We start from the raw sequence: 55814 nt of genomic DNA, 5'->3' as shown, positions 1-55814 counted from the left end.
GGAAGATCGGCAACATCTCCCTCGGCTTCCTGGTCCCGGCGCTGGCGGGCTACATCGCCTACGCCCTGGCTGACCGCCCGGGCATCGCCCCCGGGTTTACCGCCGGCGCCGTCGCCCTGTACATGGACGCAGGCTTCCTCGGCGGCATTGCCGGCGGCCTGCTCGCCGGTTATGTGGCGATGTGGGTGGGCGGCTGGAAGGTGCCAAGCTGGCTGCGCGGACTGATGCCGGTGGTCATCATTCCGCTCATCGCCTCTCTCATAGCCTCCGGCCTGCTGCTGCTGGTGCTCGGCGGTCCCATCGCGGCGCTGACCCTCGCCCTGAATGACTGGCTGTCCGGGCTCACCGGAGTCGCCGCCATCGGGCTCGGCGTGATCCTGGGCCTGATGATGGGCGCGGACCTCGGCGGACCGATCAACAAGGTTGCCTATGCCTTCGCCGTCGCAGGCCTGGGCGAGGGGGCCTTCGACAACCAGGCACCCTGGCAGATCATGGCCGCCGTGATGGCCGCAGGCATGGTCCCGCCGCTTGGCATGGCACTGGCCACCGTCCTGGACAAGAGCCAGTTCTCCATGGCCCTGAGGGAGAACGGCAAGGCCGCCTGGCTGCTGGGAGCCGCGTTTATATCCGAAGGTGCAATCCCGTTCGCTGCCGCGGATCCGCTTCGCGTCATCCCCTCCACCATGCTTGGCGGGGCCACGGCAGGCGCCATCTGCATGGCTGCCGGGGTAACCTCGCAGGCACCGCACGGCGGAATCTTCGTATTCTTCGCCATCGGCAACATCTTCATGTTCATCGTGGCCATCCTGGCGGGTATGGTCGTCAGCGCACTGGTCCTGGTCGGACTCAAACGCCTGACCGCACCCAAGCGAACCGAGGAGCCCGTCGTTGCGTAGGATTCCGGTTTTGATTTACAGGAAGGTTCACTGATGCGCACCATTAAAGGAATCGGAGTCAGTCCCGGCCGGGTCCTGGGGCCTTCACTGCGGATGCCGCCGCCCGTGCCGGAACCCGACGCCGACTCCAAATACGCGCCGGAGAGCTCGGTTGACGAGGAGAAGGCACGGCTCAAGGATGCTGCGGAGGCGGTCCGTGAGGACCTGAAGCGGCGCTCCTCAGTCGCCTCCGGCGATGCCAAGGCGGTCCTGGACGCCACGGCAATGATGGCTACCGACCCGATGCTGCTCAAGGCGGCCGGGAAACACATCAACCAGGGCATGGCCGCGGACCGCGCCATCTGGGAAGCCGGGCTCGAGGTGGCTGCTATGCTGCAGGGCCTTGGCGGATATATGGCCGAACGGACCCAGGATGTCCTGGACGTCCGGGCCCGCATCGTCGCGCAGCTGGACGGGCTGCCCCCACCGGGGATCCCGGCGTCGGACGTTCCCTTCATCCTTACCGCGGAAGAACTTGCCCCCGCGGACACCGCCACGCTGGATCCTTCCCTGGTCGTGGGACTGGTCACCAGCGGCGGCGGCCCGCAGTCCCACACCGCCATTCTGGCCCGTTCCCTCGGACTGCCCGCCGTAGTGGGCGCAGGGAGCGCCGACTCAATTGTTGACGGCGCGGAAATCTACCTGGACGGCGCCACCGGCACGGTGGTGGTAAACCCGGGAGTAGCCGAGCGCGAAGCTGCCCAGAAGTACGCGTCCCGCGCGTCACTTCCGGCTTTCAACGGGACCGGTACGACGTCGGACGGACACCGGGTGCCGCTGCTCGCCAACGTGGGTTCGGGCAGGGACGCGGCGGCGGCAGCTGCTGCCGGCGCGGAGGGCGTGGGACTGCTGCGCACCGAGTTCTGCTTTTTGGGCCGGGACTCGGAGCCCAGCCAGGAGGAGCAGGTCGCCGCCTACGGTGCGGTCTTCGAAGCCTTCCCCGGACGGAAGGTGGTGGTTCGGACGCTCGACGCCGGGGCGGACAAGCCGCTGCCGTTCCTTACCGACACGACTGAGCCCAACCCGGCGCTCGGTGTGCGCGGGTTTCGGACGGACCGTTCATCCCCCGGAGTGCTCGCCCGCCAGCTTGAAGCAATCGCGCTGGCTGCCGGTTCGCATGAGAGCGATGTCTGGGTCATGGCACCCATGATCGCCACCGCCGACGAAGCCTCCGATTTCGCCGTCATGTGCGCCGCCGCCGGGCTGGCGACACCAGGTGTGATGATCGAAGTGCCCGCGGCTGCCATCAAGGCAGAGACCGTGCTGTCCAAGGTGAAGTTCGCCTCCCTGGGAACCAACGACCTCACGCAGTACACCATGGCCGCTGACCGCCAGCTTGGCACGCTTGCCTCCCTGAATGACCCCTGGCAGCCCGCAGTACTGCAGCTGATCGCCCTAACCGTGAAGGGCGGTGCCCTGGCCGGAGCAGCGGACAGCGTTCCGCGCAGCGTCGGAGTCTGCGGTGAGGCTGCCGCCGACCCCGCACTCGCCGTCGTGCTTACCGGAATCGGCGTGAACACACTGTCCATGACTCCCCGGGCGCTTGCCACCGTTGGAGCCGTGCTGGCCTCGGTAACCCTGGCCGAGGCTCAGGAACTGGCCGGGATTGCCCTGGTCGCCAGGACTGCGGCGGAAGCGCGGACACAGGTCCGGAGCAGGCTGCCCGTCCTTGAGCAACTCGGCCTCTAACAGGACTCCCAACAAGCCAGCAGGACCAACCGGAAGGAAGACCCCGATGCCAGAACGCGAAGCCACCATAGCCAGCAGCGTGGGGCTGCACGCCCGCCCCGCTTCACTTTTTGCCGAAGCCGCTGCCGCCCAGCCTGTGGAAGTCACCATCGCCATGCAGGGCGAACCTGCCGAAGAGGCAATGGACGCCTCCAGCATGCTCTCGCTCATGAGTCTGGGCGCTTCCCACGGGGACGTTGTGGTCCTGCGGGCGGACGGAGAGGGAGCAGACGATGCGCTGGACGCCCTGGTCAAGATCCTGGAAACGGATCTGGACGCAACCTAGCCCCGTAGCAGACGGGGTTAAAGGAGCGAAGCCAGCGGCCGATGGCCGCTGGCTTCGCTGGCAACTTCACGCTGACCCCCCACAGGCAGCGGACGTTACACATTCATTAGTCTGGCACAGCGTCATGAATTTGTGAACGAAGAAGGTGAAATTCAGCTCACATTTCCGTAACGCTCGCGCAGCAGGTTCGCCTTGGGCCGCCGGGTGCTGAGACGGTGCGATATCCACATCACCGTCAGCCCCAGCACCACCAGGATCACGGCGGAGAACGGCAGGATCAGCATAAACGCGCCAAGCTTGCCGAAAAGGGTCAATACCGCGAAGACGACCACCACTGCCAGCCCCGCACCAAACAGTCCGGAACCGGTCCGGTGGGCTGGCCGGTACCGGCGGTTCCACGACGCCGCAAGCGCCGGCAGGCTGATGCACGCTGCCACATACGCCGGATAGAGCCGGCCCAGATGCGCATAGATGTGCACTGACTCCTGGTCATCGAAGGCATAAAGGCCCGTCGAGGTATAGGGCAGCTCGCTGACGGCAAAGAAGTAGATCGTGAGCAGGACCGTGGCTCCGAGGACAGCCAGTCCAACCGGGCCGGCTACGGCGCTGCGCGCGCGGGGCGCACCAAACGCGGCCGCGCCCTTGAACCCGAGAATGGTGAACACCGCATAGAGGGAGATCCGAAGCACCAGGTTGGCCACATTAACGCCGCCAAGCAGTGAGTCGATGAACTCATAGAACACGGACAGGCTCAGGCCGGTGGAAACTGCCATCAGCACCAGGCAGGCAAACATGCTCCGGTTCCGTCCGCGGATGGCGTCCGGCAGCCGGATCAGCGCAAAAAGCGCGCTAACCGCGAATGCCAGCACCTGGACAACGAATCCTGCGGTCATCCCAAATTCTCCAAGAGTGCGTGGTTGTATTTTTCGTCCTGTTCCCGCTTGCGCAGGACTTTGCCAAGGGCATCAAGCCGATCCCTGGCCAGGGCCACAAGCTCGGCGTCGGAAAGCTCAGCCAGTGCAGCTTCCCGGCCCCTGGGCGGCCATCCCCCTTCATTCGGCTGAAGTACGCCGGTGACGACGAGTCCGCTGGTCAGGGATACCCCTGCGATGCGTGCAGCCTGAATGGCGAGCCTGGGCGCAAGGCGTCCGGCTGTGAGCTGTGCCGAAATATTCTGCGGGGCGATCCCAGTTGCGGCGGAGAGCTGCTGGCGAAGATCGCCTGGATCAACGGCCTCGAACCAGGGGCGCACCGCTATCGATTCCGCGTATTCGGCAACCCTGGGGGCCGCGGGATGATCTTCATCAGCATCGGTCCGGCTCAGCAGATACCTCAGGATGTCCCGGTAGGGCACCTGGCTGATCAGTTCTTCGGGCGTCGGATCCCGCCTGCCGGCGGCGAGGTCCTGGTATCCCTCAAACGAGGACAGCGTGACGACTGGATCCTGGCCGTAGGCCCTTGCTGCGCTCACCACGGTGGAGACGGATACCTTGCCCCGCACCAGCTGCTGGGCCAGGGTTGAGCGCTTGATCCCCGTTCTGCGGCAGAGATCCGCCGTGGATTCTTCGGGTGCCATAAGGGTCCGCCAAGCTTGGAAGGCCTTTGCGGAAACTCCCATTAGACCCCCCGATACTGCTTGATTGGATTCCCGGCGACCGGATCAGTATACTTCTAGCACTGGCTCCCCCCTCTGCGTTCCCCCCATATGCAGAGGCGGGAGCCAGCTCCAATTAACGGACCGGCACTGCGCACGGGACAGCACTGCGCACGGGGCGGCCTTAGCCGGCCCGCCTGCGTGCAGCTTCAAGCGCCTGCTCCCAGGCCGACTCCAGCTCCTGAACAGCGGTTCCGTAGCGGTTCACCGCATCTTCATCCGCAGCATCATCCGAAGCCGCTTCCTGCGCCGCCTGCGCCTCACGTGAAGCACGCGCCAGCAGGCTGGTTTCCTTCTCCCGAACATCAGCCAGACCGGGGTACTCAGCACCCTTCCACGGATCGAGTTCGTAGGAGCTCCACTCCAGCAGGACCGCTTCCCTCCTCTTGCGCAGGGAATCCAGGCGGCGGTTCCTGAGCTTCCGGGCCCTGGCCAGCTTCCTGGCCCGCTGACGCCGAGCCAGCCAGTACCACGAGCCCGCGGCACCGCCCAGCACCAGGATCCCTGTCACGGCCGCAGCACCCGTTGCTGCCAGGCCCGCCCAGGCTATTGCCGCAACGGCCGCCAGCCCTCCGGTCAGCCCAACCCAGAAAAGCCGCTCACCGTCCTCCCGGCGAAGTGCAGAATCCAGGGCCGGCGCAGTCAGTCCAACCGCGGCAGCGGCAAGCAGCAGGGCCGGGAGGGCAGCGAAGAGGCTCCCATCCATGCCTGGCATATCGTCAACCCCCTTCCGGCGCACGCGCACAGCGAAGCGCAAACGTGGCACAGCGATTACCAAGTATGCTGACATTCAGCGTTTTCCGCAGTTTCTCCGGAAGACTCAAGCATCGCATGACGCCTCACAGCTAAGGAATGACATGTTGGTACCTGCTCCGCGCGGGGAGCTCTCCGCCTCGCTACTGAACGTGCTGCATGCCGGCCCACAGGCCACGGCTGCAATGTACGGACAGCTGGACGAAACCGCGGCCCGGGCATTGGCCGCGGACCCTGATGTACTGCGCTCCGATGACCTGCAGCTGACCCTTTTCTGCCTCTATGAACTGCACTACAGCGGACTGGACGGCATTGACCCGGACATGGAATGGCAGCCGGAACTGATCCGCGTTCGAAGGGTCATCGAGGCTGCATTTGAGGCCGCCCTCCGCCGGACCGTACCGGTACCGCGGGCTCCTGCTCCGGAGGCTGAAGCAGTGGCCAGCACCCTGTTCAGGCTTGCTGCCGAAGACCACGGTCCCAGCGTTTCGCGGTTCATAGCCCGGCACGCCACGACTGACCAGCTGCGGGAGTTCCTGGTGCTCCGCTCGATCTACCAGCTGCGGGAAGCCGACCCCCACAGCTGGGCCATTCCCCGCCTGCCAGTGGGACGGGCCAAGGCCGCCCTCGTGGAAATCCAGGCGGATGAGTACGGCGGCGGACGTCCGGAGCGGATGCATTCGCACCTCTTCGCCCGCACCATGGCTGGCCTGGACCTGGACACGCGCTACGGCTACTACCTGGACCAGGCTCCGGCACTGGTGCTCGCCTCATCCAACGCCATGTCCCTGTTCGGCATGAACCGGCGGCTGCGGGGATGCATTGCCGGACATCTCGCAGCGTTCGAAATGACCTCTTCAATCCCCAACTCCTTCTACGCCCGCGGCTTCAAGCGCGCCGGCTACGGGCCCGATGTCACCTTCTACTTCGATGAGCATGTGGAGGCAGACGCCGTGCACGAGCAGATTGCGGCGAGGGACCTCGCAGGCGGCCTCGCAGAGTCCGAACCGGAGCTGCTGGAGGACATCCTCTTCGGCGCCTCGACCGTCCTGACACTGGACGCGATGCTGGGCGAAGAACAGCTCGCTGCCTGGAAGGAAGGGCGGTCAGCCCTCCGGGAGGCTTCTCCCACCGGCATTGACATGCAGACGCTGGCTGCCGATGCCGCTGCTTCGGGGGTTCCGGCATGAGCGCCCAAAAGGGCCAGGACAGTGTGTCCGTGGGCCGCTCGGGAGTCACCGTGGTTCCGGCCGCGGGCACTGAGGCGGCGGCAGACTTTTCGGTGACCGAATGTCCTGGCGGTCCGCTTCTTGTGCGCGGAGAATTTGAGGTTCAGGACGCTGACGGCGCTGCCATCCCAAAGAACCGCGAAACTGTAGCGCTGTGCCGCTGCTCAGGCTCCCGGATCAAGCCCTGGTGCGACGGCACCCACAAACTGCTCAGGGGCGCCTCTGAAAACTAGCCCGGCGGACTGCCAAAGACCCCGGACGCAAAACACCCCGGTTCCAAAAGGAACCGGGGTGTTTTGCTGCCGTACGGCATGAGGGTGGGCCCTGTGGGGCTCGAACCCACGACCCACGGATTAAAAGTCCGATGCTCTACCAACTGAGCTAAAGGCCCCCCATCGTCGCGGCAGGAATACACCCGCCACTTCGACTTTCCCACTTTATCGCACGCGTTGGGAATCGTGGAAACCCCTTGGGCACGGCTGTCCGCCGCTTTGGCGTGCGCTGTTTCCGCCAGCCGGAAGCGACCTCGATTCACAACACCGGCGGGAGTATTCTCAAAACATGACTGAGTCGAATGCATCGGTTCCCCGTCACCACAAGCCCAAGCTGTACGCACCCATGGACTTCGCCAACCACCCCGGCGGTGCTGATCCGGCCCGGGTGTCCGAGGCCGCCCACCTGGCCGCGCAGGCCCTGGTGCACCACGGCAGGGAAAGCGACGACCCCGAGGTCACACGCCGCCTGGTCGAGCTGGCGGACCGGCAGGGCCTGGAGGCCGTCGCGGAAATCTGGGCCACCAGTCCGGCCCGGTCCCTGCCCGGCGCCCTGTGGCGGCTTTATGCCCTGCGGGCAGCGGTCCAGCAAAACCCCGAAAAAGTGGCTGCCTACTATGCCGCCGGCAAGGAAGCCGCGCAGGTCTCGAAAGTCGTGGCAGGCGTGGCCGAGCCGCTTGGCGCTGACGAAGTGCGGGCCATGGCGGACACCATCCTTTCCGGCGCCTTTGAAGGAGACTTCGACGTCGCCCTGGAGCGTTTCGCCGCTTTCTGCCGGGTAGTTGCGCTGGGTGAAACCCATCACGCGGACTCAACGGAATCGGCCAGCGCCGAGCGCGCCACGGAGCTCACCCGCAGGGCCCGCCAGCTGATCCTTACTGCCGAAGACCTTGAACATTCGGCCGAATCCTGGCGGCGCGGAGAGCTCGACTGACCACGTTGGGTCCCCGTGCCGGCCTGTGGACAGCCCGGTTGACATCAGGGACGGGGAGTAGAAAACTGAAAGTGGTGTCGGACCGCGGAACCCCCGGGCTTCAACTTAGAGCCGCTTCGAGCGGCCTTCCGCCGAGAGGCGCTCCCGGTCCGGCACCGTTACTCTTTTCCGCATCGGATATTCTTACCGGTGTGATGACCCTCCAGCCCAACAGGTCAGTCCTGTGAAGCTCCGGCTGTTTCCCCAGGAAAACGCCGGCCTTGACCTTCTTTCCCGAATGGCTGCGCAGGCGGTCCGAGGCACAGCAACGCTCTCCGAAGCACTTGGCGCCGATCCTTCGGAATTCGCCCGGCTCGCAGAAGAACTGCACGCGTTTGAGGCCGAAACGACGGACCTGCATTTTGCGCTCATGACGCAAATGCGCACCAGTTTCATTAACCCCCTGCCGCGCGAGGACCTGTACGACATCTCACTGATCCTGCTCGCCCTGATGGAACGGCTGGACAGCGCCGCTGAAATCATTTCGCTCTACCGGTTGACCAACGTCTCCGGCCGGGCCGCCGAGCAGCTCGAAGTGCTGGGCCGGCAGGCCGAGCTCTCCGTCGCAGCCATGCGCACCCTGGCCTCCATGGACGATCTGGAGGACTACTGGATCGAGATGCTCCGCCTGAGCAAACGCGTGGAGCGCACGCACCGCATGTGGCTGGCTGAGCTCATCCACGACCATAAGGCCCTGGTCTACATCCGGCACCGGGATCTGGCAGACCAGCTCGCAGCGGCCTCCAAGGAGTTCCGCAGGCTGGGCACCTACGTGGGCAACATCCTGGTCCGGGAATCGTAGTTGACCACCGTACTGCTGGTGGCAGTGTTCGCCTTCGCCGGCGCATACGCCTTTATCAACGGTTTCCACGATGTCTCCAACTCCGTTGCGGCCGCGATCCGCACCCGTGCACTCACGCCGGGAGTCGCCGTCGTGCTTGCCAGCGTCTTCAATCTCCTGGGTGCGCTGATAAGTACGGCGCTGGCGCTGGTCCTGGCCGACCTCTTCGTCAAACTGCCTGCCGGCAGCAACGGGCTCGGCATCCTGATAGCAGGGCTTGCAGCAGCCTGTGCGTGGGGCCTGTGGACCTGGTGGCGCAGGATGCCCTCTTCCTCCACCCACGCCCTCATAGGCGGCATAGTGGGCTCAGGAGCCGCCTCCACACTGGTGGGCGGGCCAAGCATCAGCGAATCGATCCAGCTTCTGTGGGAGCAGATCGCGCTGCCCCTGCTGCTCTCGCCGCTGATTGCCTTCGTGCTCGCCTATCTGCTGGTGTACCCGGTGATGTGGCTGATGCGTTACAGCTCGCTGCGCCGGGGTGATGCCGGCAACCGCATTGCACAGTCAGTGCTCTCCGCTGCGTTTTCCCTGGGCCACGGCATGCAGGACGGCCAGCGGACAATGGCCGTGCTGGTGCTGGGGCTCGTGGCAGCCGGGTATTCCACCGGCGCAGAGATCCCCTGGGGTGTGCAGGCCTTCGCCGGGGCTGCCCTCGCCCTCGGCGCACTGTTCGGCGGCTGGCGCATCACCCATACCCTGGGCTACCGGCTGGTGCGGATCGACCCGCTGCGCGGCATGAGCGCCCAGGCAGTGGCCACCGGGATGCTCTTCCTGGGCGGACTGTGGCTGCACATCCCGCTCTCCAGCACCCAGACCATGACCAGCGCAATCGTCGGCGCAGGGGCGAACCGCAGGTTTGCCGCGGTACGGTTCATTCCCCTCCGGGAAATCCTGGTGACCTGGCTGGTAACCGCTCCCGCCGCTGCCCTGCTGGGCGGCATCTTCTATCTCGCGCTCAGTCCGCTTCTCTGAGGCCCTCAGCGCCCGTCTCCGCCCTCTGCAGCCCCGGACCCCATAAACACCCACCGAGATAGCAGAAACTGCCCGATACGGGGCTGTAACGGGCAGTTTCTGCGATGTCGATGGGTGAGGTGCGGGGCGGGTTTACCCGAAGCGGCCGGAGACGTAGTCCTCAGTGGCCTTCACCGACGGGTTGTTGAAGATGACGGTGGTGTCGTCGTACTCGATCAGTTTGCCGGGCTTGCCGGTGCCGGCGATGTTGAAGAACGCCGTCTTGTCCGAGACGCGTGCTGCCTGCTGCATGTTGTGGGTGACGATCACGACCGTGTAGTCGCTCTTCAGCTCCTCGATCAGGTCCTCAATAGCCAGGGTGGAGATCGGGTCCAGGGCGGAACACGGCTCGTCCATGAGAATCACCTCAGGTGAGACCGCAATCGCGCGGGCGATGCAGAGGCGCTGCTGCTGGCCGCCGGAGAGACCGGAGCCGGGCTTGTCCAGCCGGTCCTTGACCTCGCGCCACAGGTTGGCGCCGGTGAGGGACTTCTCCACCAGGTCGTCTGCGTCGGAGCGGGAGATCCGCTTGTTGTTCAGCTTCACGCCGGCCAGAACGTTGTCCCGGATGGACATCGTGGGGAAGGGATTGGGCCGCTGGAAGACCATACCGATGTGGCTGCGCACGGTCACGGGGTCCACGCCGGCGCCGTAGAGGTTCTCGCCGTCCAGCAGGACTTCGCCCTCTACCCGGGCTCCGGGCAGCACTTCATGCATGCGGTTCAGCGTGCGCAGGAAGGTTGACTTGCCGCAGCCCGAGGGGCCAATGAACGCGGTAACGGAACGCGCATCGATCTTGATGCTGACGTCTTCTACCGCCAGGAAGTCGCCGTAGTAGACGTTGAGGTCCTTGACGTCGATTCGCTTGGACATTTAGTTCCTTCTGTTCTTTTCCTCCGGAGCACCCGTATAGGTTCTCCGGTGCCGCCGCAGCGGCCGGGGCTTTGGGATCAGCGGCCGGTCTTGGGCGCGAAGATTCGGGCAACCAGCCGGGCGCCGAGGTTCAGCAGCATGACCATGAGGATCAGCAGCAGTGCCGCGGCCCAGGCGCGCTGGGTACTCGGATCGGTGTTGGTCGGAGAAGTGGGGCTCATCAGCTGACGGTAGATGAACGTGGGGAGGCTGGCCATCCAGCCGGCAAACACGTTCAGGTTGATCGTGTTCACGAACCCGGCAGTCACCAGCAGCGGAGCGGTTTCGCCGATCACGCGGGCAATGGCAAGCGTAACGCCGGAGGCGATGCCGGAGATGGCCGTGGGAACAACAACCTTCAGGATGGTCCGCCACTTCCGAACGCCCAGGGCATAGGACGCTTCCCGCAGTTCGTTGGGAACGATCTTCAGCATTTCCTCCGTGGAACGCACCACCACGGGGATCATCAGGACAGAAAGCGCGACGGCGGCAACGAAGCCGGTGCGTGTGCCCGGTCCGAAGATCAAACCGAAGAACGCTGCGGCGAAGAGTCCGGCCACGATCGAGGGGATGCCGGTCATAACGTCCACGAAGAAGGTGATGGCCCGGGCCAGCGGCCCGCCCTTGCTGTACTCAACCAGGTAGACAGCGGTGAGCAGTCCGATGGGCACGGAGATGATGGTTGCCCAGAGGGTGATCAGCAGTGTGCCCATGATCGCGTGGTAGGCACCGCCGAGGACCGGGGTCCCGTTTTCAACAGTGTTGTTGTCCACGGTTCCGGTCATGCCGCCCATGGAGGTGAACAGGAAGTCTCCGCTGAGTCCGGGAATGCCGCGGACCAGGACCGTGAAAATCACTGAGACCAGCGGTACCAGCGCCAGGATGAAGGCACCGTAGATCAGGTTGGTGGCGAAGCGGTCCGTTGCGCGCCGGCTGCCTTCAACGATGCGGGTGGCGATGGTGCTGCCGGCTACGAAGAGGACGGCGGCAAAGATGGCGAACGTGGCGATGCTGAACCCCAGCAGCGCCGAAAGGGCTGCACCCAGGACGATCGAGGCGGCCAGGATGGCCCACAGTGCCCAGCCGGGCAGCTGGTTCTTGGTCAGCGACGAGGAGCGGGTCAGTGCGGTTTCAATCATCAGTTGGCTCCCGAGAATTCTTTGTGGCGGCTGATGATCCAGCGGGCAATGACGTTCACGATCAGGGTGATCACGAACAGGACCAGGCCGGCAGCGATCAGCTCAGAGAGGCGCAGGCCATAGGCCTCGGGGAAGTTCAGCGCGATTTCCGCGGCGATTGTCTGGTTGCCGGGCCGGATCAGGCTGGCGATCAGGCCGCCGGAGGAAAGCACCAGCGCCACTGCCATGGTTTCACCCAGGGCGCGGCCCAGGCCAAGCATGATGGCGCTGATGATGCCCGGTCTGGCGAAGGGGAGGACGGCCATGCGGATCATTTCCCAGCGGGTGGCGCCCATGGCCAGGGCGGCTTCCTCATGCAGCTTCGGAGTCTGCAGGAAGATTTCGCGGCTCAGGGAGGTGATGATCGGAAGCACCATGACGGACAGGACGATTCCCGCGGTGAGCATTGTCTTGCCGGTCTGGCTGGCCGGTCCGGTGAATAGGGGGAACCAGCCGGCGTTTTCAGCGAGCCAGTTGTACGGGCCCACCAGTGCCGGCGCCAGCACGGTCATACCCCACGCGCCGTAGACCACCGAGGGGATGGCGGCCAGGAGGTCCACAACGTAGCCCAGGGCCTGGGAAAGGCGGCGGGGAGCGTAGTGGGAAATGAACAGCGCGACGCCAAGGCCCACCGGAGTGGCGATCAGCAGCGCGATGGCCGCGGCGATCACGGTGCCGATCACCAGCGGGAAGATGTACGCCAGGAACCCCGAACCGCCGGAGATGTCCTCAGACGGGGCGGAGAAAGTGGGAAGTGCCTGCCAGAGCAGGAAGGCGGCTACCGCAAACAGGACTGTCAGGATCAGACAGCCCGCCAGCAGCGTGATGCCGGAGAAGACTTTGTCCCCCGCGCGCCCGGCACCGCCGGTGCCCTGTATTGACTTGCTTGACACTGCACAACCCTTCGAACTTTGTTGGCAACTTGATTGATGTGGACAAGACACCGCACTCGTCAGTTTTCACTGTCGGCGGGCCAGATTCAAGCTGGCCGCCGGCCCGGCAAATGCCCCCGCACTGCGCTTTGGGGCGCTGTACGGGGGCCTGGACCATTCCTTTGCGGCTAGGAAGCGGCCTTGATTGATTCGATGGCCTTGGCTGCCTGCTCCTGCAGCGCGGCGGACATCGGGGCGTTACCTGCGGCTTCGCCTGCTGCCGCCTGGCCTTCCGCGCTGACCACGTAGGATCCGAAGGCCTTGATGAGGTCGACGGTGTCCTGGTCCTCATAAGTGGTGCAGTAGAGATGGTAGGAGACCAACACCACAGGGTAGGCGCCGGATTCAGTGGTGTCCCGGGCCAGTTCCATGGCCATGTCAAGCTCAGGGCGGCCTTCGCCGGTGACCGGCGTGGAGGCCTCCACAGCCTTGGAGGCGGCGTCGGCGCTGTAGGGAACGTATTCCCCGCCCACCTTCACAGCCACGGTGCCCATGGACCCGACGGCGGATGCATCGGCGTAGGTGATGGCCCCGCTGGTGGCGCTGGCAGCAGAAACGACGCCGGAGGTTCCCTGCGCATTCTCCTGCCCGTCGAGCTCCGCCGGCCATTCACCGCTGGCTTCCGTGGTCCATACGTCCGGTGCCGCGGCGGCCAGGTATTCGGTGAAGTTCTCGGTGGTACCGGATTCATCGGAGCGGTGGACCACGGTGATAGCGGTGCCCGGCAGCTCGGTGCCTTCGTTCTGGCCGGCGATTGCCGGATCGTTCCAGGTGGTGATCTCACCGCGGAAGATGCCGGCGATGGTGTCTGCGTCGAGGTTCAGTTCCTCAATGCCGTCCAGGTTGAATGCGATCGCAATCGGGGAGATGTAGGCCGGGACGTGCAGGGCACCGTCGGGGCCGCAGGTCTCCAGCGAGGCCTGCACCTCTTCGTCCTTCAGGACGGCGTCGGATCCGGCGAACTGCACACCGCCGGCCAGGAGGGCCTCCCGGCCGGCCCCGGATCCGTCCGGTGAGTACTGGATGGAGGCATTTGGGTTCGACTCGTTGAAACCTGCGATCCAGGCGTCCATCGCCGAGGCCTGCGAGCTGGCACCTGCGCCGGACAGTGTGCCGGTCAGGGCCGAGCCGGAAGCGGAAGAATCGGTGCCGGCGGCTGCGTTCGTCGCGTTGTCACTGCCGCAGGCAGCCAATGCCAGTGCTGCCACGGACAGGACGGCCGCTGTGCGGCCAATGCGGAATACCTTCACAATCGTGGTCCCTTTCAAGGGTGGTATGTCCGGCGCGTCAACGCCGGGAGACTTGTCGCTGGAGGGTTGTCATCCGCTCCGATATGAAGACTGGCCTGCCAAGGTGAACAAAAAGTGAACTGGGACCAAGCAGCACGGGAATAATCCCTCCGCATGTCACAGATGCTGCTGCGTCTGCTGTCGGAGCGCGGTCCCCCTAGACTGTTCCCATGCCTGCCCGTGACCGTCTCAGCTCCTGGAACAGGTTCCTGCGCAACCGGTTCCGGATTGGCGTCAAGCGAAGCGGCGCGTCGATCTACCCCGCACTTCAGATGACCATTTGTGCCGTGGGTGCCTATGCGTTCGCGGAGTACGTGCTGGGCCATGAAGGCCCGCTCTTCGCAGCGACGGCAGCCCTGATCTCGCTGGGGTTCTCCCGCGAACCCCGTACCCGCCGGGTGCTGGAGGTCGGAATCGGCTGCACCCTGGGCATCACCATTGGTGAACTGCTCCTCCAGGTGCTCGGCAACGGGCTGTGGCAGGCCGCCATCGTGCTCTTCTCTTCCCTGATGCTGGCGCGGTTCCTGGACCGGGGCGTTATTTTCACGACCCAGCTGGGACTGCAGTCCCTGCTGGTGGTCCTGCTGCCCGCACCGGAAGGCGGAGTTTTCACGCGCAGCATGGACGCAATTGTGGGTGGTGTCTTCGCGCTGATCGTCACGATGCTCGCGCCCAGGGATCCGCGGCGCGAACCCAAGTCGAATATCCGTGAGCTGCTCAGTGAACTCTCCGCCGTGCTGCGCCAGGTTGCCGACGCCCTTGTACGCAGCGACTCGACCCTGGCCTGGCACGCCCTGGTCCGGGCCCGAAGCACCCAGCCGCAGCTGGACCTGCTGGCACGCAGCATCCGCGATGCCCGTGAAATAGCCCGCATCTCCCCCGCCTACCGCAGGCATCTGGCTGAACTCGGGGACCTTCGCGGATCTGTGGGTTACCTGGACCTGGCCATCCGCAGCAGCCGGGTCTTCGCGCGGCGGACCACTTCCGTAATTAACCATGCGTCGCTCTCGGACACGGCCGTAGACAAGGTTTCAGAGGTCATCAATGACACCGCCGACGCCGTGGACATCCTGGCCCGGGCGCTGGGCGGCGGTGAATCCCAGCCGACGCGCGAGCGCCATCTCCGCCAGGCGCGAAGCGAACTGGCCGCCGTGGGCGCCCGGCTGCACCCGGCTTCCCTGGACGTACACGACCTGTACGGCGATGCCCTGGTAATGCTGTTCCGCCCCTTGGTGGTGGACCTCCTCGAGGCCACCGGACTCTCCCACGAAGAGGCCGTCAGCTATCTTTCCGAGGTCTAATCAGCCGCCGGGACGCTGCAACGCGATGTCAGTGCCGGCAGATAGCCTGTTGGCATGGCAACAAAGACTTCCCGGGCGAAAACCGCCAATTACCGCTGCACGGAGTGCGGCTGGACCGCTGTTAAGTGGGTAGGCCGCTGCGGTGAATGCCAGGCCTGGGGCACCGTCGAGGAGGCGGGCGAGGTCCTTGCGCGCACCACTCCCGCAGCCGTCGTCGCCCGTCCGGCGCAGCTGATTGCCGATGTTGACGCCACCACTGCCGCTTACCAGCCCACCGGAGTGGGCGAACTGGACCGGGTACTGGGCGGCGGACTGGTGCCCGGCGCAGTGATCCTGCTGGCCGGCGAGCCCGGAGTTGGCAAGTCCACCCTGCTGCTCGACGTCGCTGCACGCGTGGCCGGGCAGGGCCGGGACGTCCTTTACGTTACGGGTGAGGAATCAACGGCCCAGGTAAAGCTGCGCGCCGAACGGATCGGTGCAGTGTCGGACAGCCTGTACCTCAGTGCCGAAACCGACCTTGGCCAGGCACTGGGGCAGGTTGAGCAGGTCAAGCCTGCACTGCTGATCGTGGACTCGGTGCAGACGCTGAGCAGCGCCGCAGTGGACGGCAGCGCCGGCGGAGTCAGCCAGGTCCGCGAGGTGGCGGCCTCGCTCATCAATGCAGCCAAGACCCGGAACATGACCACGCTGCTGGTCGGGCACGTCACCAAGGACGGCTCCATTGCAGGCCCGCGCCTGCTTGAGCACCTGGTAGACGTGGTGTGCCAGTTCGACGGCGACCGGCACTCCCGCCTGCGGCTGGTCCGTGCGGTCAAGAACCGTTACGGGCCCACGGACGAAGTCGGCTGCTTCGATCTCACCGAGGACGGCATCGAAGGGCTCGCCGATCCGAGCGGGCTGTTCGTCTCCCGTACCAAGGAGCCCGTCTCCGGCACCTGCATCACGGTGACCCTGGAAGGCAGGCGCCCGCTCGTAGCGGAGGTACAGGCGCTGCTCGCGGAGACCGGCAATGCGCAGGCGCGGCGGGCCACCAGCGGCCTGGACTCCGCCCGGGTGGCCATGCTGCTCGCGGTGCTGCAGCAGCGGGCTTCGATGAACCTCGCCAAGGACGACAGTTATGTGGCCACCGTGGGCGGGGTGAAGCTGACCGAACCGGCCACCGACCTTGCCGTGGCCCTGGCCGTCGCCTCGGCGAAGATGAACAAGCCCCTGCCTGCACGGCTCATTGCGTTCGGCGAGGTTGGACTGGCCGGGGAGGTCCGTCCCATCCCCGGCATAGCCCGGCGGGTCCAGGAGGCCGAGCGGCTGGGATTCAGCCATGCGGTGGTGCCCGCATCACCCAACGGTCCCGGCCAGGTGCCGGCTGGTTTCAAGGTCCGGGAAGTCTCAACTCTCTCCGAGGCTCTCGAACTCCTCTTCTAGGGCGCGCCGCAGGCCGTTTGATAAGCGCGCCTGTCATACTCCGGGGACCAAAGTGGCGGATGAGCCGGTTCCTCCCACTACTATGGGGAAGTATCTGCGCATACCCACGCCCAGAACGTCCCGTGGGCCGCCAGTGGCCGGAAGGAAGTGACCATGCCTCGCAGTCCCGAGGACGCGCTGAAGGCGACCCTTGCGAGGGTTGCGCCCGGAACTGCTCTTCGCGACGGCCTGGAGCGGATCCTCCGCGGCCGCACCGGCGCCCTGATTGTCCTCGGCTTTGACCGCACAGTGGACTCGATCTGCTCCGGCGGTTTCGACATCGGGATTGAGTTCTCCTCCACCCGGCTTCGCGAACTGGCGAAAATGGACGGTGCAATCGTCTGTGACAAGGACGGCACCAACATCCTGCGGGCGGCCGTGCAGCTGGTCCCCGACCACACGATCGAGACCCATGAGTCCGGAACACGCCACCGCACCGCAGAGCGTGTTGCCATCCAGACCGGCTTCCCGGTGATCTCCGTCAGCCAGTCGATGCAGATCATCCAGCTGTACGTTGGCGGACTGCGGCACGTCCTGGAAGGGTCCGAGCCGGTACTGGCCCGCGCCAACCAGGCACTGGCAACCCTGGAGCGCTACCGCACCCGCCTGGACCAGGTCACGAACTCACTCTCCGCCCTGGAAATCGAAGCCATGGTAACCGTCCGCGACGTGGCAGTCACTCTCCAGCGGCAGGAAATGGTGCGCAGGATCTCCGAGGAAATCTCGCAGTACGTCCTTGAGCTTGGAGTCGACGGGCGGCTGCTTTCCCTCCAGCTGGAGGAACTGACCACAGGGCTCGGCCCGGGCAGCGAAATGATCATCCGGGATTACGCCGACATTGGCGAGACCCAGGGCAACATCGAAGAACAGGTCGCAACCCTGCAGGGATTGAGTTCCTCGGACATGGTGGACTTGGGGAAGATCGCCGCCGTGGTGGGCTTCCAGCCGGGCCAGGACTCCCTTGAAGCCGTGGTCCAGCCCCGCGGTTACCGCCTGCTGAGCAACATCAAGAGCGTTCCGCCGGCGGTCTCCAACCGTCTGGTGGACCACTTTGGCGGCCTGCAGAACCTGATGGCCGCCAACATCGAAGACCTGATGCAGGTGGACGGTATCGGTGAACAGCGGGCTCGGACTGTGCGTGAAGGCCTCTCCCGGATTGCTGAGACAAGCCTGCTCGACCGCTTTATGTAGCGGCCGCAGCAGCTAATCCAGCTGGAACACGGCTTTTTCGCTGGTGGTTTCCCCCAGCCGTGCCGTGAAGACATACCAGCCGGGATTCGGGTTGCTGGACACGGCGGTGCACCCCGGAGCCGACCGCAGCCGTTCCCAGGTGAAGTTGGCCCGTTCCTCGGCACCGGGCTCGAACTCCTTGACCAGGTCTTGGGCCCCGTCCTGGCAGTCTGCGGAAGAGAAGATCCGGTCTGAACCGGACGTGACCACGAATTCCATCTGCGTGGTGCCCACGTTGATCCGGCACGGTTCCGCACCGGTATTGGTCACTGTCAGTGTCAGGTTCGGATTGGCGCCGGCCGGATAGGCCTCTGCATCCGTTGAGGCGGCAACCGTCACCGCAGCCGGAGGACACATGCCGTCTTCAGCCTTCGGAGACGGCTCTGCTTCAGCTTCCTCCGCTGCCTTGGAAGCGGGCGGCTGCGCGGCAGAAGTCGGTGCGGTCTCAAAGGGTTCGGACGCCGTTGCATCCTTGTCACCCGCAAGAGCGGCGACCACTACTATCCCGGCCCACACCAGGCCGGCCACAACCAGCAGCGCCAGGAGTGTCACGACGAGCCGGCGCCGACGGTAGACAGCCCTGCTTGGGCGCGCCGGACCGGTTGCAGGCCTGGTCCCGGAGGCACCGCTGGTCTTTTGCCCCCGCTTGCCCTGGACTCCTTTTGCCGCCATGGCTTAAGGCTATGAACCCGGGCCCGGATTACGGCGCACACCACGCCGGTCAGTAGAGTATTGCTGGTCAAGACCGAGGGAGTGGCGTTGGAACCGGAACAAATGCGTAAGCTGCACAGGCGCATCGCTGACTGGTTCTCCGATGAGGCCAGGGATCTCCCGTGGCGCAAACCGGACTGCTCGCCGTGGGGAATCCTGGTCAGCGAAATCATGCTCCAGCAGACCCCGGTGGTGCGGGTCCTGCCCGTCTGGCACCAGTGGATGGAACGCTGGCCGGGGCCGGCGGACCTTGCTGCCGAGCCGGGCGGGGAGGCCGTGCGCGCCTGGGGCCGGCTCGGTTATCCCCGCCGCGCCCTCCGGCTGCACGCAGCAGCGGCGGAAATAACAGCCCGCCAAGGCGGGAAGGTCCCGGACACCTACGACTCGCTTCTGGGCCTTCCCGGAGTGGGAGACTACACGGCCGCTGCCGTTGCCTCCTTCGCCTACGGCCGCCGCGAAACGGTTGTGGACACCAATATCCGCAGGGTCCATGCCCGGCTGGTAACCGGCAATGCACTGCCGTCCCAGTCGCTTACCGCCGCCGAGAAGAAACTCGCCGTCTCACTGCTGCCCCGGGACGACGCTGAATCTGTTGTCTGGAATGCCGGAGTCATGGAACTCGGCGCACTGGTCTGCACCGCCCGCAGCCCACGCTGCAGCGACTGTCCCGTGCTGGCTGACTGCGCCTGGGTCCGGGCCGGGCGGCCGGAGCCGCACTATGTCCCGAAGGGGCAGGCCTGGCACGGCACCGACCGGCAGGTCCGCGGAGCCATGATGGCCGTGCTGCGCCAGGCACAGGGGCCGGTGCTGCGCGAACTGCTGCTCACGGGCCCGGTGGACCTCGTGGCTCCGGAGGCCGACGCCGCGCTGGCGCCGCTGGCCGCGCTGCACGCCCTGGCAGCCCCGGCCGAACAGCTTGAACGCGCACTGGACGGCCTGCTGCGCGACGGTTTGGCTGAGACCACCGGGTCCGGAGTCCAGCTTCCCGCCTAACGGCACCGGTCCAGTGTTCCGCGGCGCACGGAGTCCAGCCTAGATTTCGCCGAACCCGTTCCGGACTTCAAGTCCCAGCATCTCCACGGCCCGGGCGGCGTCGGGTCCGTGGGCGGAAACGGTCAGGGTGTCGCCGGCCTTCAGCCCAAGGGTCATCAGCATCATCACCGATTTGCCGTCCACCCCGTTGATCGTGATGTCGGCGTCCAGGTCAGCCATCGCCTGTGCAACGGCAGCCGCCGGCCGGGCATGAAGGCCCATGGGATTGATCAGCTGCCAGGACGCCTCGTGGACGCCGTTGTCGTCCTGGTCGATATCGTCCAAGGTGTCGGCCGGTTCGGCAGTGGTTTCAGGACCGGACGCGGGTTCTGCACCCTTTGAACCCATCGTCGCGGCGACGGCCTCTGCGTCGCGGACGACGGCCGCCAGATCCTGCCCCGTCTGTGCTGCGACTGCGGCGGCCACGGCGCCCTCCACCAGCGGTGCATCCGCCAGCCTGACGCTCTCGCTCTGGTCCGGATCCAGGAACTCCAGGGCCATCTCCGCAGTCATCACGGCAGAACCGAGGTCAGCCAGGATCGCTACCCCGGCGCCGCCCTGGGCCTGGGCGATTCCGGACTGGATTTTCTCAAGGCTGGTGCCAATCCCGCCGTCGTCCGTGCCTCCCGCAGCGATAATCGCAACGTCGGGTGCCATCTGCCCGGCGAGCTCAGTCAGCCCTTCGGCCACCTTGTCGCTGTGGGAGACGATTACCAGCCCAACCCTCATGCCTGCTCCCCCGCCGCACGTGCAGCAGCCGCGAGGATCAGCGCAGTGGAGGCCGCTCCGGGGTCCAAGTGGCCGGCGCTGCGTTCAGCCAGGTAACTGGCCCGTCCCTTGCGTGCGATAAGCGGTTCCGTGCCGGCCAGGCCGCCCTCTGCCGCGTTGGCAGCCGCGGCCAGGGTTTCGGCCCCGCTGGCTTCAGCGGAGGCTGCCGTTTCTGCCGCTTCCACGGCGGGAGTGAAGGCATCCACCATGGTCTTGTCCCCGGGCTCGGCCTTTCCCCGGCTGACGATTCCGTCCCGGGCAGCTCTCAGGAAAGCGACGACGTCCCCTGCGTCCAGCACGTCCTTTCCGGCCACGGCGGTGGACCCCCGCAGGAAAGCCGTACCGTAGAGCGGCCCGGCAGCACCACCCACGCGGGACATGAGGGTCATGGCGGCAAGCTTGAACACGTCCGCCGGCGTGGCAGGCGTGCCGTCAGCATCCAGTTTCTCCACGATTGAAGTGAAGCCCCGGTCCATGTTCTCCCCGTGGTCGGCGTCGCCAACGGCCCGGTCAAGGTCAATCAGCCGCTGCCGGTTTTCATTCAGGGACGCTGCGGCAGCCCGCATCCAGGCTTCGGCCCACTGCGCGTTGAGTTCCATCGCTACACTCCCCACCGCAGGGCCGCGGTGTGCACCGGGGAGTCCCACAGATCGATCATGTCGTCGTCGAGTTTCAGCACCGTAATGGAGGCACCCTGCATTTCGAGTGCCGTGATGTAGTTCCCCACCAGTGAACGTTCCACGTGGATCCCGCGGTCCGCCAGAACCTTCGCGGCGTGCCGGTAGACGATGTAGAGCTCGCTCAGCGGCGTTCCGCCCATCCCGTTGACGAACAGCAGCACGCGCTCTCCGGAGCCGGTGCCGAGGTCGGACAGGACGGGTTCCAGCAGCTGGTCGGTGATGACGTCCGCCGTGGCCATGGGCATTTTCCGCCGGCCTGGTTCGCCGTGGATCCCAACACCGAGCTCAATCTCATCCTCGCCCAGGTCGAAGCTGGGTTCTCCCGCGTGCGGAACTGTGCACGCGCTCAGGGCGACGCCCATCGAGCGCACACCCGCGTTGACGCGCTCCGCGAGGTCGGTAACCGACTGCAGGGAGTCCCCGCGTTCAGCCGCAGCGCCGGCGATGCGTTCAACCAGCACGGTGCCGCCCACGCCGCGCCTGCCGGCAGTGTAGAGCGAATCCTCGACGGCGACGTCGTCGTTGACCACAACCGACCTGACTTCGATTCCCTCTGCCTGGGCCAGCTCTGCGGCGGTCTCGAAGTTCAGGATGTCGCCGGTGTAGTTCTTGACGATCATCAGGACGCCGGCACCTGAATCCGTTGAAGTAATGGCCGGCAGGATCTGGTCCGGGGTGGGGGACGTGAAAACGGCGCCGGGCACGGCGGCGTCGAGCATCCCGCGGCCCACGTAGCCGGAGTGCAGCGGCTCGTGGCCGCTGCCGCCGCCGGAAACCAGGGAAACCTTGCCGGCTACCGGTGCATCCCTGCGAGTCACGTAGGCAGGATCCGCGTGGACCTCTACCAGGTCATGGTGGGCCATGCCGAAACCTTCCAGCGATTCGGCCACCACGGCGCGCGGATCATTTATGAGCTTTTTCATCCCTGTTCACTCCTTCGCCCGGAAAGGCTCCACTGCGCTGGAACGGGCCCCGTTGCCCGCTCTCCTGAGAGAGCCAACCCTACCCCGCAGGCGGAGGGCTGCACAGGCGTAGAACGTTGCTGAACGCACTGAAGGAAGGGCACGGTGGCCCTTCCTTCAGTGTTCCCCGGCCGGCAGTGACAACAGCGACCGGGAGCGTACGGAGTTTCCTCCGGACATTTAATTTGATTCTGGGGCTTACTTGCCCTTGAAAGCATCCTTGACGTGCTCGCCGGCCTGCTTCACATTGGCCTTTGCCTGATCGGACTGGCCGTCGGCTTCCATGCTGTGGTCGCCGGTGGCCTTACCGAGGCCTTCCTTGACCTTGCCGCCGAGTTCTTCGCCCTTGTTCTGCATCTTGTCGTCTGCGCCCATATTAGGTACCCGCTTTCTGATTGGCCGCCGGGGCTGGCAATTGCGTTAGCTGCAGTGTTGCCGGTGTTACCCGTCTGGCATTTCTTGATGCTAAGTACCCTTACTGTACCGTTCCCGCGCAAACTTCTCCAGCGGGACCGGATAGTTCCCCTATGCGCGAACATCCCGGATCATGCGGGTATTGCCGAGGGTATTCGGCTTCACCCGTGCGAGGTCCAGGAATTCGGCAACGCCTTCATCGTTGGAGCGCAGGAGTTCGGAGTAAACCTCGGGATCTACGGCGCTTTGGCTTTCCATCACGGTAAATCCGTGGCGCTTAAAGAAATCGACTTCGAAGGTCAGGCAGAACACCCTGGACACACCTATTTCCAGCGCGTCGGTAAGCAGCGTTTCCAGTAGGACGTGGCCTACGCCGCGGCCGAGCCAGGCGGGGTGCACGGCCAGGGTGCGCACCTCGGCGAGATCTTCCCACATCACATGCAGTGCGCCGCAGCCAATAACCCTGCCGGCTTCATCCTCGGCGATCCGGAACTCCTGCAGGCCTTCGTAGTAGGCGACGGTCTCCTTGGCCACCAAAACACGCTCGTCAGCCAGCGGCGCCACCAGTTCCCGTATCTGCCGGACGTCCGAGGTGCGGGCCCGGCGGATGGTGAATGGTGCCTTTTGTGCAGTTGGAGTCATTGGTTCAGTCTAGAACTTTGAGACTGCCCGCTGCTGCGAAGCGGACTCCGGGTGAAACATGGCCCGGACAGCGAAGGAGCCCCCGGTTTCCCGGGGGCTCCTTCGCTTCACCGCCTGGACGGCGGTATTGGTCTTGCTACTGCCCGTCGCCCACGCCGGCCTCGATGGCCGAAGGGGCTTCTTCGATAGCGCGCGGGGCACCGTGTCCCACGAAGGTGAACTTAGCGTCGTCGCCTTCGCCTTCCACATCAACCGACACCAGTTCTCCGGGCTTGAGATCCCCAAAGAGGATCTTCTCGGAGAGCTGGTCCTCGATCTCGCGCTGCATGGTCCGGCGCAGAGGCCGGGCACCCATGGCAGGATCGTAGCCGCGGGTTGCCAGCAGTACCTTGGCGGCCGGGGTGAGCTCGATGCTCATACCCTTCTCCGCAAGGCGCTTGCCCAGGCGCTCGAGGAACAGATCCACGATCTGGACGATCTCTTCCTGGGTCAGCTGCGGGAACACCACGGTGTCATCGACGCGGTTGAGGAACTCGGGGCGGAAGTGCTGGCGAAGCTCTTCCGTGACCCGGGCACGCATCCGGTCGTAGCCGGTCTTGGTGTCCGTGCCGGACTGGAAACCGGTCATGACGCCCTTGGAGATGTCCTTGGTACCAAGGTTGGTCGTCATGATGATGATGGTGTTCTTGAAGTCCACCACGCGGCCCTGGGAGTCGGTCAGGCGGCCGTCTTCCAGGATCTGCAGCAGCGAGTTGAAGAGGTCCGCGTGGGCCTTCTCAACTTCGTCGAACAGAACCACGGAGAACGGACGGCGGCGGACCTTTTCGGTCAGCTGACCGCCTTCTTCGTAGCCGACGTACCCGGGAGGGGCACCGAACAGCCGGGAGACCGTGTGCTTCTCGGAGTACTCGGACATGTCCAGGGTGATCAGGGCTTCTTCGTCGCCGAAGAGGAACTCTGCCAGCGCCTTGGCCAGCTCGGTCTTACCAACACCGGTGGGACCGGCGAAGATAAACGAGCCGCCCGGACGCTTGGGATCCTTCAGGCCGGCACGCGTACGGCGCATGGCCTGCGAGATCGACTTGATGGCTTCATCCTGGCCGATGACCCGCTTGTGCAGCTCATCTTCCATCTTGAGCAGCCGCGTGGACTCTTCCTCGTTCAGCTTCACAACGGGGATGCCGGTGGAGTTGGCGAGGACTTCGGCAATCAGTTCCTCGTCCACCTCGGCGATGTCATCCAGGCCGCCGGACTTCCACTGGCGTTCCTTTTCTGCACGCTGGTCCTGGAGCTTCTGCTCCTTGTCCCGCAGTGAGGCAGCACCTTCGAAGTCCTGCGCGTCGATCGCGGATTCCTTCTCCATCTTCAGGGCGGAGATGCGCTCGTCGATTTCCTTGAGCTCCGGCGGAGCCGTCATTCGGCGGATGCGCAGCCGGGCACCGGCTTCATCGATCAGGTCGATGGCCTTGTCCGGCAGGAACCGGTCGCTGATGTAGCGCTCGGCAAGGGTTGCCGCCGAGGCCAGCGCAGCGTCCGTGATGGACACACGGTGGTGCGCCTCGTAGCGGTCCCGCAGGCCCTTGAGGATTTCGATCGCGTGGGCAACAGAAGGTTCGTTGACCTGGATCGGCTGGAAGCGGCGCTCAAGCGCTGCATCCTTCTCAATGTGCTTGCGGTACTCGTCCAGCGTGGTGGCACCGATGGTCTGCAGTTCACCGCGGGCCAGCATCGGCTTCAGGATCGAGGCTGCGTCGATGGCACCTTCGGCGGCACCGGCGCCCACAAGGGTGTGGATCTCGTCAATGAAGAGGATGATGTCGCCGCGGGTGCGGATTTCCTTGAGGACCTTCTTCAGGCGTTCCTCAAAGTCGCCGCGGTACCGGGAACCGGCAACGAGCGAACCGAGGTCCAGGGTGTAGAGCTGCTTGTCCTTGATGGTCTCAGGGACATCGCCGCGGACAATCGCCTGGGCAAGGCCTTCGACAACGGCAGTCTTGCCGACGCCCGGCTCACCAATCAGGACAGGATTGTTCTTGGTGCGGCGGGAAAGCACCTGCATAACCCGTTCCATCTCGTGCTCGCGCCCGATGACCGGATCAAGCTTTCCTTCACGCGCTGCCTGGGTGAGGTTGCGGCCGAACTGGTCCAGCACAACCGAACCTGCCGGCTGGCCTTCCTGCTGCTGGCCGCCGGCGGAGACTGGCTCCTTGCCCTGGTAGCCGGAAAGCAGCTGGATGACCTGCTGGCGAACACGGTTCAGGTCCGCGCCGAGCTTGACGAGAACCTGGGCTGCAACGCCTTCACCTTCACGGATGAGGCCCAGCAGGATGTGTTCGGTGCCAATGTAGTTGTGGCCCAGCTGCAGCGCTTCACGCAGCGAGAGCTCCAGGACCTTCTTGGCCCGCGGGGTGAAGGGGATGTGGCCGGACGGGGCCTGCTGGCCCTGGCCGATAATCTCCTGCACCTGTTCGCGGACGGCACCCAGGGAAATGCTCAGGGATTCAAGGGCCTTAGCGGCAACGCCTTCTCCCTCATGAATGAGCCCAAGCAGGATGTGCTCGGTGCCGATGTAGTTGTGGTTGAGCATGCGTGCCTCTTCTTGGGCAAGCACGACAACGCGACGGGCACGGTCGGTAAATCTTTCAAACATGAGGCACACTCCTAGCTAACGCGTAATTCGATGCTACGGCGGTTACCCCGGCTTAAGGGGCGTGTTCGCCATGGGCGTGACCTCCAGGGGCCCACTAGCCCTGAGCGGCGCGGTATGCCTCGATGATCTCGCTGTTTACGCGGCCCCGCTCGGAGACCGTGTACCCGTTGCTGCGGGCCCATTCACGGATCTGTGCTGCCTCGTTGCTGCGTGCGGCTCCGGTGCCGCGCGGGCGTCCGGTGCGTCCTCCGGTTTTACGGCCGGCATCAACATACTGCTTCAGCGCCGCACGGAGGTTCTTCGCATTGTCATTGGAGAGGTCAATCTCGTACTGTGACCCATCCAATCCAAAACGGACGGTTTCATCGGCACTTCCGCCGTCGAGGTCGTCAACCAGAATGATTTTTACCTTTTGCGCCATGATGAGGCTCCTATGCAGTCAAGCGAGGGAATGCTTCGAATTTCGAGACTGCTACGAGTATGGCGCAATTGGTAATGCCCCGTCAAAGCAGGAGAGGCATATTCAATAGTTATTCTTTATCTGCAGGACCGGCAGCGTCAGTTTTAGGATCCGACTGCTGGTGTTCTTTCTGATCGACCTCGCGTTCAGCCTCTGCGAGGGCTTTTCGCTCGGAACGATCAGCGTTCAGTACTGCCTTCATCACAAAATAAAAGAGAGCAGCCACACATATGGACGGCAGGAGAACTTCAACATATTCCATGTTTCTAACCCACTTCAGGCTTTAGCAGGGGGAACAAAATCGTTTCCCTAATTCCTGCGTTCGTGAAAAGCATCACCAGGCGGTCGATGCCCAGGCCGATCCCGCCCATGGGGGGCGCACCGTATTCAAGTGCCCGGAGGAAGTCTTCATCCAATGCCATGGCTTCGTCATCGCCGGCAGCAGCGCGGCGCGACTGCTCAGTAAGGCGCTCACGCTGGATCACCGGATCGATGAGCTCGGAGAAGGCCGTACCGCGCTCCATGCCGCCGATGATCAGGTCCCAGGCCTCGATCAGGCGGGGATCTTCGCGGTGCGGGCGGGCCAGGGGCTGCGCCGACGGCGGGTAGTCATAGACGAAGGTGGGCTGCAGCAGGGTCGGCTCAACAATCTCGCCAAACAGCTCAATGACCAGCTTTTCAGCATCCCACTTCGGATCAACCTTTACGCCGTGCTTGTCCGCCAGTGCGCGCAGGGTCTCAGCGTCAGTATCCGGGGTGATTTCTTCACCCACAGCCTCTGACAGGCCCGGGTATACGGAGAGCCAGCGCCATTCCCCGTCCAGGTCAATGGTTCCGGCCTCGGTTTCAATCTGCCGGCTCCCGGCCGCATCGGCCGCGTTCAGGATGATCTCCTTGATCCGATCGGCCATCACGTACTGGTCGGCGTAGGCCTCGTAGCATTCCAGGGTGGTGAATTCGGGGCTGTGCGTGGAGTCAACACCTTCGTTCCGGAAGATCCGTCCAAGCTCATAGACCCGTTCGATGCCGCCAACAACCGCACGCTTGAGGTACAGCTCGGTGGCGATGCGCAGAGTCATCGGCTGGTCGAAGGCGTTCAGGTGCGTTTCAAACGGGCGGGCAGCGGCACCGCCGTGAATAAGCTGCAGCATGGGAGTTTCAACTTCCACGTACCCGTGGCTGTGCAGGGTGTCGCGGACGGCGCGGATGATCGAGGCCCGCTTGTAGACCATGTCCCGCGCCTCGTCCCGGACCATCAGGTCCACGTAGCGCTGGCGGACGCGGGTTTCTTCGTTCAGACCCGCGTGCAGCACGGGCAGCGGACGCAGCGCCTTGGAGGCCATGGACCAGGAGTCCGCCATTACGGAGAGTTCGCCGCGGCGGGAGGAGATCACTTCGCCGTGAATGAAGACGTGGTCACCCAGGTCCACCATGGCCTTCCAGTCAGCCAGCGACTCTTCCCCAATGGAGGCGAGGGAGAGCATGGCCTGCAGGCGGGTGCCGTCCCCTTCCTGCAGTGTGGCAAAGCAGAGCTTTCCGGTGTTCCGGATAAAGACCACACGGCCGCTGACACCCACGGTCTCGCCGCTGGTTTCGTCCGCCTGCAGGTGGCCGAACTTGTCGCGGACCTGGCGGAGCGAGTGCGTGCGCTCGACGCCAACGGGGTAGGCTTCCTGACCCCGTTCGAGCAGTTTGGCGCGCTTTTCAGCGCGGATGCGCATCTGCTCGGAGGAATCTGCTGCTTCGGGAACGACGTTAGAGGAGGTCACGGTGCTTAAGTCTACCTAGCCGGATCAACCGTCCTGACTACGGGTCCGGCAACACCCCCGAAGAGCAGAGGACGCCCCGCGCCTCAGCCGTGGAGTTCGGCGTTGTCGATCAGCCGGATTCCAGCCACCTTGGCTGCGACCAGTGCCAGCGCCGGTCCGGACAGGACGTCCTGCGCACCGGCCGGGAGCGGATCGAGTGTGAGGGGATCAACAACCTCGAAGTAGTCCAGTTCAACCCCCGGGGCGGAGGAGACGAGCGCTGCGGCGCCGGGCAGGTCCAGCGGACGGCCGCTGGCTGCGCGTTCCTGCAGCTGTGCCAGCGCCCTGGAAAGGGACAGTGCCGCCTCCCGGTCTGCGGGGCCCAGGAAAACATTGCGGCTGGACTCCGCCAGGCCGTCCCCTGAGCGCACGATTGGCACCGGGTAGATGTCCACGGGGAAGTTCAGGTCCGCAACCATGCGCCGGATCAGCGCTACCTGCTGAGCGTCCTTCTGCCCGAAGTAGGCCCGGAACTCTGCCGGAACCTGCGGCTGGACACAGTGGAAGAGTTTGGCCACCACGGTGAGCACACCGTCAAAGTGGCCGGGCCGGGCCGCTCCTTCAAAGCGGGTTCCAAGACTGCCCGAACTCACCCGGACCAGGGGCAGGCCGCCCGGGTACATGGTCTCTTCGCTCGGTGCGAAGACGAGGTCAACACCGGCTTCTCCGAGCAGCTCAAGGTCCGCGTCCAGGGTCCGCGGGTAGCGGGCGAGGTCGGCGGGATCGTCGAACTGCAGGGGGTTTACAAAGATGGAAGCGACTACGACGTCGTTATCGGCACGCGCTGCCGCGGCCAGGGCCGCGTGCCCGGAGTGGAGTGCACCCATGGTGGGCACAAGACCCAAAGCGGGACGGTCCTTCCCGGTGGCTTCGAGGAGCTCGGTAATGGCCTTGCTAAGTTCTGCGGGGGTTGTTGCCAACCGGGGGTGGTTCACCGGGGTCCTTCGGGTTCGGAATTCAGTACTTCAATTATCCTCTCTCCCTGGGCGGGTGAGAGCAGACCGCGCGCAACTGCACGGCGGGCGGTGGCTGCGGACAGCGCCTGGTAGGCAGCAGCAAGGTCCGGGGCAGCGTTCCGGTGCAGGGCCCGGGTGTGGGCCTCCACGGTGCCGGTATCTCCCCGCGCAACCGGTCCGGTCAGCGCGTGTTCCCCGGAAGCCAGCGCGTTTTCAAGGGACGCCCGCATCAGCGGACCCAAAAGCCGTTCGGGCTGTTCCACGCCGATTCCGTGCAGCAGTTCCGAGGACTGGGCGGCAATAGTCACCAGATGGTTGGAGGCATGGGCGAGTGCTGCGTGGTAAAGCTCACGGTCCGCTTCGTCGATCACCACGGGTTCGGCTCCCATTTCCACGACCAGCGCCTGCGCGATCGGCAGGACGGCGGTGGGCGCCGTCACGCCGAAGGAACAGTCTGCCAGGCGGGTGAGGTCAAGGCTCAGTCCGGTGAAGGTCATGGCGGGATGTATGGCCAGCGGGATGGCTCCGGCCTGCCGTGCCGGTTCCAGCACTGCGGTGCCGAAGCGTCCGGAGGTGTGGGCAACCAGCTGACCTGCCTGCCAGGCCCCCGTGGCCGCGAGGCCGGAAACCAGGGGCGGCAGGGCGTCGTCAGGCACGGCCAGAAGCACCAGTTCGGAGCGTTCAATAATGTCCGGGATTTCCAGGACCGGAACGCCCGGCAGCAGGTTCTCGGCACGTTCGCGGCTGGCGTCGGAAACTGCGGAAACTCCGACGACGGCGTGTTCCGCCGCGCGCAGGGCCGCCCCGAGGACGGCTCCTACCTTTCCCGCACCAATGACTCCGATTCCCAGCCGGCCGCGCCTGCGCTGATCAGCGGTGTTCATTCCAGTTTTCCTCCATCTGTGGTGCAGCGTTCGATCCCTCGGCGGGCAGGGCTGCTGTCCCGGGATCCTCCGGGGCAGCGGACACGGCCGGCCCGGTGGCAGTCTCCCGGTGCAGCCAGCGTTCGGTGCGGTCCCGGCGGCGTGCGTCAGCGGCCCGGACGGACTGTTCATTAAAGAGTTCCAGCAGGACGGCTTCGTCAAGCTGGCGGATCCGCGGGGACACCGGGCCGGGTGTCGAGTGCAGGCGCAGATCCGCAATGCGCAGCTTCCGCGCCAGCGGCCCCTGATGCAGTGCCATCGACTGGATCCGCTCGTGGGGCACCACAGTCAGGTTCCGCCAAAGCCGTCCGCTCCTGCTGAGCAGGGCGGTCTCAGTCAGGGCATAGCCGCTGCGCCTCCACTGCAGGGGCGCCACCCAGCGGGCGCGCCGGGGCGAAACCGTAAACCCGTGATCCGTTCCGCTGCCCTCGATTCCGGCGCTGAAGAGCCCTACCGGGTCAGGTGTGCCCGGATTCGGCAGTACCAAGGCCAGGATCTGGAGGGTTTCCTCAAGCGTTCCGGCCGGGAGCAGGCGGGTGCGGGCAGCGCCGTCGTTCCCCGCAGCGGCACCGTAGCCGGCCACGTTGACGGAGATCCGGTACCAGCCCGTAATCCGCCAGAGCAGCGGCTGCGTGACGGCCACGGCCTGGATCCGCCCTGGCGGAACAGTCTGCGTGCGGGTGTCCAGGAGTCCGTAACGGAGGCGGACGCCGTCGCGGGAAACGGCAGCGCGGAAGTTCCAGGAGGTGTTCAGCATGGACCAGTAGCCGCCCACCACAGCCAGGCCCAGCGGAATGAATGCTGCCAGGGAGACGCCTTCTCCGGTTGCAAACGTAAGGATGAGCACCGCGATGATGCCAATGACCAGCACCACGGTATTCCCTGAGAGTGCTGTTGCCCCCAGGACCCGGCCGGGGGCCAGGGCCAGGACGGGATATTCGGGCGCTTCAGCCGGGCCGCGCCGGCGCGCGGATGCGGCCGTTCCGGTTCCTGCCGCAGATTCGCCGGTCTCTTCACCGCCGGCCTCCGTCCCGGCCTCCGTATCGGAGTCCGCCTCGGGGTCCGCTCCGGATGCCCGCGCCAGGATGGTGCCGCGAAGTGCCCGGGCATCATCCAGGCGAAGGAAGGACAGGCGCACGGCTGATTCTCCGGCGTCGGCCACTTCAAAGCGCAGTTCAGCCAGTCCAAACAGGCGGGCGAGCAGCGGCTGGTTAATGTCCACGGCCTGCACCCGGTCCAGGCGGGCCTGGCGGTGCTGCCGGAACAGTACGCCGGAACGGACGCGGACGTGACCGGAGGTGACCTGGTAGCGGGTGAACCACCAGGAAAGGAAGAAGACCGCAGCAATAGCGAGCAGCAGGACGACCAGGCCAATGACCACCCATGCCAGCGGCGTTCCGTCCGGCAGCGGGCCGGAGGGCTCTTCGCGCAGGAACAGGGCTTCGACGCTGTCCCTGCCCACAACGTAGGCAACGGCGGCAAGGGCGATCCAGCCGCGGACCAGCGGGGAAACGGGATGGACGCGCTGCCACTGCTCCTCCCCGCCGGAACTGCCGCTGGATTTGCCGGGAGCGGGGCTGCCGGGTGCGGAAGTCACAGTCCCGCCAGCTGCGCCTCGCCGCGCGCAGAGAGGTGTTCGCGCAGCCTGGCGCCTTCATCGGTGGGCAGGCCGGGAATCGTGGCGTCGGTGCCGGGGGATGCTGTGTGCAGCTTGAGCGTGCAAAGGCCGAAGAGGCGTTCAAAAGGTCCGACGGCGACGTCCACGTACTGCATGCGGCCGTAGGGGACCACCAGGGTGCGCTGGAAGAAGATGCCGGTGCGCAGCAGCAGGTCCTCGCCGCGCTCGGCGTACCCGATTGCCCGGACCTGCCGGGGCAGCAGCACGCCGCGCCAAATAAAGCCGACTAGGAAAACCCCCGGCAGTCCCCACGCAATCCAGGCGGGGAAACCGCCCCAAATATCCAGGCTGCGGAGCACAAGCGGTACGCTCACCACGGCCAGCGTGATGAGTGCCTCAACTGCCAGCGAGAGCACACGCAGCGTCAGGTACCGCGGGGATACGCGCTGCCAGGTCAGGCCCTGCGGATCTATCGCCTGGTTATGCATACTCTCCCCCGTTGTTGTTTTCTTCGCCGCCGTTCTTGTCTTCGGGCGGCAGCCGGCAGAACCGCTCCACCACCAGACCGGTAGCTATCATGATCACTCCGCCCACGGAGATGGCAAGCGATGCCCATGTGGGGCCGTGGTTGGGGCGCATTTCCCATAAGCCCAGCTGGTCCAGGAAGATCCCGCCGTGCCAGCCGAGCAGCAGCGCCCCGGCATAGGCCGTAGCCTGGGCCAGCACAAGGGTGCGGGCTGCCGCTATCGGGTCCAGCGGTTTTTCCCGGTCTCCGTCCCGCCAGCGGCGGACCCGCAGCCCCAGGAACAGGGTGAACCCAACAATGAACGCGAGGGTGAGCAGCGCGGTGAAGTTCAGTACCGGCGCCGGGAATCCGTTGCGGGTAGCCCAGGCGTTCACCTGCCAGCCGGCAATGCCGAAGAAAACGGTGATGACAGCCAGCCAGCGGTACCGGATGCTCCTCACGAAGCCCTCACTCCCCCTCGAAGAGCTCTAGCCCGGGAAGGTCTGCGGCCCGGGCAGCCAATTCTGCCACCGGAACACCCTCCAGCACTGCCTCCGGGTCCATCCATGCCCAGGGCTGAAGCACAAAGGCGCGCTGGGCGGCCCGCGGGTGCGGAACGGTGAGCACGTCGTCGGAAATGCGCTGGTCCCCGTAGGTGATGATGTCCACGTCCAGCGTACGGGGCCCCCAGCGCACCTCGCGGGTGCGGTGGTGCCTGTTCTCCACTTCGTGGCAGTGGTCCAGCAGGCTGTGGGCATCCAGCGTGGTTTCGAACTCAGCCACCAGGTTCAGGTAGTCCGGCTGGCCTTCCGGTCCGCCAACCGGGCGGGTCCGGGCCACGGGAGAAACGGCCACGAGCTTCATCGCGGGGTGGTCCGCGAGGGCGGCGACGGCGTCGGCGAGCGTGCTGCGGGATTCACCCAGGTTGCTGCCCAGCGCCAGGACTGTGCGAACGGCGTTCATGCGCGTTCCCGGTGGATCTGGATTTCGACGTCGGCGAAGGGCACCGTGATCGGTGCGTGCGGCTTGTGGACCGTGACGTCAACGGCGTCGACCACACTGAATCCGGCCAGCACCGCGGCAGCGATCCGTTCCGCCAGCGTTTCGATCAGGTTGACCGGGTCACCGGCGATGATCGCGCAGACCTGCTCGGCCAGTTCACCGTAGTGCGCCGTCAGGGTGAGATCGTCCGCTGCGGCGGCGGGGCGGAGGTCCGTGTAGAGGACCAGGTCGACCGTGAATTCCTGCCCGTCGCGCCGCTCGTGCTCAAAAACGCCGTGGTAACCGGTGGCCCGCAGGCCGGAGAGCCTGATCCGGTCACGCAGTGCAGGGGAGCCTGCTGTGTCAGCCACGGCTAGCCCTGCCAGGCAGCCGCGACCTTGACCGCGTCCACGTTGGCAGCGACATCGTGCACACGGACCGCCCAGACACCCTGGCTCGCTGCCAGCGCCGTGGTGGCAAGCGTCGCGTTGTCGCGTTCGGCGGGCGGTGCCGCCTTTCCGGCAGTGGTGAGGAGCGAGCCCAGGAAACGCTTCCGGGAGGCACCGACGAGGACGCGGTGGCCGAGCACGGTTAGCCGGTCAACGTTGCGCAGCAGCGCCCAGTCATGCTCGGCGTTCTTGGCGAAGCCCAGCCCCGGATCCAGGATGATCTGCTCGGGAGCCACTCCGGCTTCGTAGAACCGGTCCCGCAGCGCGGTGAGCTCGGTAATCACGTCTTCGACGACGTCGTCGTAGTTTGCCTTGGGGTCCTGGGTGCGGACGCTTCCGCGGCTGTGCATCAGCACGTACGGCACCTTGGTGCGGGCAATGAGCTCAGGCATCTCCGGGTCAAGTTCCAGCCCGGACACGTCATTGATCAGTCCCGCCCCGGCTTCGATGGCCTTCTGGGCGGTGGAGGCATTCATAGTGTCCACGCTGATCAGCGCACCGGCCTTCACCAGAGCTTCCACCACAGGCAGGATCCGCCGCTGTTCTTCTTCGGCTGTGATCCGCTCGGCGTCCGGTCGGGTGGATTCACCGCCGACGTCAATGATGTCCGCGCCGTCGTAGTGCAATTTCAGGCCCGCACGGATGGCTGCGTCAGTGGTGGCGTGTTCGCCGCCGTCACTAAAGGAATCCGGGGTCACGTTCAGGATCCCCATGACCAGGGTGCGCCCGGTGGGGAGATCCTCGAAGCGCCGCTTCTTGGCACCGGGACGAATCACCGGCAGCGGGTTGGTGGCGGGCCCGGTTCCGGGGGTGGCAGCTAGCGAATCCATCGAGTCGTCCTATCGTCCGAGTATGAGGCTCATTGCTTCTGCACGCGTGGCGGTCTCGCGGAGCTGGCCGCGCACTGCCGAGGTAACCGTCTTGGCACCGGGCTTGCGCACGCCGCGCATGGACATGCAGAGGTGTTCACATTCAATGACGACGATCGCTCCAACCGGCTGCAGGTTCTCCATCAGCGCGTCCACGATCTGGGTGGTGAGGCGTTCCTGGACCTGGGGACGGCGGGCGTACACATCCACCAGGCGGGCCAGCTTGCTCAGCCCGGTGACCTTGCCGTCGTGGGACGGAATGTAGCCGATGTGCGCTGAACCGTGGAAGGGAACCAGGTGGTGCTCGCAGGTGGAGTAGAACGGGATGTCCTTCACCAGCACCATTTCCTCATGGTCCAGGTCGAAGGTGGTGGCAAGCAGGTCCGAGGGGCTCTGGTGCAGTCCGGCGAAGATTTCCGCGTAGGACTTGGCCACCCGGGCAGGAGTCTCCTTGAGGCCGTCACGATCCGGATCTTCTCCAATAGCCAGGAGAATTTCACGCACCGCGCGCTCAATGCGGGGCTGGTCCACTTCAGAGGCCGCCCCGTTGAGCTCAGCCATAGTCAGTTCGTCGTCGAAATCCGTCACTGCACGATCCTACCGTGGACGTCGGAGACGGGCGGACGGCCGGAGCATGCTGCTCCGGCCGTCTGTCCTGCGGTTATTCGTGGTTTGCGGAGCCGGTGTGGCTTCCGCGTCCGCTGTTCTCAGGCTCCGGGAGCCCGTTGCCGGAGACGTCGAAGTCCTGCGGGAGATCGGCGTCGGCAATCTGGTCCTGCGGAGCCACGGTGTCCGGGTTCGGTTCACCGGCAGCTGCAGCCTCTTCGCGTTCGCGCGGGGAGACCACCGGGGGAATGTCATGCACCGGGCGGGTGGGCTTGGAGAGCCACACTTCACGGACATCGCGCTTGCGCACGTCGCGGAACACTTCGGCGATCTCCTGCTGGTTCAGGGTCTCGCGCTCCAGCAGTTCAAGCGCCAGGCGGTCCAGCACATCCCTGTTTTCGGTGAGGATCTGGTACGCCTCGTCGTGGGCGTTGTCCAGCAGGCGCCGGACTTCCTCATCCACCACGTACGCCACCTGGTCGGAGTAGTTGCGTTCCTGGCCCATGTCCCGGCCCAGGAACGGCTCGCCGCCGCCGGAGCCGAGCTTCACGGAACCAATCCGCTCGCTCATTCCGTACTGGGTAACCATCTTGCGGGCCGTGGAGGTGGCCTTCTCAATGTCATTGGAAGCACCCGTGGACGGATCGTGGAAGACGATTTCCTCTGCCACACGGCCGCCCATGGCGTAGGCCAGCTGGTCCAGGAGTTCGTTGCGGGTGACCGAATACTTGTCATCCTGCGGCAGCACCATCGTGTAGCCCAGTGCCCGGCCGCGCGGAAGGATGGTCACCTTCGTGACCGGGTCGGTATTGCGCAGGGCAGCAGCAACCAGGGCGTGCCCGCCCTCGTGGTACGCGGTGATCTTGCGCTCCAGTTCCTTCATGACGCGGCTGCGCTTCTGCGGGCCGGCGATGACACGGTCGATTGCCTCGTCCAGCGCGCGGTCGTCAATCAGCTGCGCATTCGAGCGCGCCGTAAGCAGGGCAGCTTCGTTCAGCACGTTCGCCAGGTCCGCACCGGTGAAACCCGGGGTCTTGCGGGCCACGGTCTCCAGGTCGATGCCGGGAGCCATCGGCTTGCCCTTGGCATGGACCTGCAGGATGTGCAGGCGGCCCTGCATGTCCGGTGCCTCAACGCCAATCTGGCGGTCGAACCGGCCCGGGCGCAGCAGCGCCGGGTCCAGGACGTCCGGACGGTTGGTGGCGGCGATCAGGATGACGTTCGTGTTGCCGTCGAAGCCGTCCATCTCAACCAGCAGCTGGTTCAGGGTCTGTTCACGTTCGTCGTTGCCGCCGCCCACGCCGGCACCGCGGTGACGGCCGACGGCGTCGATCTCGTCGACGAAGATGATGGCAGGGGCGTTGTTCTTGGCCTGTTCGAAAAGGTCGCGGACGCGGGAAGCACCCACACCGACGAACATCTCCACGAAGTCCGAACCGGAAATCGAGTAGAACGGCACGCCCGCCTCTCCGGCGACGGCCCGGGCCAGCAGCGTCTTGCCGGTGCCGGGAGGGCCGTAGAGCAGAACGCCCTTGGGGATCTTGGCACCCACGGCCTGGAACTTGGCGGGTTCCTTCAGGAATTCCTTGATTTCGTGGAGTTCCTCCACCGCTTCGTCAGCGCCGGCAACATCGGCGAACGTCACCTGGGGCATGTCCTTGTTCGTCAGCTTGGCCTTGGACTTGCCGAACTGCATGACCTTGGAGCCGCCGCCCTGCATGCGGGTGAGCAGGAACCAGAAGATCGCGCCGAGGATGAGGATGGGCAGGAAGAGGCCCAGGAAGCTGGTGAACCAGTTGGTCTGGACAGGCTGGTCGGTAAAGCCGTCAACGTCGGAGTTGTTCACGGCCTCGACGATGTCCTCGCCGCGTGCGGTGCCGAAGAAGAACTGGACGTTCTCGCCCTTGTCCTCATACGGTTCCCGCAGCGTCAGGTCCACCCGCTGCTCGCCGTCGTAGATCTTCGCCTGTTCCACCTTGTTGTCCTGCAGCAGCTGCAGGCCCACGTTCGTGTCAACCTGGGCAGCGCCGGAGGGGGCAAGGTTGGGAAGGATGATCAGCAGTGCGGCAAGAGCCAGCACGATCCAAATGATCGGTCCCTTGAAGAAGTTCTTGGATTTCATTCGTCGTCAGGGCAGATGCCCCGTCCCTCCTGATCAACAACGCTGATACTGCGCGAAAATTCGTTGGCTAGCAATGTCTAGCTATACACCGTCTTCAAGAAACACACGGCCCAAAGGGCGCTTTAGTTCCCTCAGGGCGTATCCGGGAAGCGTGATTCCACTCATGCCGGCGGAGGTGTGAAAAACCCGCTGGTCCCGCGGCCGTCCACCGGAGGATACCGGTGGACGGTGCGGGAACCAGCGGGTCCGCGGAATTGGGTTCCGGCTTTATTCGTAAACGTGCGGTGCCAGCGTGCCGATGAAGTCCAGGTTGCGGTACCTCTCGGCGAAGTCCAGGCCGTAGCCGACCACGAATTCGTTCGGGATCTCGTAGCCGACGTACTTGACGTCGATCTGGACCTTCGCGGCGTCGGGCTTGCGCAGCAGCGTGCAGATTTCAACGCTGGCCGGTCCGCGGGACTCGAGGTTGGTGCGCAGCCAGGACAGGGTCAGGCCGGAGTCAATGATGTCTTCGACGATCAGCACATGCTTGCCCAGCAGGTCGGTCTCAAGATCCTTGAGGATCCGGACGACGCCGGAAGACTGGGTTCCGGAGCCGTAGGAGGACACTGCCATCCAGTCCATCGAGACGTGGCTGTGCAGGGCGCGGGACAGATCAGCCATGACCATCACAGCACCCTTGAGGACGCCGACAAGCAGGATGTCGCGTCCGGCGTAGTCGCGGTCAATCTCCGCCGCCAGTTCCTTGATCCGCTCGGCAATCTGTTCCTTGGTGTAAAGAACGTGTTTGAGGTCTGACTGGACGTCGTGTGAATCCACGAATGGCTCCCGGGTACGAGATGTTGCAGCTGGACTTAGGCGCTGCTCTTTTTCCTAAAAACAAGATTGCCATAGCTTGGGCCGCCTTGGGGAACCGGCTTCCCGCGCACCTGCCGGTAAGCGCTCACCTTGCCGGCCAGCTGGACCGGCCCTGCGGACCCTTCCCGCCGCAGCAGGGACTCTACCGCGCGCACCCGTTCCCAGCTGGGGCGGGCCGCTCCGAGCTCTGCGGCCGCGAGTGCCAGGACCCGCTGGCGCATTGCCGGAGGCAGGTCCCGCAGGGACTCCTCTGAGAGCAGGATCTCTTCCGGCCCGCCCCCCGCAGCCGGGGTTTCAGTCTCCGCGGGCCCGTCGGTTCCGGGCGTTTGGGCCGCTTCAGCGCGGAGCCGCGCATAGGTCCGGGCTGCCTGCGCATCCAGGAAATCGGCGTCCTGGGCCAGGATCCGGGAGCTGCGGAACAGGGCCTCGGCGATTCCAGGGCCCAGTTCGTTCTCCAGGAAGGGCAGCACGGAGGTCCGGACGCGCGAGCGGGCAAAGGCAGGATCCGCGTTGGTCGGGTCGTGCCAGGGTTCCAGGCCCTGGGCGGCGCAGATCTCCTCCACTTCCTCCCGCCGCAGGCCCAGGAAGGGGCGCAGGTAGATTCCGCGTCTTGCGGGCATGCCGGCCAGGGAGCGTGTCCCGGAGCCGCGGGCAAGGCCCAGCAGCACCTGCTCCGCCTGGTCATCCAGGGTGTGGCCGAGCAGCACGGCGTCTGCACCGGCCTCTTCCGCTGCCGCGTCCAGCGCTTCATAGCGGACAGTGCGGGCAGCAGCTTCCGGGCCCATCCCGGATTCCGGAACCTGGACGCGGCGCACGGTGACCGGGCTCAGGCCCATACCCCGCAGTTTCCCGGCGGCGGCCTCAGCAATCTCTGCCGAGCCGGGCTGGAGTCCGTGGTCCACCACGGCGGCGCCTACGGTGTAGTCGCCCCGGCGGTTGAAGAACGACGCCGCCTCCGCCAGTGCGAGGGAATCGGGACCGCCGCTGCAGGCTACCAGCAGCACATGGGGGTTGCTGCGCTGCGGCGGGAGGCCGGCGTCACGAAGGAAATCCCGCAGCATGGCGCGGGCCTTGCCGAGGGTCGGGTTCAGCCGCCTGCGGGCGCGTGCGGCCGGTACGAGGGGGTGTGTATCGCTCACGAAGTGCCTAGAGTCCCATCCGCTTGATCCAGAGATCCGGGTTGTGGATTTCTGCCTCGGTGGGCAGGTTCCCTGCCTGCTCCCACACACGGTTGAAGCCGGGCATTCCCACCTTGTCCACAACACCCCGGACGAATTTGGAGCCATCTGCGTACTGCCGCATCTTCGCGTCCAGCCCCATGACGCGGCGGAAGAACTTGTCCAGCCAGCCGCGGTTCACGCCGCGGTCGTTGAAACGCCGGCGGATGGTTTTCACGCTGGGGATGATGCTGGCATCCACGGCGTCCATCACAACATTCGCGTGTCCCTCCAGCAGGCTCATGACTGCGGTGATGTGGGAGAGGCGGGCCTTGTCCTGCGGGTCCTGCAGCAGGGTCAGGACGTCCATCTGGCGGTCCGGGACGCCGTCGTCCGGGCTTTCATCCCGCCCGGAGGCGGCAGCGGAAAGCTGCTTGGCCATGGAGCTGATGCGTTCCGGCAGGCTCTGCGCCTTGTCCATCAGTCCGGTGCTCAGCAGCTGAATCTGGTCGAGGAGGTGGTCGCGGAGCCACGGAGCCGCAGCGAACTGCACACGGTGGGTCTGTTCGTGCAGGCACACCCAGAGCCGGAAATCGGAAGGCTCAACATTCAGTTCCTGTTCGGTGCTGATGATGTTTGGTGCCACCAGCAGCAGCCGTCCACCGGTCTTCGACGGATCGTCCGAAGCCAGCGCGGCAAAAGGATCGTACTGGCCCAGTACCTTGCTGGCCAGGAATGCCAGCACCGCTCCGAGTTCAGCTCCGGTGAGCCTGCCCGCCACGGCCGTATTGGTCGCATTTACGGCTTCGGGCCGGGTCTCGGCCAGGTGCTGGAGCATCGGATTCATCAGGGCAGCGAAACTCTGCGAGTTGGCCTTGGCCCAGGACGCCCGGTCCACGATCAGGACCTGGGAGTCACGGAGGTCCTCTGCGGCGTCCAGCCCGGTGATGCGGTGGACGTGGGCGACGGATTCGTCAGCGAGCCGGCGCAGGTCTGCAACTGCGGCCTGGATCTCGCGGGGGCTCAGCTTCGGCCCGGGGGCCACCAGGGTGGCTGCCGTGGCGGCGGCGAAATCCCAATTCACCAGGCGGGCGGCGGTTGAGGTGCTCAGGTGGTGCTGGTTGCTCTCCATTGCTCCATTCGATCACAGGCACCGTTCAATGTGTCCCTGCCGGGCTGAATCCTCCGGTTCAGCGCGGCCCGTCAGCGGCAGCCGCAGCCGGCCAGAACTGCGGCAGCGGCGTCGACGGCTCCCCGGGCTTCAGCGGTGTTGCCGTCGAGGTTCCGGGCCACCAGGGCAAAGGTGAGCAGGCGCCCGTCGGCGTCGGTGACGTATCCGCTCAGTGCCGTGACTGCACTGAGCGTGCCGGTCTTTGCCCGCACCAGTCCGGCGGCGGCGCCGTCACTGTACCTGCCCTGGAGTGTGCCGGTCAGGCCGGCAACGGGCAGTCCGCGGGACACTGGTCGCAGGCTTTCGTTTCCGGAGGTCAGGACCTTCCGGACCGTCTGGGCAAGCTGGGCCGCCGTCACTGAGTTTTCAGCTGCCAGACCTGATACATCCGCCAGCGCCAGTCCGGTGGTATCGACGCCGAGCCTGGAGACTTCAGCAGCCACCGTTGACGCTGCCCCCTCGAAGGACGCCTCCTGCCCGGAGGCGGCAGCAGCTGAACGGGCCAGGGCTTCGGCCAGGTAATTGTCTGAGACCAGGAGCATCTGCTGAATCTGCTCGGCCACGGTGGCAGACTCGGCGGAGGCCACTTCACGGGCCCCGGAAGGCAACGCCCCGCGTTCAACGCCGCCCGCCACCGTAATTCCGGCGCCGGACCCGGCCGAGGCCAGCGCATTGCGGAAGGCGTCACCGGCCGCCAGCGCAGCATCATCCGTGCGTTCGCCGGCCTGCCGCGACTCATCCACCCAGGCTGAATTGACGGCCAGCGAATAGACCGGCGCAATTTCTCCGGCTTCGACGTCGGCCTCGCTCCAGGCCGGGGACAGCGCAGGACCGGAGAACAGGGTGTCATCGACCTGGACCCGCACCGTACCGGCGCCGTCTCCGATCGCCTGCAGCGCTTCCCTGGCCAGGGTGGTGAGTCCTGCCCGGCCAACTACCGCGTCTTCATCGGAAGCACCGCTGCCAAGGAGAACGTCTCCGCCCCCGCGCAGCGTAAGCACCGTTTCGTCCCCTGACTGTGCGGCGTGGACAGTCGTTTCAAACCGGGATCCGGGATCCAGCGTTGCTGCCACGGCAGCCGCCGTCAGGATTTTCAGTGTTGAGGCCGGCATTCCTGCGGCATCCGGGTCGCGTTCGTAGAGCACGTTCCCGGTGAGCGCGTCGGACACCACCGCTGAGACGGTGCCGCTTCCGGCCAGGCTGAGTTCGGCGTCGAGCGCCGCTGCCAGTGCCGCTGGGTCCGGCAGCGGAGCTGCGGGGTCCAGGGGCTGGACCACGGGATTAGAGGTGAGTTCGGATGGCGGACGCTGATAGGAAGGGACGGCGATCTGCCGTTCAGCCGGTGTACCCGAAAGAGCCTTCACCACGGGCGGACCGGCATACACGGCCAGCGGAACCAGGAGTACGGCGAAGGCGAGCACCAGGGCAACGCCGGAGATGATCCTCGCCAAGAGCCACCCATTCCTTTTCGGTCCGTATATTCGATACTGTGCCGCGGGTCCGCAGGGAGGCACTGTGAGGCAACAGCCAGTGCCGGAAAACCCGGCAGGGCCTCGGGACATATATCTTTAACACTAGACCGGCGCAGTGAGCCAAACGGACATTCCCAAATGGACGGGGATTCCGGCTGCGCCCACTCACGATTTGCACGAACCATCTGTCCGTTTCAGCGGCCCTTTCCGAGGGCCGCACCCCAAGGAGCCGTTATGAAACTCGACGTAACGATCGAGATCCCCAAGGGATCCCGCGTCAAGTACGAAATCGACCATGAGACGCACCGCCTGCGCCTGGACCGTGTGCTGTTCACCTCCATGCAGTACCCGACGCACTACGGCTACTTCGAAAACACCCTGGGTGAGGACGGCGATCCGCTGGACGCCATGGTGATGCTCCAGGACTTCGACCTGATTCCGGGTGTGCTGGTTGAATCCCGCCCGATCGGCGTCTTCAACATGGTTGATGACGGCGGCGGAGACGCAAAGGTTCTCTGCGTCCCCACTGATGCCCGCTTTGACCACATCAAGGACATCTCCGACGTTTCGGACTTCCTCCTGGACGAGATCAAGCACTTCTTCACCAAGTACAAGGACCTGGAGCCCGGCAAATGGGTAGAGGCCGCTGACTGGGAAGGCCGCGAAGCAGCCGAGGCTGAGGTTGAGGCCTCGCTGGCACGCTTCAAGGCACAGGGCGAAGCGAGCGAAGAGGACGAGCCCCAGGGCCGCGACGTCGACGCAAGCCCCGAGAACAACTAAGGGTTAGCTCCTCCCCAATCGAGATAACAGAAACTGCACGTACCAGCGCTGGTACGTGCAGTTTCTGTTATCTCGTGGGGCGCGGCACGCCCGGTCAACCGATATGGGTTGATTCGCGGGATGCTCTGGCATGCTGATGCCATGCATTTTGTGCTGACCATCAACCAGCGGGACACCCGCGAGGTGGGAGACCAGGTACCGGACCTGCTGCGCTCCCTGCGGCACATTCCTGCTGCCGTGGATTTCCAGCGTTCCGTGGGCGATGAAGCCCAGGGCATCCTGGCCCACCCTTCGGCTGCCGTTGAGGCTGCACTGGTGGCGGTCCGCGCCCGGCGCTGGAACGTGGGAATCGGCGTCGGCGAACTCCGCCGGCCGCTGCCCTCCGCGGTGCTGGAGGCGGAAGGATTCGGGCTGGTGTACGCCCGGCGCGCCGTCGAACGCGCCCAGCGCACCGGGGACCGCATTCCGCTTGCGGTTGAGGGGCCCGACGCCGAGGTGGCCGCTGAGGCGGAAGCGGTCCTGCGCCTGCTTGGCCAGATAGTAGCCAGCCGCACGGCAGCCGAGTGGAAGGTCCTGGACCTCATGACGCCCGGGGCCAGGGGCCAGCAGAAGTACGTTGCCGAAGAACTCGGCATCACCGCGCAGGCCGTCAGCAAGGCAGTGGTGCGCTCCCATTGGGTGGAGGAGTGGGCTACCCGTCCGGCGGCGGCCCGTCTGCTGGACCTGGTAGCCGGACCGGCTTCGCTGCCACCTGCACCCCTGCCGTACTCAGCGCGGTAAGGAACTCAGCGCGCTGCGATCAGGCTGCGGAGCACGGCGGCGGCGCCGTCTTCATAGACCGATCCCGTGACCTCGGAGGCAGCGGCGACAACCTCGCTGGGCGACTGGCCCATGGCGACGCCGCGGGCAGCCCAGGAGAGCATCTCGATGTCATTGCGCCCGTCGCCGACGGCCACGGTGTGCATCGGATCGATATCCAGCCTGCGGCGGACCTGCTCCAGCGCGGATGCCTTTGTGACCCCGGCTGCGGCGATGTCCAGCCATGCTGTCCAGCCCACGGAGTAGGTCACGCCGTGCAGCCCGATGGACTCCACGGCCTGGCCGAATTCCTCGGCCGTGCTGTCAGTGCTGAAAACAACCACGCGGACTGCCCTGCATTCACGCAGGAATTCGAAATCCACGGCCTTGGCCTCGGCACCGAAGCTGGCATCCTGGAAGCGTTCGGTCGAGAGGAAGCGGCCCTCGTGGTCTTCAAGCGCGAACTTGGCCGTGGGCAGTTCCACCCTCAGGGCATCGAGTGCAGGGCGCGGGTCGAAAACCACCCGGTCCACAATTTCATAGCCGTCGGGGAGTGAGGTGTCCACATGCAGGGTCACGCCGCCGTTGGAGCACACGGTGAAGCCTTCGGTCAGTCCGATGTTCTCGAGTACGGGCAGCGCCGCGCCGAAGGACCGGCCGGTCGAAATGACCAGGTGGTGGCCTGCGCCGATGGCGTCCTTCGCCGCGGAGCGGACGTTCGGGGACATGTGTCCGTCGTGGTCCACCAGGGTTCCGTCGACGTCCAGGGCGATGAGGTGCTTACTGTCTGAGTTGAACCGGTCTTCGATGCCGGCTGAGGTGAGAGTTGTCATCGACTCATTTAAACAGACACCGGTAAATCCCGGTAGGACGCGATTCACACTTTGGGCAAACAGGGGGTGAACTGTTCCTTCAACGCACACTGCCCCCGCCAAAAAGGCAGGGGCAGCGCGTACCTGCTGGAGGAAGCTACTGCTGGACGGGCAGGACTTCCATTCCACCCAGGTAGGGCTGCAGCGCCTTGGGAACGTTGACCGAACCGTCCGGGTTCTGGTGGTGCTCCAGAATGGCCACGATCCAGCGGGTGGTCGCCAGGGTGCCGTTCAGAGTGGCGACGGCGCGGGTCTTGCCGTCGTGGCGTTCGCGGATGTTCAGCCGGCGTGCCTGGAAGGTGGTGCAGTTCGACGTGGAGGTCAGTTCGCGGTAGGCGTTCTGGGTGGGAACCCATGCCTCGCAGTCATACTTGCGGGCGGCGGACATGCCGAGGTCTCCGGCCGCCGTTTCAATGACGCGGTAGGGCAGCTCCACCTTCGCGAGCATTTCCTCTTCCCAGGCAAGCAGCCGCTGGTGCTCTGCGGCAGCTTCCTCGGTGGTGGTGTAGGTGAACATTTCAACCTTGTTGAACTGGTGCACCCTGATGATTCCGCGCGTGTCCTTGCCGTGGGAACCGGCCTCGCGGCGGTAGCAGGAGGACCAGCCGGCGTAGCGCACCGGCCCCTTGCTGAGGTCAAGGATCTCGTCTGCGTGGTATCCGGCCAGCGGCACCTCGGAGGTTCCCACCAGGTAGAGGTCGTCTTCGGCGAGACGGTAGATCTCGGCGTCGTGCGCGACGTCGAATCCGGTGCCCTGCATGGTCTCGGGACGGACCAGTGTGGGGGTGATCATGGGGACAAAGCCGGCCTTCACAGCCTGGTCCATGGCCATCTGCAGCAGGGCCAGCTCCAGGCGGGCGCCTACACCGCGCAGGAAATAGAAACGGGAGCCGGACACCTTGGCACCGCGCTCCATGTCGATCGCACCGAGCAGCTCACCCAGTTCCAGATGGTCCCTGGGAGTGAAGCCTTCGGCCTCGAAGTCCCGGGGCTTGCCGATGGTCTTCAGCACGGTGAAGTCATCCTCGCCGCCTGCCGGCACGCCGTCTTCAACGACGTTGGCAACGCGGCGGACCAGCCCTTCCTGCTCAGCCTGCACAGCGTCGGCTTCGGCGCCGGCAGCCTTGACCGCAGCGGCCAGCTCCTTCACTTCGGCCAGCAGCGCCTGCTTCTCTTCGCCCATGGCCTGGGCGACGCGTTTGCCAAAGGCATTCTGCTCGGCCCGCAGCGTCTCATAGCGGGTACGGGCCTCGCGCCGGCGGGCATCCGCGGAAATGATCGCGTCCACCAGCTCCGGCTCGGCCAGCCGTGCGCGCTGGGATGCTCGGAACTTCTCAGGATTTTCTCGCAGCTCATTTACATCGATCACGTCTCAAGAGTACCGAAAACACTGTGTCCGGCCCGCACGCTGCACCCCGGCTATCCTGAAACCACCATGCCCACTGAAATAGCCGTAATCCTGCTGCTGGCCACCGCAGCAATCGCGTCCATTGCCACGTGGCAGGTAACGGCCCGCCGGCACCGCCGGCACGCGGCTGCCGGGCGCATCACGCGTCCCGTTGCCGCAGCAGACCAGCGCGTGGCGATGGTCATCAACCCGATCAAGGCGCAGGCGGCCGAGGCCGGCGCGGCGCTGGAGGCGGCATGCGAGATGGCTGGCTGGGAACCGCCGCTGATTTTGGAAACAACCGTGGACTCGCCCGGCTTCAACCAGGCGAAGGAAGCGCTGGCTGCGGGAGCCGACGTCGTACTGGCGGCCGGCGGAGACGGCACCGTCCGGGAGGTGGCGCGGGCACTGGCCCATTCCCGGGCTGCGATGGGGCTGCTTCCCCTAGGCACCGGCAACCTCCTGGCCCGGAACCTGGGCGTGGCGGTCAATGATCTTGCCGGAAGCATCCAGGCCGCCCTGCACGGCAATGAACGCCGGATCGACATGGGCCGGATGGAACTGGATAACTCCCATACGGGTGTCCGTTCCGCCAGCAATTTCCTGGTGATGGGTGGAATTGGACTGGATGCGGAAGTCATCGCCGCTACCCGAGATGATCTGAAGCGCCGGGTGGGCTGGCTGGCGTACAGCGAAGCCGGAGTCCGGCTCATGCCCGGACCGCGGCGCAGGATGCGGCTGCAGCTCGACGACGGCCTTCCCAAGACCCGCAAGGTGCGCAGCGTGCTCTTTGCCAATACGGGGAAGCTGCCGGCCGGCATCGACTTCATCCCGACGGCCGCCATGGACGACGGCATGCTGGACATCGTTGTGCTGACTCCGCGCACAGTCCTTGGCTGGCTGGCAGTCGCGGGCAAGGTGGTAACCCGGAACCGCCGCGAGCTGTCCCTGATCGAATACACCCGGGCACGGAAGGTCACGGTCAGTACCGAGGAACCGATCATCACGCAGCTCGACGGCGACCTGACGGGGGCTGCCACCCGGGTCCGGGTCAGTGTGGACCCGCACTGCCTCCGGGTCCGCGCTCCGGCCACCGTGACCGGTTCTGCCGCCGGAAACGGCAGAACCGGCGGGTTCCGCAGGAACTAGTCCTGGGTGCCCTCGGAGTCGGTGTAGCTGCCTTCGGTATCGGCGTCGGAGTTGCGTGACGACGGCGGCTGCTTCCGGCCGTCCGCGTCGGTGTACTCGCCTTCATCATGCTTCACGGATGCCGGGGAGGCCTGTTCGCGGATGAGCTCCTGCTCTTCGGCGAAGCGCAGATCGTTCCCCTGGTCGCCGATGTCGCCGCGGTAGTTATCGTCTCCGCTGGCCTGCCCGCTGGGCTTGGGGTTGGTGAGCTGCTCGTCTTCGTTCGGGTGTTCGCTCATGGTCCGCCTTTCGCATTGATGGCTTCTCCCGCCGGCTTCATGGCCGGTGGTCTATAAGCATACTTACCATAAAAGCCGGGGATATTGCCCTGCGGGCAGGTACCGGCTTGAGCGGCTTTGGCCTCCCGCTAACCGTCCAGCAGTTCCCGCACTGCGGTTTCGGACGCTGAATACCCGGCTACCGGGATTACTTCCCCGTGCAGGAACCGGTCCACCACTCGGGGGTCGACGTAGGATTTCCGCGCGACGGCAGGGGTGTTTCCCAGCCGTTCAGCTACCTCGCGGATGGTTTGGGCTACCGCCTGCTGCTGTTCCCGCTTGGTGGAAGCCGTACGGGCAGCGCGGGCCAGTCCCATGGCAGCGGAGACTGTCGCCTGCCAGGTCCGAAAGTCCTTGGCGGTGAAGTCCCCGGCGGTCGCTTCGCGCAAAAACCCGTTCAGCTGGGAGGCGTCTATGCTGTGCCACTGCCCGTCCACGCCGATGTACGCCAGCGCCGTGTCCGGATCCGGACGCTGAAGCATCGGCGTCATGGCGGCAACCAGGTCCTCGTCCTCAAGTTCCACGTGCCAGTGCTGACCGCTTTTACCTGGGAAGTCCAGCAGCAGCCGGGTATCTTCCAGCCGGACGTGTTCAACCCGCAGCGTCGTAGTCCCGTAGGACCCGTTCATCTCGGCATAGCGCGAGCCGCCGACCCGCAGTGCCCCGGAGTCAACAATCCGCAGGGCAGCCGCGAAGGCCCGTTCAGGACCGCACCCCTCGGCACGCAGGTGCTTGGTCACGATCCGGCGGGCAGCAGGCAGCGCCTGGGCGAACTCCAGCGCGCGGTCGAACTTCTCCCGGTCCTTCATTTCCCGCCAGTGCGGGTGGTAGATGTACTGCCGGCGCCCCGCACCGTCCTGGCCGGTGGCCTGGATGTGGCCGTTGGCGTAGGGGCTGATCCAGACGTCTTCCCAGGCCGGCGGGATGGCCAGCGACCGGATCCGGCGGAGTTCCGCCGGATCCCGCAGCACCTCGCCGCGCAGGCCGCGGTAACTGAACCCCTTGCCCCACCTCAGGCGGGTGTAACCGGGGTGATCGCAGTTGCTGCGGCGCAGGCGGGGCATGTCAGCCGTTAATCAGGGATTCGAGCCACTGGTCCGCTGCCTCGAAAGCGGCGTCGGAGGTGTGCGGCAGGACCTGGGCGCGCCGATGGTCCGCCCTGGGATATGAGCCGAGGAAGCGCAGTTCCGGAGAGACCCTGTGCAGTCCCTTCAAAGCGTCTGCCACCCGGGCATCGGACACGTGCCCGTCGGCGTCGATGCTGAAGAAGTAGTCACCCAGGAAGGCTCCGGTTGGCCGGGACTCAATCCGGCTGAGGTTCACGCCTCGGGTGGAGAACTGGTCCAGGATTTCCATCAGGGCTCCGGGACGGTCCTCGGGCAGCGGGATGACCACGGTGGTTTTATCCGCCCCGGTGGGCTCCGGCAGCAGCCCCGGAAGGCTGATGAGGATAAACCGGGTCACGGCGTCGGATATGTCCCCAATGTCCCGGGCAATGACGTTCAGGCCCAGCCGGGACGCCACCAGCGGCGCGCAAATCGCAGCATCGAAGCCGGCGGCGTCATCCTGCAGCCCCACGGCGGCAGCTGCGGTGGAGGAGGCAGGCAAATATTCCGCTTTCGGAATATTCAGTTCCGCCCAGTTACGGCACTGCGCCCAAGCGTGGCTGTGCGTTGAAACTTTGCGGATGTCAGCCAGTTCAAGGCCCGGGCGCACGGCCAGGACGAAGGTGATGGGCACAAGGATCTCCCGAAGGATCCGCAGCGGCTGGCCAATTGAAATTGCATCGAGGGTGGCGCTTACTCCGCCCTCCACCGAGTTTTCGATGGGCACGACGGCCGCGTTGGCGTGCCCCGAACGGACCATCTCAAGCGCGGAGGTGACGCTTGTGGACGGTATTCTCACTGCCTCGGCGGCGCCGGGCACCTGGAGCAGCGCCGCTTCAGTGAAGGTTCCCTCAGGTCCCAGATACGTATAAACCATGGTTCCCGGGAGCCTGTGGTTCCCGGGGATGCCCTCAGGACTCATACGACGGTCGGTTCTTTGCCGTTTTCGGAAACCATTTCCTGGCCGGCTTCCAGCCAGGCACCCATACCGCCGGTCACGTTGAGGGCAGAGTAGCCGTGGGATTCGAGCCACTGTGTTGCGCGCGCACTCCGTCCGCCGGAACGGCAGATGACAGCGAGGTCCTGGTCCGGATCCAGCTCGTCGAGACGGTCGGGAAGCTGGTCCAGGGGAATGTGGACGGCATTGGGGATGTGCCCGGCTTCCCACTCGTAGTCTTCCCGGACATCCAGGACCCGGACACCTTCACCGATAGCGTCCACAGATACGTTTTCCATCTTGTTCACACTTCCTTGCAGTCTCTGTTGCCGGGTCTGACTAGGCACGGAAGCAACCCGCTGCGCAGGCGTTCCTGCCTTTTGTCCCAGCCTATAGTGGGATGCACCGCCAGAGAACAAAGCTCCCCGCGCACCGGAGGTAACAATGCCCAAAGGTCCAGCCGTCCAGCCCCGGGCAGGGATGCCCTCCGAAGAGGGAATTGGTTCATTCAGTGCCCTCACGCTGCGCGACGCGCTGGCAAGCGGCGAAGTCTCCGCCCGTGAAACCACGGAGTATTTCCTGGGGCGAATCGAGGCGCTGAACCCCGACCTCGGTTCCTTTCTGACCATTACCGCCGATGCTGCAATGAAGCAGGCGCATGAGGCCGACGAAGCGCTGGCGTCCGGCCGTCCGCTGGGAATCCTGCACGGCATGCCCCTGGCCCATAAGGACCTCACCGACGTCGCAGGGGTCCCCACGACCATGGGCAGCACTGCCGTACCGCCGGTTCCGGCCAAGGCGGACGGCCCCCTGCCGGCAGTCCTTCGGGCGGCCGGGGCAATCAGCCTCGGCAAAACGCAGGTGCCGGAGTTTGGCCTGAGCAGTTACAGCGAAAATTATGTGGCACCGCCGGCCCGGAACCCCCTGGGCCCCGCACTGAGTCCCGGCGGATCTTCAGGCGGCAGTGCCGCTGCAGTTGCGGCGGGAATGCTGCCTTTCGCTCCCGGCACCGACGGCGGCGGTTCGGTGCGGATACCGGCAGCAGCTACCGGCCTGGTGGGCCTGAAACCCAACCGCGGCCGGGTCCCCTCCGGCGGCGGACAGCGTGACCTCGGCCAGTTCGTCGTCGCCGGCCCCCTGGCACGCACAGCGGCGGATGCCGCCCTGCTGCTCGACGCCATGGCCGCCGAACCCAATTTCCACGCCACCAGCGCCGACCGGGCAGCCGGTTCGTTCCTCCACGCCGCACTCCGGGCGCAGGGGCAGTTCCGGATTGGAGTCAGCACCCGTTCCCCCTTCGAATCCCGGCTGGACATCAGGCTTGACCCGGAGGCGGTCCTGGGCCTGGAAGCAGGCATCCTGGCCCTTACCGGCGCCGGACATGAGGTGGAAGAGGCAGACGTCCATTACGACGAGCGCTATCCCGACGCTTTCGCGATGGTGTGGACCGCGCCCCTGGCCAGCATCCCCCTGCCGCGGGAAGCGGAGGAGAAACTCACGCCGCTCACTGCCACCATGCGCCGCCGCGCCCTTCAGCGCTCTGCAGCTGAGCTGGCCGCCGCCGTCGACATCCTCCGTGGTTTCGAGGAGGACACGATCCGTCAGTTTGCCGCGTGGGACATGATCCTCACCCCGACCGTCGCCATGCCGCCGCGCCCCGTTGGCTGGTACTGGACCGGCGACGCCGACGAGGACTACGCCAGGCAGTGCCGGTACTCGCCGTTCACATCCATGGTCAACGTCTGCGGCCTGCCAGCCATCAGCGTCCCCACCTACCAAACCGCCCAGGGCCTCTCCATGGGCATCCAGCTAATCGGCCGCCCGGGGGCGGAGGCTGACCTGTTGGCGGTGGCTGCCCAGCTGGGTTCCCAATAACAGGAGACGCCTTAACTGGAAGCCTTTTTGTCCACAATGTGGACAAAAAGGCAGGATTAGCGGTGATAAACAGCACATATGCTTGCGGCGCATCCTATAAAACACACGAAAAACCGCCATTTGGGGCCAATCCGGCCGTTCGCTGCTTTGGGACGATTGGACGATGAGTCCAAGCCCCACCACTACCAGCCCCGTGCCTGCGCCCCCCGCACGGAAGGCATTCTTTGGTCATCCCCGGATGCTCGCCAACCTCTTCAGCGTTGAGCTCTGGGAACGCTTTTCCTTCTACGGCATGCAGGGCATCCTGCTCTACTACATGTACTACTCCGTCACTGACGGCGGCCTGGGCATGTCCGAAGGAGTCGCGGCAGGTCTCGTAGGCGCATACGGCGGCGGTGTCTACCTCTCCTCGATCGCCGGCGCATGGGTGGCAGACCGCATCCTCGGTTCGGAGCGGACCCTCTTCTACTCGGCCATGATCGTCATGATCGGCCACATTTCCCTTTCCCTCGTTCCCGGTTACGCCGGCCTGGCAATCGGCCTCGTGCTCATCGCCATTGGCTCCGGCGGCCTGAAGGCGAACGCCACCTCCCTGGTCGGCAGCCTGTACGACGAAAAGGACGAACGCCGCGACGCCGGTTTCTCGATCTTCTACATGGGCATCAACATCGGCGGTCTGATGGGCCCCATCCTGACCGGCCTCATGTGGAATGCCTTCGGCTTCCACATCGGTTTCGGCCTGGCCGCAGTCGGCATGGCCATCGGCCTGGCTCAGTATGCAGCCACCCGCAAGTACCTGCCCGAGTCTGCACACCTGGTCGCCAACCCGCTGCCCAAGAGCCAGTTTGCCCGGGTAGGCGCAATCTTTGCTGCCGCCATCGCCGTCGTAGTCGTCGCCATTGCACTCGGCCTGATCACCAGCGAGAACCTTGTCGGCCTCATGGCTGCCCTGGCCCTGCTGGCGGCAATCGCCTACTTCGTCGTGATCCTTACCAGCAAGCGCGTCACCCAGATTGAACGCCGCCGCGTGTTCTCGTTTATGCCCCTGTTCGTTGCCAGCACGGCATTCTGGGCACTCTTCCAGCAGCAGTTCACCGTTGTGGCGCTGTACGCAGACACCAAGCTGAACCTGAACCTCTTCGGCTGGGAGATGCCACCGAGCTTCGTCCAGTCCATCAACCCGATCTTCATCATCGTGTTTGCCGCGGTCTTCGCCAGCATGTGGACCAAGCTGGGCACCCGCCAGCCGGGCACCCCGGTCAAGTTCGGCCTGGGACTGGCAGTGATGGGCCTGGCTTTCCTGGCCTTCATCCCGTTCTCCGGCGGCGGACCTGCAAGCACCCCGCTGCTGGCACTGGCCGGGATCCTGCTGCTCTTCACCTTCGCTGAGCTGTCCCTGTCCCCCACCGGCCTCTCCGCAGCCACGAAGCTGGCTCCGGCGGCCTTCCCGACGCAGATGGTTGCTTTGTTCTACCTGTCGGTCTCACTGGGCAGCACGCTCTCGGGCTGGCTGGCACAGTTCTACAGCGAGGACACCGAAGTCAGCTACTTCGCCTTCCTCGGAATCACCGCGATCGTGCTGGGCATCATCCTGGCCCTGTGCGCTCCGGCCATCAAGAAGCAGATGGGCGGGGTTCGGTAACCCGTTCCCGCAGCCGCTTAGCAAAAAGTGCCCGTATCTTTATGAAACGGGCACTTTTTGCGTCCCTGCCCGCCCCTTCCCCTGCCAGCGCCGCGTAGACATTCTGTTATCCGCGGTGACTCAATGGGTCCACGTGTCCTTGCAACATTGCCGCTTCGGGGTGATCTGTCTCTTCATAAACCCGTCAGTTAGACAATGTGACAGCCCTCACAGTTAGTATCAGTGAATCAGCCGGCGCTTAAGTGCACCCGCTAACTGGTCCGGGCAACGACGCCGAACCAGGGAACGGATGCCAGCCCGGCACCACGACACCCTGCCCGGCCGGCGCCGTCCGCCTCCGGGCAGCGCACTGAAAGGGCAACGATGAAGCGTTCAAAGACAGGGGCACTGGGGGCCCTGCTGCTGGGTGCATCCCTCGCGGCGACCGGCTGCGGCTCGGATTCCGCTTCAAGCGGCGATTCGGACATGGTGAAGATCGGGATCACCCAGATCGTGGAGCACGATGCCCTGACCTCCGCCAAGGAAGGATTCAAGCGGGCACTGGCCGAGAACGGCTACACCGAAGGCGAGAACATCTCCTACGACGAGCAGAATGCAGCCGGGGAGCAGGCCACTGCCACGTCAATCGCCTCGAAGTTCGCCTCCGACGACCTCGACCTGGTGCTTGCCATCGCCACGCCGACGGCACAGGCCGCTGCACAGGCCATCACCGATATTCCGATCCTCATCACCGCTGTCACCGAACCGGAAGAAGCCGGACTCGTCGATTCCTGGGACGCTCCGGGCGCCAACCTCACCGGCACGAGCGACCTCAACCCGGTTGCAGACCAGCTGGCACTGATCAAGGAACTGACTCCGGATGCCAAGACGGTGGGAATCGTCTACAGCTCCGGTGAAGTGAACTCCGAGGTGCAGATCGAACTGGCCCAGGAAGCCGCAAAGGATCTTGGCCTCGAGCTGAAGCTCGCCGCAGTAAGCAACACCGCTGAGGTACAGCAGGCTGCCGAGTCCCTGGATGTGGATGCTTTCTACATCCCCACGGACAACAACGTTGTGGCTGCCCTAGACTCCGTCGTCCAGATTGCGGAAACCAAGAAAATCCCGCTGGTCACCGGTGACGCCGGTGCCGTCGAAGCCGGTGGCCTTGCCACCTGGGGTATCGATTACGAAGCACTCGGTTACCAGACCGGCCTGATGGCCATCAAGATCCTGGAAGAGGACGCCGACCCGGCTTCCATGCCCATCGAAACCCTGGATGAAGTGCAGCTCGTGGTCAACAAGGCCGCAGCCGCCAACATGGGCATCGAGATTCCCGAGTCGATGCTCGAAAAGGCCGACAAGGTCATCGAGTAATCCTCGAAGCTGCCTTTCCCACCCTGCTGTAAGGAACAGAACTTCCATGATCACTGCTGTTGAACTGGGGCTTATCTACGCCGTTATGGCCCTGGGCGTTTACCTCACCTTCCGGATCCTGGATTTTCCGGACCTTACCGTGGATGGCAGCTTCACCACCGGCGCAGCCGTGGCGGCCATTTCCATCACCAACGGGGTTCCACCCCTGGCCGCCACGGCAGCCGCGTTCGGAGCCGGCCTGGTAGCCGGCTGCGTCACCGGCCTGCTGCACACCAAGGGCAAGATCAACGGCCTGCTGGCCGGCATCCTGACAATGATTGCCCTGTACTCCATCAACCTCCGGATCATGGGAACGTCCAATCTCTCCCTGCTCCGTGAGGACACGCTTATCACCCCCCTGCGTGAAAACGGGTACCTGGGCGGCGCCGTCGCAATTGCGCTGTTCGCCCTCCTGGCACTGGGCGTGAAGCTCTTCCTGGACTGGTTCCTCCACACCGACCTCGGCCTGGCCATGCAGGCCACGGGTGACAACCAGGAAATGGTCAGCAGCTTCGGTGTCAGCACCGACCGGATGAAGATCCTGGGCCTGGCGCTCTCGAACGGATTCGTTGGCCTGTGCGGTGCCATGGTGGCGCAGTACCAGGGCTTCGCGGACATCGGAATGGGCATCGGCCTCATCCTGGTTGGACTCGCATCGGTGATCATCGGCCAGGCCATCTTCGGCAGCCGCCTGATCGTGGTCTCCACCCTGGCAGTCGTCCTGGGCGCGGTTGTCTACCGGATCGTCATCGCCCTGGCCCTGGACCTGGGCTTCGAGCCCAACGACATGAAGCTGATCTCTGCGGTGCTGGTGGTGCTGGCCCTGATTCTGCCGCAGTGGAAACTCTTCCGCAGGCTGCCCACCTTCAGCAGCCTGCGCAAATCCACCGTCACCACGGCCAGCTAGCAGGAAAGCCAAAACGATGCTGAAAATCGACAACGTACAAAAGACCTTCTTCGCCGGCACCGTCAACGAACGCGTGGCGCTGGCGAAAATCGACCTGGAACTGCACGCCGGAGAGTTCATCACGGTGATCGGTTCCAACGGTGCGGGCAAGTCCACCTTGCTGAACATGGTCTCGGGGAAGCTTCGCCCGGACACCGGATCGGTGCTGATCGACGGCAAGGACGTCACGAAGCTGGCCGACTACCAGCGGGCCAAGTTCATTGGGCGCGTGTTCCAGGACCCCATGGCAGGGTCTGCCCCGCAGCTGAGCATCGAACAGAACATGTCCATTGCCTACGAGCGCGGCAAGCGCCGCGGCCTGGGCTGGGGCGTTTCGGGCAAGAAGCGGGAACTCTTCCGCGAAGAGCTCAAGTCCCTGGAACTGGGCTTGGAGAACCGGCTCAAGGCCAAGGTCGGCCTGCTCTCCGGCGGCCAGCGCCAGGCGCTGTCCCTGCTCATGGCGACCTTCAGCGAACCGAAAATCCTGCTCCTGGATGAGCACACCGCGGCCCTGGACCCGCAGCGTGCAGCGCTGGTTTCACGCCTCACCGGGGAGATTGTGGCCCGCCACAAGCTCACCACCCTGATGGTCACGCACAACATGCAGCAGGCCCTGGATCTGGGAACGCGGCTCATCATGATGCACGAAGGCCGGATCATCCTGGACCTGGACAGCACGCAGAAGAGCGCAATGACCGTCCCGGACCTGCTTCACGAGTTCGAGAAGATCAAGGGCGGCCTGGACGACCGGACGCTGCTTCAGTAGCCGCCCCCGTCCGGAATCCCATCGAGAGGCCAGTTACGGCCCGTTTGA

The 55814-nt window shown here is 65.1% G+C and carries 57 protein-coding genes and 1 tRNA gene (1 of these 58 running past the window's edge); 20 read left to right on the top strand and 38 right to left on the bottom strand.

Going from position 1 to position 55814, the window contains the following annotated elements; all coding sequences use genetic code 11:
• The 3 genes in view from AO716_RS08910 to AO716_RS08900 are tightly spaced (at most 46 nt apart) and all read left to right on the top strand, a layout consistent with a single transcriptional unit that may run on beyond the window.
• Positions 1–896 carry the 3' end of a fructose-specific PTS transporter subunit EIIC gene (locus tag AO716_RS08910; RefSeq protein WP_055240554.1) on the top strand. It extends 1288 nt beyond the left edge of the window, so the window shows 896 of its 2184 coding nt (coding positions 1289–2184); the start codon falls outside the window, past its left edge; it ends in the stop codon at positions 894–896.
• A 33-nt stretch (positions 897–929) separates the two neighbouring features.
• Entirely contained in the window at positions 930–2624 is a 1695-nt protein-coding gene (gene ptsP / locus AO716_RS08905) for a phosphoenolpyruvate--protein phosphotransferase (protein WP_055240553.1), read from the top strand.
• 46 nt (positions 2625–2670) lie between these two features.
• Positions 2671–2949 (top strand): HPr family phosphocarrier protein, encoded by a 279-nt coding sequence (locus AO716_RS08900; protein WP_055240552.1) that lies wholly within the window; start codon positions 2671–2673, stop codon positions 2947–2949.
• A 152-nt stretch (positions 2950–3101) separates the two neighbouring features.
• Here AO716_RS08900 and AO716_RS08895 read toward each other — a convergent pair whose 3' ends face one another.
• The 3 genes from AO716_RS08895 to AO716_RS08885 form a co-directional block, all read right to left on the bottom strand.
• A complete protein-coding gene (locus AO716_RS08895) occupies positions 3102–3842 on the bottom strand; it encodes a hypothetical protein (protein ID WP_055240551.1) in 741 nt (246 codons plus the stop codon).
• Positions 3839–4525, bottom strand: coding sequence for a hypothetical protein (locus AO716_RS08890; protein WP_321164365.1), 687 nt, complete (start codon positions 4523–4525; stop codon positions 3839–3841). Before AO716_RS08890 ends, AO716_RS08895 begins: the two co-directional genes overlap by 4 nt.
• A gap of 202 nt (positions 4526–4727) precedes the next feature.
• On the bottom strand, positions 4728–5318 hold the full coding sequence (locus tag AO716_RS08885; protein ID WP_152969925.1) for a hypothetical protein: 591 nt from the start codon (positions 5316–5318) through the stop codon (positions 4728–4730).
• Between the two features lie 142 nt (positions 5319–5460).
• On the opposite strand from AO716_RS08885, the gene AO716_RS08880 reads away from it, so the two are divergent.
• On the top strand, positions 5461–6546 hold the full coding sequence (locus AO716_RS08880) for an iron-containing redox enzyme family protein (protein ID WP_055240548.1): 1086 nt from the start codon (positions 5461–5463) through the stop codon (positions 6544–6546).
• Positions 6543–6818: a CDGSH iron-sulfur domain-containing protein gene (locus tag AO716_RS08875; protein ID WP_082413447.1), complete on the top strand. Its 276-nt coding sequence runs from the start codon at positions 6543–6545 to the stop codon at positions 6816–6818. The genes AO716_RS08880 and AO716_RS08875 overlap by 4 nt, the downstream gene beginning before the upstream one ends.
• 85 nt (positions 6819–6903) lie before the next feature.
• Here AO716_RS08875 and AO716_RS08870 read toward each other — a convergent pair.
• Positions 6904–6976: transfer RNA gene (locus tag AO716_RS08870), tRNA-Lys, on the bottom strand.
• A gap of 170 nt (positions 6977–7146) precedes the next feature.
• Between AO716_RS08870 and AO716_RS08865 the strand changes: the two genes are divergently transcribed.
• The 3 genes from AO716_RS08865 (at position 7147) to AO716_RS08855 (ending at position 9643) form a co-directional block, all read left to right on the top strand.
• Positions 7147–7791 (top strand): hypothetical protein, encoded by a 645-nt coding sequence (locus tag AO716_RS08865; RefSeq protein WP_055240547.1) that lies wholly within the window; start codon positions 7147–7149, stop codon positions 7789–7791.
• A gap of 223 nt (positions 7792–8014) precedes the next feature.
• Positions 8015–8632, top strand: coding sequence for a DUF47 domain-containing protein (locus AO716_RS08860; protein ID WP_055240546.1), 618 nt, complete (start codon positions 8015–8017; stop codon positions 8630–8632).
• Positions 8633–9643 (top strand): inorganic phosphate transporter, encoded by a 1011-nt coding sequence (locus AO716_RS08855; protein WP_055240545.1) that lies wholly within the window; start codon positions 8633–8635, stop codon positions 9641–9643.
• Between the two features lie 132 nt (positions 9644–9775).
• Here the strand turns inward: AO716_RS08855 and pstB are convergent, their stop codons facing one another.
• The 4 genes from pstB to pstS all read right to left on the bottom strand — a co-directional run bounded on the left by pstB (position 9776) and on the right by pstS (position 13954).
• On the bottom strand, positions 9776–10555 hold the full coding sequence (gene pstB / locus AO716_RS08850) for a phosphate ABC transporter ATP-binding protein PstB (RefSeq protein ID WP_055240544.1): 780 nt from the start codon (positions 10553–10555) through the stop codon (positions 9776–9778).
• Between the two features lie 77 nt (positions 10556–10632).
• Entirely contained in the window at positions 10633–11733 is a 1101-nt protein-coding gene (pstA, locus tag AO716_RS08845; RefSeq protein ID WP_055240543.1) for a phosphate ABC transporter permease PstA, read from the bottom strand.
• Entirely contained in the window at positions 11733–12665 is a 933-nt protein-coding gene (gene pstC / locus AO716_RS08840; protein WP_055240542.1) for a phosphate ABC transporter permease subunit PstC, read from the bottom strand. Before pstC ends, pstA begins: the two co-directional genes overlap by 1 nt.
• Before the next feature lie 167 nt (positions 12666–12832).
• Positions 12833–13954: a phosphate ABC transporter substrate-binding protein PstS gene (gene pstS / locus AO716_RS08835; protein ID WP_055242068.1), complete on the bottom strand. Its 1122-nt coding sequence runs from the start codon at positions 13952–13954 to the stop codon at positions 12833–12835.
• 209 nt (positions 13955–14163) lie between these two features.
• Between pstS and AO716_RS08830 the strand changes: the two genes are divergently transcribed.
• From AO716_RS08830 to disA, 3 genes are all read left to right on the top strand, one after another.
• Positions 14164–15294: an FUSC family protein gene (locus AO716_RS08830; RefSeq protein WP_055240541.1), complete on the top strand. Its 1131-nt coding sequence runs from the start codon at positions 14164–14166 to the stop codon at positions 15292–15294.
• A 54-nt stretch (positions 15295–15348) separates the two neighbouring features.
• Entirely contained in the window at positions 15349–16716 is a 1368-nt protein-coding gene (gene radA / locus AO716_RS08825) for a DNA repair protein RadA (protein WP_055240540.1), read from the top strand.
• Between the two features lie 153 nt (positions 16717–16869).
• Positions 16870–17946 carry a DNA integrity scanning diadenylate cyclase DisA gene (gene disA, locus AO716_RS08820; RefSeq protein WP_055240539.1) on the top strand — a complete coding sequence of 359 codons (1077 nt, stop codon included), beginning with the start codon at positions 16870–16872 and terminating at the stop codon, positions 17944–17946.
• A 12-nt stretch (positions 17947–17958) separates the two neighbouring features.
• Here the strand turns inward: disA and AO716_RS08815 are convergent, their stop codons facing one another.
• On the bottom strand, positions 17959–18657 hold the full coding sequence (locus AO716_RS08815) for a hypothetical protein (RefSeq protein ID WP_082413446.1): 699 nt from the start codon (positions 18655–18657) through the stop codon (positions 17959–17961).
• Positions 18658–18759: 102 nt separating this feature from the next.
• On the opposite strand from AO716_RS08815, the gene AO716_RS08810 reads away from it, so the two are divergent.
• Positions 18760–19689, top strand: a complete 930-nt coding sequence (locus tag AO716_RS08810; protein ID WP_152969924.1) for an A/G-specific adenine glycosylase — start codon at positions 18760–18762, stop codon at positions 19687–19689.
• A gap of 39 nt (positions 19690–19728) precedes the next feature.
• Here AO716_RS08810 and dhaM read toward each other — a convergent pair whose 3' ends face one another.
• The 23 genes from dhaM to dacB all read right to left on the bottom strand — a co-directional run bounded on the left by dhaM (position 19729) and on the right by dacB (position 41778).
• The gene (gene dhaM, locus AO716_RS08805) at positions 19729–20457 is read right to left on the bottom strand and encodes a dihydroxyacetone kinase phosphoryl donor subunit DhaM (protein WP_055240538.1); all 729 of its coding nucleotides are present in this window, start codon (positions 20455–20457) and stop codon (positions 19729–19731) included.
• The gene (gene dhaL, locus AO716_RS08800; protein ID WP_055240537.1) at positions 20454–21095 is read right to left on the bottom strand and encodes a dihydroxyacetone kinase subunit DhaL; all 642 of its coding nucleotides are present in this window, start codon (positions 21093–21095) and stop codon (positions 20454–20456) included. Before dhaL ends, dhaM begins: the two co-directional genes overlap by 4 nt.
• 2 nt (positions 21096–21097) lie before the next feature.
• Positions 21098–22099 (bottom strand): dihydroxyacetone kinase subunit DhaK, encoded by a 1002-nt coding sequence (gene dhaK, locus AO716_RS08795; protein WP_055240536.1) that lies wholly within the window; start codon positions 22097–22099, stop codon positions 21098–21100.
• A 237-nt stretch (positions 22100–22336) separates the two neighbouring features.
• Positions 22337–22513 carry a CsbD family protein gene (locus tag AO716_RS17030; RefSeq protein WP_082413445.1) on the bottom strand — a complete coding sequence of 59 codons (177 nt, stop codon included), beginning with the start codon at positions 22511–22513 and terminating at the stop codon, positions 22337–22339.
• A 150-nt stretch (positions 22514–22663) separates the two neighbouring features.
• Positions 22664–23194, bottom strand: a complete 531-nt coding sequence (locus AO716_RS08790) for an amino-acid N-acetyltransferase (protein ID WP_055240535.1) — start codon at positions 23192–23194, stop codon at positions 22664–22666.
• Positions 23195–23330: 136 nt separating this feature from the next.
• Positions 23331–25844, bottom strand: a complete 2514-nt coding sequence (locus AO716_RS08785; protein WP_055240534.1) for an ATP-dependent Clp protease ATP-binding subunit — start codon at positions 25842–25844, stop codon at positions 23331–23333.
• Positions 25845–25938: 94 nt separating this feature from the next.
• Entirely contained in the window at positions 25939–26265 is a 327-nt protein-coding gene (locus AO716_RS08780) for a histone-like nucleoid-structuring protein Lsr2 (protein WP_055240533.1), read from the bottom strand.
• Between the two features lie 109 nt (positions 26266–26374).
• On the bottom strand, positions 26375–26566 hold the full coding sequence (locus AO716_RS08775; RefSeq protein WP_055240532.1) for a hypothetical protein: 192 nt from the start codon (positions 26564–26566) through the stop codon (positions 26375–26377).
• A gap of 4 nt (positions 26567–26570) precedes the next feature.
• The gene (lysS, locus tag AO716_RS08770; RefSeq protein ID WP_082413595.1) at positions 26571–28025 is read right to left on the bottom strand and encodes a lysine--tRNA ligase; all 1455 of its coding nucleotides are present in this window, start codon (positions 28023–28025) and stop codon (positions 26571–26573) included.
• A gap of 131 nt (positions 28026–28156) precedes the next feature.
• The gene (gene panC / locus AO716_RS08765; protein ID WP_152969923.1) at positions 28157–29032 is read right to left on the bottom strand and encodes a pantoate--beta-alanine ligase; all 876 of its coding nucleotides are present in this window, start codon (positions 29030–29032) and stop codon (positions 28157–28159) included.
• Positions 29033–29043: 11 nt separating this feature from the next.
• Entirely contained in the window at positions 29044–29952 is a 909-nt protein-coding gene (locus tag AO716_RS08760; protein ID WP_055240529.1) for a Rossmann-like and DUF2520 domain-containing protein, read from the bottom strand.
• Positions 29939–31588 carry a PH domain-containing protein gene (locus tag AO716_RS08755; RefSeq protein WP_082413444.1) on the bottom strand — a complete coding sequence of 550 codons (1650 nt, stop codon included), beginning with the start codon at positions 31586–31588 and terminating at the stop codon, positions 29939–29941. Before AO716_RS08755 ends, AO716_RS08760 begins: the two co-directional genes overlap by 14 nt.
• On the bottom strand, positions 31585–32097 hold the full coding sequence (locus AO716_RS08750; protein ID WP_055240528.1) for a PH domain-containing protein: 513 nt from the start codon (positions 32095–32097) through the stop codon (positions 31585–31587). Before AO716_RS08750 ends, AO716_RS08755 begins: the two co-directional genes overlap by 4 nt.
• Positions 32090–32575 (bottom strand): DUF3180 domain-containing protein, encoded by a 486-nt coding sequence (locus AO716_RS08745; RefSeq protein ID WP_055240527.1) that lies wholly within the window; start codon positions 32573–32575, stop codon positions 32090–32092. Before AO716_RS08745 ends, AO716_RS08750 begins: the two co-directional genes overlap by 8 nt.
• A 7-nt stretch (positions 32576–32582) precedes the next feature.
• Complete coding sequence (gene folK / locus AO716_RS08740; protein ID WP_055240526.1) at positions 32583–33077, bottom strand: 2-amino-4-hydroxy-6-hydroxymethyldihydropteridine diphosphokinase; 495 nt, start codon at positions 33075–33077, stop codon at positions 32583–32585.
• Positions 33074–33466, bottom strand: coding sequence for a dihydroneopterin aldolase (gene folB / locus AO716_RS08735; protein WP_235472042.1), 393 nt, complete (start codon positions 33464–33466; stop codon positions 33074–33076). Before folB ends, folK begins: the two co-directional genes overlap by 4 nt.
• Positions 33467–33468: 2 nt before the next feature.
• On the bottom strand, positions 33469–34374 hold the full coding sequence (folP, locus tag AO716_RS08730; RefSeq protein ID WP_055240525.1) for a dihydropteroate synthase: 906 nt from the start codon (positions 34372–34374) through the stop codon (positions 33469–33471).
• Between the two features lie 9 nt (positions 34375–34383).
• Positions 34384–35001: a GTP cyclohydrolase I FolE gene (gene folE / locus AO716_RS08725; protein WP_404320977.1), complete on the bottom strand. Its 618-nt coding sequence runs from the start codon at positions 34999–35001 to the stop codon at positions 34384–34386.
• Between the two features lie 73 nt (positions 35002–35074).
• Complete coding sequence (gene ftsH, locus AO716_RS08720; RefSeq protein ID WP_055240524.1) at positions 35075–37141, bottom strand: ATP-dependent zinc metalloprotease FtsH; 2067 nt, start codon at positions 37139–37141, stop codon at positions 35075–35077.
• Positions 37142–37408: 267 nt separating this feature from the next.
• The gene (hpt, locus tag AO716_RS08715; RefSeq protein ID WP_055240523.1) at positions 37409–37960 is read right to left on the bottom strand and encodes a hypoxanthine phosphoribosyltransferase; all 552 of its coding nucleotides are present in this window, start codon (positions 37958–37960) and stop codon (positions 37409–37411) included.
• A 35-nt stretch (positions 37961–37995) separates the two neighbouring features.
• Entirely contained in the window at positions 37996–39060 is a 1065-nt protein-coding gene (tilS, locus tag AO716_RS08710) for a tRNA lysidine(34) synthetase TilS (protein WP_082413443.1), read from the bottom strand.
• A gap of 85 nt (positions 39061–39145) precedes the next feature.
• Positions 39146–40288 carry a zinc-dependent metalloprotease gene (locus AO716_RS08705; protein WP_055240521.1) on the bottom strand — a complete coding sequence of 381 codons (1143 nt, stop codon included), beginning with the start codon at positions 40286–40288 and terminating at the stop codon, positions 39146–39148.
• A gap of 71 nt (positions 40289–40359) precedes the next feature.
• Entirely contained in the window at positions 40360–41778 is a 1419-nt protein-coding gene (gene dacB / locus AO716_RS08700) for a D-alanyl-D-alanine carboxypeptidase/D-alanyl-D-alanine-endopeptidase (protein WP_055240520.1), read from the bottom strand.
• A 255-nt stretch (positions 41779–42033) separates the two neighbouring features.
• On the opposite strand from dacB, the gene AO716_RS08695 reads away from it, so the two are divergent.
• Together AO716_RS08695 and AO716_RS08690 are read left to right on the top strand one after the other, a co-directional pair.
• Positions 42034–42579, top strand: a complete 546-nt coding sequence (locus AO716_RS08695; RefSeq protein WP_055240519.1) for an inorganic diphosphatase — start codon at positions 42034–42036, stop codon at positions 42577–42579.
• A 120-nt stretch (positions 42580–42699) separates the two neighbouring features.
• Positions 42700–43359 carry a hypothetical protein gene (locus AO716_RS08690; RefSeq protein ID WP_229780378.1) on the top strand — a complete coding sequence of 220 codons (660 nt, stop codon included), beginning with the start codon at positions 42700–42702 and terminating at the stop codon, positions 43357–43359.
• Positions 43360–43364: 5 nt separating this feature from the next.
• Here the strand turns inward: AO716_RS08690 and AO716_RS08685 are convergent, their stop codons facing one another.
• Positions 43365–44210: an HAD family hydrolase gene (locus AO716_RS08685; protein WP_055240518.1), complete on the bottom strand. Its 846-nt coding sequence runs from the start codon at positions 44208–44210 to the stop codon at positions 43365–43367.
• A 136-nt stretch (positions 44211–44346) separates the two neighbouring features.
• Complete coding sequence (gene serS / locus AO716_RS08680; RefSeq protein WP_055240517.1) at positions 44347–45618, bottom strand: serine--tRNA ligase; 1272 nt, start codon at positions 45616–45618, stop codon at positions 44347–44349.
• Between the two features lie 66 nt (positions 45619–45684).
• Here serS and AO716_RS08675 point away from each other — a divergent pair, with 66 nt between their 5' ends.
• Complete coding sequence (locus AO716_RS08675) at positions 45685–46785, top strand: diacylglycerol/lipid kinase family protein (RefSeq protein WP_055240516.1); 1101 nt, start codon at positions 45685–45687, stop codon at positions 46783–46785.
• On the opposite strand, the gene AO716_RS08670 is transcribed toward AO716_RS08675, so the two are convergent.
• From AO716_RS08670 to AO716_RS08655, 4 genes are all read right to left on the bottom strand, one after another.
• Positions 46782–47063, bottom strand: a complete 282-nt coding sequence (locus AO716_RS08670) for a hypothetical protein (RefSeq protein WP_055240515.1) — start codon at positions 47061–47063, stop codon at positions 46782–46784. The two genes, AO716_RS08675 and AO716_RS08670, sit on opposite strands and share 4 nt — an antisense overlap.
• Positions 47064–47191: 128 nt before the next feature.
• The gene (locus tag AO716_RS08665; RefSeq protein ID WP_055240514.1) at positions 47192–48166 is read right to left on the bottom strand and encodes a DNA topoisomerase IB; all 975 of its coding nucleotides are present in this window, start codon (positions 48164–48166) and stop codon (positions 47192–47194) included.
• A 1-nt stretch (position 48167) separates the two neighbouring features.
• Positions 48168–49130 carry a prephenate dehydratase gene (gene pheA, locus AO716_RS08660; protein ID WP_235472041.1) on the bottom strand — a complete coding sequence of 321 codons (963 nt, stop codon included), beginning with the start codon at positions 49128–49130 and terminating at the stop codon, positions 48168–48170.
• Positions 49127–49444 (bottom strand): rhodanese-like domain-containing protein, encoded by a 318-nt coding sequence (locus AO716_RS08655; protein WP_082413594.1) that lies wholly within the window; start codon positions 49442–49444, stop codon positions 49127–49129. Before AO716_RS08655 ends, pheA begins: the two co-directional genes overlap by 4 nt.
• Positions 49445–49589: 145 nt before the next feature.
• On the opposite strand from AO716_RS08655, the gene AO716_RS08650 reads away from it, so the two are divergent.
• The 5 genes from AO716_RS08650 to AO716_RS08630 all read left to right on the top strand — a co-directional run bounded on the left by AO716_RS08650 (position 49590) and on the right by AO716_RS08630 (position 55766).
• Positions 49590–51020 (top strand): amidase, encoded by a 1431-nt coding sequence (locus AO716_RS08650; protein ID WP_414826578.1) that lies wholly within the window; start codon positions 49590–49592, stop codon positions 51018–51020.
• Between the two features lie 163 nt (positions 51021–51183).
• On the top strand, positions 51184–52662 hold the full coding sequence (locus AO716_RS08645) for a peptide MFS transporter (protein ID WP_055240512.1): 1479 nt from the start codon (positions 51184–51186) through the stop codon (positions 52660–52662).
• Between the two features lie 363 nt (positions 52663–53025).
• Positions 53026–54015, top strand: a complete 990-nt coding sequence (locus AO716_RS08640; protein ID WP_055240511.1) for an ABC transporter substrate-binding protein — start codon at positions 53026–53028, stop codon at positions 54013–54015.
• A 46-nt stretch (positions 54016–54061) separates the two neighbouring features.
• Complete coding sequence (locus tag AO716_RS08635) at positions 54062–54961, top strand: ABC transporter permease (RefSeq protein ID WP_055240510.1); 900 nt, start codon at positions 54062–54064, stop codon at positions 54959–54961.
• A 16-nt stretch (positions 54962–54977) separates the two neighbouring features.
• The gene (locus tag AO716_RS08630; RefSeq protein WP_055240509.1) at positions 54978–55766 is read left to right on the top strand and encodes an ABC transporter ATP-binding protein; all 789 of its coding nucleotides are present in this window, start codon (positions 54978–54980) and stop codon (positions 55764–55766) included.
• Positions 55767–55814 lie beyond the last annotated feature (48 nt).

This window comes from Arthrobacter sp. Edens01 (assembly GCF_001307035.1).
In the GTDB taxonomy this organism is placed as follows: Bacteria; Actinomycetota; Actinomycetes; order Actinomycetales; family Micrococcaceae; genus Arthrobacter_B.
The sequence above is the reverse complement of the archived record's forward strand: the minus strand, read 5'-3'. Positions and strand labels throughout refer to the sequence as shown.

Bases quoted from the DNA above. Each gene is read 5' to 3' on its own strand.
- ptsP (WP_055240553.1), top strand. From the start codon at position 930: ATGCGCACCATTAAAGGAATCGGAGTCAGTCCCGGCCGGGTCCTGGGG.
- AO716_RS08900 (WP_055240552.1), top strand. From the start codon at position 2,671: ATGCCAGAACGCGAAGCCACCATAGCCAGCAGCGTGGGGCTGCACGCC.
- AO716_RS08895 (WP_055240551.1), bottom strand. From the start codon at position 3,842: ATGACCGCAGGATTCGTTGTCCAGGTGCTGGCATTCGCGGTTAGCGCG.
- AO716_RS08890 (WP_321164365.1), bottom strand. From the start codon at position 4,525: ATGGCACCCGAAGAATCCACGGCGGATCTCTGCCGCAGAACGGGGATC.
- AO716_RS08885 (WP_152969925.1), bottom strand. From the start codon at position 5,318: ATGCCAGGCATGGATGGGAGCCTCTTCGCTGCCCTCCCGGCCCTGCTG.
- AO716_RS08880 (WP_055240548.1), top strand. From the start codon at position 5,461: ATGTTGGTACCTGCTCCGCGCGGGGAGCTCTCCGCCTCGCTACTGAAC.
- AO716_RS08875 (WP_082413447.1), top strand. From the start codon at position 6,543: ATGAGCGCCCAAAAGGGCCAGGACAGTGTGTCCGTGGGCCGCTCGGGA.
- AO716_RS08865 (WP_055240547.1), top strand. From the start codon at position 7,147: ATGACTGAGTCGAATGCATCGGTTCCCCGTCACCACAAGCCCAAGCTG.
- pstB (WP_055240544.1), bottom strand. From the start codon at position 10,555: ATGTCCAAGCGAATCGACGTCAAGGACCTCAACGTCTACTACGGCGAC.
- pstA (WP_055240543.1), bottom strand. From the start codon at position 11,733: ATGATTGAAACCGCACTGACCCGCTCCTCGTCGCTGACCAAGAACCAG.
- AO716_RS08830 (WP_055240541.1), top strand. From the start codon at position 14,164: ATGCCTGCCCGTGACCGTCTCAGCTCCTGGAACAGGTTCCTGCGCAAC.
- radA (WP_055240540.1), top strand. From the start codon at position 15,349: ATGGCAACAAAGACTTCCCGGGCGAAAACCGCCAATTACCGCTGCACG.
- disA (WP_055240539.1), top strand. From the start codon at position 16,870: ATGCCTCGCAGTCCCGAGGACGCGCTGAAGGCGACCCTTGCGAGGGTT.
- AO716_RS08815 (WP_082413446.1), bottom strand. From the start codon at position 18,657: ATGGCGGCAAAAGGAGTCCAGGGCAAGCGGGGGCAAAAGACCAGCGGT.
- AO716_RS08810 (WP_152969924.1), top strand. From the start codon at position 18,760: ATGCGTAAGCTGCACAGGCGCATCGCTGACTGGTTCTCCGATGAGGCC.
- dhaM (WP_055240538.1), bottom strand. From the start codon at position 20,457: ATGAGGGTTGGGCTGGTAATCGTCTCCCACAGCGACAAGGTGGCCGAA.
- dhaL (WP_055240537.1), bottom strand. From the start codon at position 21,095: ATGGAACTCAACGCGCAGTGGGCCGAAGCCTGGATGCGGGCTGCCGCA.
- dhaK (WP_055240536.1), bottom strand. From the start codon at position 22,099: ATGAAAAAGCTCATAAATGATCCGCGCGCCGTGGTGGCCGAATCGCTG.
- AO716_RS17030 (WP_082413445.1), bottom strand. From the start codon at position 22,513: ATGGGCGCAGACGACAAGATGCAGAACAAGGGCGAAGAACTCGGCGGC.
- AO716_RS08790 (WP_055240535.1), bottom strand. From the start codon at position 23,194: ATGACTCCAACTGCACAAAAGGCACCATTCACCATCCGCCGGGCCCGC.
- AO716_RS08785 (WP_055240534.1), bottom strand. From the start codon at position 25,844: ATGTTTGAAAGATTTACCGACCGTGCCCGTCGCGTTGTCGTGCTTGCC.
- AO716_RS08780 (WP_055240533.1), bottom strand. From the start codon at position 26,265: ATGGCGCAAAAGGTAAAAATCATTCTGGTTGACGACCTCGACGGCGGA.
- AO716_RS08775 (WP_055240532.1), bottom strand. From the start codon at position 26,566: ATGGAATATGTTGAAGTTCTCCTGCCGTCCATATGTGTGGCTGCTCTC.
- lysS (WP_082413595.1), bottom strand. From the start codon at position 28,025: ATGCGCATCCGCGCTGAAAAGCGCGCCAAACTGCTCGAACGGGGTCAG.
- AO716_RS08760 (WP_055240529.1), bottom strand. From the start codon at position 29,952: ATGAACACCGCTGATCAGCGCAGGCGCGGCCGGCTGGGAATCGGAGTC.
- AO716_RS08750 (WP_055240528.1), bottom strand. From the start codon at position 32,097: ATGCATAACCAGGCGATAGATCCGCAGGGCCTGACCTGGCAGCGCGTA.
- folK (WP_055240526.1), bottom strand. From the start codon at position 33,077: ATGAACGCCGTTCGCACAGTCCTGGCGCTGGGCAGCAACCTGGGTGAA.
- folP (WP_055240525.1), bottom strand. From the start codon at position 34,374: ATGGATTCGCTAGCTGCCACCCCCGGAACCGGGCCCGCCACCAACCCG.
- ftsH (WP_055240524.1), bottom strand. From the start codon at position 37,141: ATGAAATCCAAGAACTTCTTCAAGGGACCGATCATTTGGATCGTGCTG.
- tilS (WP_082413443.1), bottom strand. From the start codon at position 39,060: ATGCTGCGGGATTTCCTTCGTGACGCCGGCCTCCCGCCGCAGCGCAGC.
- AO716_RS08705 (WP_055240521.1), bottom strand. From the start codon at position 40,288: ATGGAGAGCAACCAGCACCACCTGAGCACCTCAACCGCCGCCCGCCTG.
- AO716_RS08695 (WP_055240519.1), top strand. From the start codon at position 42,034: ATGAAACTCGACGTAACGATCGAGATCCCCAAGGGATCCCGCGTCAAG.
- AO716_RS08690 (WP_229780378.1), top strand. From the start codon at position 42,700: ATGCTCTGGCATGCTGATGCCATGCATTTTGTGCTGACCATCAACCAG.
- AO716_RS08685 (WP_055240518.1), bottom strand. From the start codon at position 44,210: ATGACAACTCTCACCTCAGCCGGCATCGAAGACCGGTTCAACTCAGAC.
- AO716_RS08675 (WP_055240516.1), top strand. From the start codon at position 45,685: ATGCCCACTGAAATAGCCGTAATCCTGCTGCTGGCCACCGCAGCAATC.
- AO716_RS08670 (WP_055240515.1), bottom strand. From the start codon at position 47,063: ATGAGCGAACACCCGAACGAAGACGAGCAGCTCACCAACCCCAAGCCC.
- AO716_RS08665 (WP_055240514.1), bottom strand. From the start codon at position 48,166: ATGCCCCGCCTGCGCCGCAGCAACTGCGATCACCCCGGTTACACCCGC.
- pheA (WP_235472041.1), bottom strand. From the start codon at position 49,130: ATGAGTCCTGAGGGCATCCCCGGGAACCACAGGCTCCCGGGAACCATG.
- AO716_RS08655 (WP_082413594.1), bottom strand. From the start codon at position 49,444: ATGGAAAACGTATCTGTGGACGCTATCGGTGAAGGTGTCCGGGTCCTG.
- AO716_RS08650 (WP_414826578.1), top strand. From the start codon at position 49,590: ATGCCCAAAGGTCCAGCCGTCCAGCCCCGGGCAGGGATGCCCTCCGAA.
- AO716_RS08645 (WP_055240512.1), top strand. From the start codon at position 51,184: ATGAGTCCAAGCCCCACCACTACCAGCCCCGTGCCTGCGCCCCCCGCA.
- AO716_RS08640 (WP_055240511.1), top strand. From the start codon at position 53,026: ATGAAGCGTTCAAAGACAGGGGCACTGGGGGCCCTGCTGCTGGGTGCA.
- AO716_RS08635 (WP_055240510.1), top strand. From the start codon at position 54,062: ATGATCACTGCTGTTGAACTGGGGCTTATCTACGCCGTTATGGCCCTG.
- AO716_RS08630 (WP_055240509.1), top strand. From the start codon at position 54,978: ATGCTGAAAATCGACAACGTACAAAAGACCTTCTTCGCCGGCACCGTC.